A 57,671-nucleotide genomic window follows, 5' to 3' on the forward strand; every position below is an offset into this window, starting at 1 on the left:
ACGCCGTCTTGCCCCGCAGACCTGAACCAGAAGGAACGCAATCATGAAAGTCGCAACCGCGTTCTACGACGAGAACAATCTCCTCGTTCCGCCTACCAAGTTGTGGACCGGTACCCATCCCACGATGAACCAGCTCACGCTTCAGGGCGGGTACTGGCACATCTGCACGAAATTCTTCGACACGACCACCGTCCGTGACGTTATTGCCGAGGCTGCGCTCCAGGCAATCATCGATCACAACGGAACGGTCATCTACGACCAGATCGACGAACACCCCGTCTTCGACGAAACCACTCGTGAATTCATCGGTTGGCGCTACTACGTCCAGTACGTGATCGAAGAGCCCGATCACCGACCATTTCCGAGCTACGCAGCGACGGCTGACCGAATCGGGATCTCGCCCGACTACGTCCAGCCGTACGACGGTGTCTCCGAAGACGGCCCTGACTATCAGACGCCTCGGCCGCAGCGGCTTTCGGCTCTGCAGGCTCTCCGTGAGGCCCAACAGCACCGGGGTCCACAGAACTTCGGTCTGTCCCATGAGCCGACCTACTGAACGCTCGATTCACCGGGGCCTCGACTTGCCCACCTCGCACGCTGAAATCCAATGCAGCGCGCGCACCTGATCACACCTGGAGAGATATGAACAGAACACTCACCCGTACAGCAGAGCTCGGCGCAACCCTCGCTGCCGCTGCGATCGTGGGAGCTGGCGTTGCCGCCGCAGAGTCAGTGCCCGATGGCGTCTACCGCGGAACGGTGAACGGTGCCCAGGTGCCAGTTTGGGACGGCAAGACGATTTCAGGCGATGGCACCTCGGTGATCAACCGCCTCAACGGGTTGGATCGCTTCCCCGCCGACGTCTATGCCGGCACCTCGATCTTCGACGGCTCGCCGGTAACGCATATCGACTACCGCGTGCTCTCGCCCCAGCTCGGCATGCTCGTGCACGACGAAGTGACTCCGGACGCAAACGACCCGAACCGCTTGAACGGCCGGATGTACTTCACGGCGTTCGGCAGCCCGATCCCGGTGCTGTCCTTCACCTTGACCAAATAGCTTCAGCACGCGCCTTCAGGGGATACACCAAGCCCTGATTACTTACTTCTGACGTTTCCCACGACTGGCCGCAGATCTTGGTACACACCAGGTCTGCGGCATCTGTGTTTCTGGGGGACTATCCAAGCTGACACACATGGTTGGTCCGACTGGGACCTCTCCATTCGACACGCAGAAAGGACCCAGTCGTGAACGATCATCAAAGGATTACGGGCCTGATCGGTGCTGCCGCTTTGGCCTCCGCCGCCGATCCGCGAGCCGTACGGTGGGCCACCGAGGCGCTCGCCCTTGCTCGAGTCCTAGAGCTACCCATTCTCATAGAAGAAGCCAAAGGAGTGCTGGGCCGCCTGGCGCACGACACCAGCTGCCTGTGGTGTGCGGGAGTGCCTGATACGGCGATCCCGGTCGCATCCTTCTGGTGCATGAATTGACCCCCCTCTCCCCGGCCAACTCCGGAGCACCAACAACGGTGGTCGACCTCTGTAGCCCCGCTGCTATTTAGTTTCGTTTCGTTTCATGTAACGAAACGAAACGAAATGGTAGGGTCTTCGTATGACCTCAGTCGAGCCACCCCGCAAGCCAGGCCGGCCTCGTATTCACGCCAGCCCGTCCGACAAGGTCCGAGCCCATCGCGCTAAAGCGGCCGAGAAAGCAGCCAAAGTTGCCGAAGCCGCCAACGTCGACGCCTCGACCCCGGAATTGGCCGTCGCATCTCTGGCTGCGGTCCTGCCGGCACTTGAAGCCCAGTTCGGGCAGATCACCGCGCTGGTCCAGCGAGTCGAATCCGCAATCGGCACCGTCTCGGACCCCAGAGCCCTCGATCAGCGTCTCGAACTGATGCGCGCCGAAACCGCACGCACCGTCTCCGCTGCAGAGGAACGCGCCGCGACCGCCGAAGCTGCAGCGCACGCAGCAACCGTCCGCGCCGACGCACTCGACGCCGAGAACGACGAGCTTCGCACCGACGCAGCCGACGCTTGGGAGCAGACCGAGGCGGCGACCACTGCCGCCGAGCGGTCCCGCGCCGACCTCGAGGAACGGAAAGCGGCGCATCGGCGCACCCTCGACGAACTCGACGCGCGCCAACGCACCGAAATGGCAGCGCTACAGGACAACCACGACTCCATCGTGGCCTCGCTCAAGACCAGCCACCGTGAGGCAATTGATCGCTACGACGAAAAAGAACGCCGCCTCGAAATGGAGCTGGCCGAGCTCCGCGCCGAAGCGAAGACCCTCCGCGCAGACTTCACTGCCGAACGCACCGCCCACCAGGACGACAACCGCAGTAACGCAGCAACACTCGCGCAGCAGCGCACCGACGCCACCAAACGCGAATCCGAGCTACGCCGCGACTACACCGAACGCATCGACGAACAGAAAGCGATCGCCACCGACCTACGCGAAGAGATCTCCCTGCAACGCGCCGAACTCGATCGGCTTCACGGCGTCGAGGAGGATCGCCGCCCTGAGTGATGCCATGCAGACGGAACACACTCATCCAGTCGTTCACGTGAATGACTGTCGCCGGAACCGTCGCGCCCCCGTGCGCCGCATCCGCGCCGTTCGCTCCCTCGCCCCGCTGAAGGCTCACCAGCGCATTCGCAAGTCGAACGCTTGTTCGATATAGTTTTGATAGTTTCTACCGGCACGGCGAAAGGTCGACTCTTATGGCTAACGTCGACGTTAGCCACGACCTCACCGGGCTCGACAAAGCCACCCAGCTGGAGGTGCTCCGTCAACGGATTGCCACCGTTCCCGGTGGTCGGCGCGACCAAGCACCGGCCGAGCTCCCGACCGTCACCACGCCCGATCGTCCTGCTCTCGTCGCCCCGGTCGTCGACGACCCGGAGCTCATCAGCGCCGCTACACGCGCTAAAGCTCTGCGAACCATGCCCGTGCCACCACCGCTCGCCGCGCTGCTCCCTCGCCGCGCTCTGGTCCGCGGAACCGCCCTCTCTGTCACCGGCGCCGGATCGATGCTCATCGCTCTCGTCGCCGAAGCCTCCGCGGCCGGACATCATGTGGCTCTCATTGGCCAACCGCGTCTGAGCCTGCTTGCCGTCCACGAACATGGCGGCGACCTCAAAAAAATAGCACTCGTTGATCCCGGAAACGCTGATCCCCTCGATGCAGCTTCGATTTGTCTCGACGGGTTGGATTTGGTCGTAACAACCGTGCATGGACGTGACGTACCACCAACGCGCGCAAGGGCTTTGCTCGCGCGCAACCGTAAGCATGCCAGCATTCTGATGTTGACGGATGGGCGCATGCCCGGCATCGATCTGACCGTGGCCTCCACCGTCTGTGGCTACAGCGGTATCGAGCAGGGAAGGGGCCGCATCAAGTCCATCACTCTCGAGACGACCGTCCACGGCCGAGGCACACCGCATCGGACCGGCCGCCATACCCTCATCGCACCTACCTTCGGTGAGGCAGGCCTGCGCTGGATACCCACGGTCACCGACGATCTCGAAGTTCGCCGCCCCGTCACGGTTGCAGCAGCGCACTAGCTGCCGGCGGCGTTCCGGTCGTCCCACCCTCGGGTGCGGCAGCAGCTCACCGACCTCGATGGGCGGCGTTGAAGTCCGCTTCCACATTTGCCGGAATTCTGCCGCGATCGCTGATCCCGTACCCCTTGTCGAAGGCCCACTGCCGGATCGCCCGCGTCTGCTCCGGCCCCCGCTTTGCTGATGTCTTCGTCGCTGCTGCGGTATTTGCGGCCACGGCGGTGGGCTTTCGCTTACGACCACCGACCCGCCTGGCATATCCGATGTAGTAGTCGAGTTTCTTGTGAAATTCATTGGCGTTCTTTACTTTCAGATCAATCGAGTATTCCACCCCGTTCACGGCGAATTCAATCGTCTCGCCAGACTCCTCGTCGATGACCGAACCGTCGAGGTCGTCGATCAATTGAACTATTTCTTGTTTGGCCATAGTCAAACACCTTTCATCGAGACATTCCTAACGGCTGAACCGTATTGGTCTTCATGAGGGTAGTCAGCTTGCACAGACGCATTCTTCATCGACACGGTGATCGGAGCCACCGTCGGGCAGCGCATTTGATTTGCTGCGGTCGTTTGGTATGCGTCGTGCTCGCGTATCGAACAACGATCACGCCTGCCCTGAGAACAACGTCGCGACAAATGATCCGTAGCTCAGGGCCGCAGGAGCAGCCCCGGAGGGGCATGGCGAACTGACCAGTGAAGGACCGAATCCGGCAGGACTCCCCGGCCATCGCTGATGCGTTTGCCCCGGATTGCACCTAAAGACCCCGTACGCCCCACCCCCCGTGGGGATCCGCGCTCACCGCATCAAGGCCCACCGGCCGATCAGACACAAAAGGAGACGTCGAACATGACACCGACCCCGTACGCACGTAAGGCTCCGGCGACCGCCGCGGAGTCGGCGTTTCTGTTTTACGACATCGAGTCACTGAACAACGCCTTCACCGTCGCGCTCTATCGCACCTCCGAAGCCGCGGCCGTGGTCTACTACCTCATCGACGAGGACCCGAGCATCGGTCTGAGCTCGCAAGCGGTCCGTGCGGCAGCAGGTGATCCCTCAGGTGAACTCATGACTCGGTTGTACCGATCGAATCCAGCGCTGCTCGCGAGGCAACGCGAAACTCCAACAGGAGTGCCCGGTCGCGCCATCAAGTTCCTCGATCTCGCCAACGACAGCAATGCTCGGTCGTTGGCGAGACTCCTCGGTGGCGTTGTGGACAAAGGCGACGTCCACCTACGCAGCGAATGCCCGGTCAGCAGAACCGCGATCGTCTGCGACACACATCCTGACTACGACCATCGGCTGCCCGAGCACGCGTTCGTTACCGGGTACAACTCGAACCAGTACGACACCACGATGCTGGCTCTGTACTTCTCCCTTCGCTTCGACGAGCAGTACAGGCCGCATCGCGTGACGGCTGCGCAGATGAGGGCGCACAACAACGACATGTTCGCTCTCCACAAGAGCGGAGACCGCCCGTCGATGTCTCGGTACCTTTCGCATTGTGGCAACCGTCGAGCGGCTCAAATCAGAAGCAACTGGTTGTCGTCAGGTCGCCACCTCGATGTCGCCAGACTGAACGAGCTACAGCAGAAAGTCGCGTTGAAGCGATTGCTGGGGATGCTCGGTCATCAGATCCTCGAATCCGAGAAGCTGGCCGGACCAAACGCCCGTCTCGATTCTCTCGAGGACTTCTTCGAACTGGCCGCATACAACATCTCCGACACCGTCGGCACAGCGTTGTTGTTCGACGACAACACGTATTCGGGGAGCTTCGACCTGCGGTCGGGCCTGCTGCGCACCTTCCCCGAGACAGTCTTCGACCACAACGGCGACTACAGGACTCCCGTCCTGGACACGGCTCAGGTCTTGACCTGGCCGCGCCCGCGCCTGACGACGGACACGTCCTCAGCTCAATTCGCCGGGCGGATCCTCGCGCCCTACCGGGATCTGCGCGCTATTCCCGGACACATTGCTGATCTACCTGTCGTCTCGTACCGCTACCCTGATCCTTTGGGGCACAACGGATCGAACATCGGTGCCGCAATCAATGTTCTCACCGCGACCCGAGACTTCTTCTTCGAGACCGTCCCGGCCGACACCGAAACGGGCTTGGCCGCGCATCAGGCCTTCGAGAACATCTACCGGTATTACCGGCGTATCGAAGGTCTGAACTTCGACGATGCGCAGCACAAGGAGTTCGCTCCGGTGGTAATCACCGGCCGTATCTCGGCGAAACTACGGGCGGCTTCGGCTCGTGAATCCGCCGGCGGACACGATGTCGACTCGACAGCTCAGTTGTCGGAGCGGTTTCTCGAACTGTTCGGCGGCGCATCCTCCGCTGCCGACGAGCGTCCTCGTCGCTTCACGCTCGGTGCCTTCGCGGCGCTGAGCAAAGCGCTCATCGCATGGGCAAACACCCACAGTTCATCGGAGATCGCGCACAAGGAACTGATTGCCGACATCGATCGTCTGAAGATCATCGTCCTCTCCCGGGCAGATGCCGCTCAGCCCTACTGGCCTGCGGATCGGCCTACGTCGTTCAGTGAGACCGTCATCGAATGGCACAACGACCGCAATGACGCGGCCAACATGTCCTACGAACTCGCATCGATCGGCAAGCTGCCGTGCAACATCCCTTATTTCGACAGCGCCGGTGAACCGACGAGCTGCTTCGCGACCTTCTCCACTGGTGGGATCCATGGAGCAGAAGCAGACCTCGGTGCCTTCGCCGTCGAGCGAGATGCGTCTCGGGGACGGTGGGCACTCTTTCGCGCCGCGCTCGACACGGCAGCAGACCAGTTCCTGCAGGCGGCACACGTCATGGAGGACTGGGCGGGCGGCGGGGAACCCCTCGATGCGAAGACTGAGGTCATCGTCAGTACGGGGACCGGGTGGGTGGCCGACAACGCGGCCGCGATGCCGCCCATCGTGGACGCAGCCGGAGGAAACTACTCAGGCGAGCATCTGGCGATGGCTGCGTGGTGGTTCCGGAAGAAACTTCGGGTCGACGTGGTCGACCCATCGACAGATCAGATCGTCACCGTCGAGTGGGGAGACATGCTCAAATCCGGATCCAAGGCAAACGACCCGATCCTGCGTGATCGTCCCAAGGGCGACCGAGGGGTGGAGCTGTTCACTGCGCGTGAGAGCAAGGAGTTCCCGTTGTTCCCGGCCGGCGCCACTCACGATGACAACAAGCTCGACCCGAAGTACCGGTTCACCTCCGTCGCTGACGTCATCCATGAGGACTTCACCAGCTACTACCCTCTGATGTTGGTCAATCTGGCGGCCTTCACCAACCCAGACCTGGCTGAACCAGGACAGCCTGCTCCTGACAAGTACAGCCAGATTTTCGGCGACAAGGAGCGATACGGGAAGTTGCGCAAAGACAAGACGCTCACTGCCGCCGAACGTGAGAACTTCAGCGTTCTACGTGAGGGCACGAAGCTGATCCTCAACGCGGCGTCCGGTGCGGCAGACGCGCGCCACGACACCCCGATCCTGATGAACAACATGATCATCACCATGCGAATCATCGGGCAGCTCTTCAGCTGGCGGATCGGGCAGGCGCAAACGTTCGCCGGTGGCCGCATCGTGTCGACGAACACCGATGGTCTCTACTCCACACTCGATTCCGAGACCAACCAAAAGGTGCTCGATCAGCACACCGCAGCCATCGGTGTCGAGATCGAACCCGAGTCCCTGACCCTGGTGTCGAAGGACTCCAACAACCGTGTCGAGTTCCTGACCGCCGAAGAGTCCTTCGAGATCCTGACCGATGACAGTCGAGGGGAACCTCAATATCGACCCGAGGAGATCGCCGGCAAGCCTTGGTACCGCGTCGTCGCTTCTGCGGGTGGCGGGACTCTCGCCTGCTGGGCGGGGCCGAGTCCACGCAAAGCGCTGGCTCACCCGGCAATGGTCGATCGACTGCTTCTGGAGTACTTCAAGCTCGTAGCCGGTGGATACACCCCAGAGCAGCGACCTGTTCCGTATGCACTGACCGGCCCGGTCTCGATCTTCGAGTCCATGGACACCACCGCAGTGCGTGAGGTGCTACGCGAGCTGCACCGCCAGCTCGGCGTTCGCGACCTGCTCAAGCTCTACCAAAATTTGCTGGCATCTTCCCCGTCGGCGGGCAGCTATCTCTACGCTGCGCCGTACCGGGTCGACCCTGACTCGGGACTGGTCATCGACGCCACTGACACTGCGCATCTCACTTTCCCGGGTGACCCGCGCAGTGTTACCGACAACGATGCGCTCTTGCGTGAGGGCGGCACCCTGAATCGGCATCCGAAGGCAACAGAAGTGCAGCTGTTGGGGCACTTCACTCGGGTATTCCTGGTGCGACCCGACACGGTCGATCGGGATATGTTCGGTGATCCGCTCGTGATCGCCGCGGCAAAAGCAAGGGTCGTCAGTGCGAGCACCTGGACCTCACGTGAGGACAAGGGTCTGCGACCGACGAACCCCAATGGTGTCGATCCGATCGCTGAGCACCTCCTCACGCTCGCTGGTGAAAATTCGGCGCATCAGGGCCGAACTCGAGATCTCATCCTGGCTCGACACAGCGGAGTGGATCCGTCGACACCGATGCTGGTGTTCAACCACACCATCGCCGATCACCCGGATACTGCTCTACTCGAGCACTTGTTGGCCTCGATCGACACCGAGGCCTACATCGCGATGGCCGCGAGCTCCTACGAAGAGAACTGGCGCAACGCATCCCGATGACCAAGCTCAATGTTTCGACCGCATCCCCACGAAGGAGTCCGATGACGAATCGAGTTCGTATTCCCGAGGTAGGTCCGATCGTCATTGGATCCGGTCGATTACGACTACGCGAGCCCTCCCCCTTGGATGGGCTCGCGTGGTCGCGATTGCGCTTGGACGATGCCGAGCGTCTAGCTGCACGCATCGAAGGGCTCGTTCCGGTCGACGATGCGGCCCGATGGGCGGAGCAGAACCGTCCGAACAACTGGATGACTGTGCACCGCACAGCCAGGCAGCGCATCGAGCTCGGGCTGGGCTGGTCGTGGGTCGTCGAAGTCGACAACCGGTTCGCCGGTCAAATGGAGCTGACGGGGCTGACCCGCACACCCGTCCACGCGGTGCGAGTGGGTGCCTGGATCGGTCACAAGTTCACCGGCCACGGTGTCGGATCGGCGGCTCTCGCTCTCGCACTCGACCACGTTTTCTGGTCCGAGGGTGTCGAGCTGGTCGAGGCCTTGGTCGACAGCGACAATGAGTACTCTCGTCGCGCACTGCTCTCCATGGGGTTCCGTCGCTGCGCGCAGCAGCAAAAATTACGGTCCACCTGGGAATCAGCTTTCCTGCCGGACCCTGCGGCCGAGTTGTTCGAGGTCACACCCGGCGATCTACAACAGGGTCGCTCCTCGTTCATCGACCACGCCCTCGACCGGCGGCACCATCACGCATCGCGCTCCGATGGCGTCTAGAGCTCGAACGTCCCGGCAATACGCCTGACGTCTCCCGCATCCGGGCACGTTTCGGTGACCCACTGAGTCGCCCACCTTCTCGAAAAATACTTCCTCCACCCTCCTGCTGAGATCGGCTCCCTCGCAGGTGCACCGGCCGCTAAGTCGATCCTCGACAGCTCCGGCCAGCCCGCGACCTCAATGACCACCATGAAAGAGGCAACACCGACATGACATCTCCACTGAGCACCGTTTCCGATTCCGAGCTGACGGCACAAGGACCAGACCTCAGCGGCCTCGCACCCTTGCACCCCTTACTCCCCCACGCCGTGATGTACACCCTGCCGCACTGCCCGAACTGCGACCGACTCAAGACGTTGTTCAAGGCCGCTAAAATCCCGGTAGTCGCTGCCCCCCTCGATGACGAGCCCGACGCCTACCAGCTCTTCCACGGTGAGCTTCACGTTGCGCAGACTCCAATCGTGCTGATTCACAACACGTTCACGACACCGACCTACTTCAGCGGGTTCAGTTCTGATCTCGCTCAGCTTGCAGTCAGAGCGATCCGCTCACGTCTGCGCGATCTCGAAGACTCCCTCGATCTCCCATCGGTCGATCTGTACGTCGCCGACCTCGGTGCCGCAATCGAACCGGGTCAAAGCTGCCCCTTCATCCGACCGGATGTCTTCGCAGCACTCGCAGCCAGTCATTCCGACTGCCCCAGGGAACAGGTCTCTCGCGCAGCAGCACCCCAACCCCTCTCGGCATCGAGCGCTCTGCTCGACATGGCCAGTTCTGAGTCCGCTCCCCCGCTTCACTGACCCGATTCCACGTTTGGAGATGACGATGACCGCTGTACTTCCCACCGTGGCCGAGGCATCTTCTGCACCCCGGTCGGCGTTGCCGGCCTGGATGCAGAAGATCGAGGACAGTCTCAAGCCCTTTCAGAAGCGGGTGCGCGACTTCATCCTCACCCGGCCGGCGTCGGCGGTGTGGATGACCATGGGTAGCGGCAAGACGCTGGTCACGCTCTCTGCTCTGTCCTACCTGCGCGAGCCCGGCCATATCCTGGTCGTCGCCCCTCGGAACATCGCTGTCGATACGTGGCCGGAGGAGCTCTTCGATTGGAACATTCCTCTGCGCGTGACCTCGTTGAACATCACCCCGCCGGGGATACGAGGCAAGAACGGACGACCCAACAAAAGGCAACGCAACCTCAAGCCCGAGGAGTTCAAAGCGCTCGTGGACAACCTCGGAACCGACGCCGCCGGTATCTACACTGTCGGCTCGGACCGCTTCACCGAGTTGGTCAGACGCATCGTCTATGCGGGCGAGCCTCGGGTACGCCCGGTAGGTGCCACACGCGACGACGGTGTCGTCGATCTCGACGCCGTACGAGATGCACGTGATGAAATCGAACGCCGCTTTGCAGCACTGCGTCTGTCTCGAATCGAAGGTTCACCCGACGATGAGCGGTGCGCGCTCGAGACCAATTGTCGGGCAATCGAAAAGGCTTTCGCCGAGACCAGGTTGATCAAGATCAAACCAGCCACTGCATCCGGTGCCCCTCCGACAGTGGTTATCGCGCATAGCGATCCCGCGACGACGAAACTACTTCGCTCCGAGCAAGTGCGCCAGGACCTCGCCGCGGCGATCACCGATGTCACAGGCCAGAAGTTCAGGGTCGCCGCTCACGTCGCCAAGGCCGACTACTCGCTGTGGCCGTTCCCGACAGTCATCATCGACGAGGCCCAAGGGTTCAAAAACCCCCAATCCTTGCGCTGGAAGGCGATGACCGCGGTCCGCCCGCACATCCGGCGCATCATCGAACTGTCCGGCACGCCAACGCCCGAGGGGGCGCACGAAATCTGGCCGCAGATCTTTCTACTCGATAAGGGATTCGCCCTCGGCTGCAGCTATACCGACCACCTCGCAACCTGGTTCACTCCGGAGCAAGTCGTCAAGAATCAGGTGACTCGGTGGGAAATCAGTCGTCACAATGAAACGCAGTTGCACCGGGCGATTTCACATCTGGCGATCTCTGCCGAGAACACCGAACTCGATCTCATCGGATTCGCGCCACCGGTCACCCACGTCGTGCCGATGACCTCGGACTTACTCGGTGCCTACGAAGCGTTCGGGCGAGACGCGCTGTTGGCAGTTCTACTGACCGGTCTCACCGAATTACGACGCCGCGCGTACGACAAGGTCATGGTGGCCACAGCAGACATCTACGCGGTGGCCGCCGCCGATGATGCGGCACGAATGCAGGCCGTTATAAGCGGAGTGGGCAAGGACGAGATCGACACCCTTGCTGCCGCAGCCAGGTGCCGCGCTGTCGAGGCCACCGGGGACCGCACCCGTGCGAAGGCTGCACACGATGCGGTCACTCTCGATGACGCCTCGGCTTTCTACATCGAGGCAGTGAATGGCGGTGTGCTAAGAAACAAGCTGCTCCAGTTTGCCTCTGGTGCGGTCTATGTCGACATCGACAAGGGCACCGACGGTTACGACGCGGCGACCGAACTGACCACTCGGCCGACGCTGCGACTGCATTCGGCCAAGTTCGACCGAGTGATCGAGATCTGCGACCGTCACTTCGCTGGCGGAGATGGTGGATCGATCTTGATCGCCTATCGGTTCGACTTCGAGAAGACGATTCTGCTCCACCGTCTGCACCGCGCCGGGTATCCCGGTGCTCGCGCATACAACGGCATGCCCGACACAAAGAAGGCGTGGAACCGAGGTGAGATTCCGATCATGCTCGTCCATCCGGCCAGTGCTGGCCACGGACTCAATCTGCAGTTCGGAGGTCACACGTTGATCTGGACGACCCTGCCGGACTCGAACGAACACTTCGGGCAGACCCCGGCCCGACTCAATCGTCTCGGTCAGAGCAAACCGGTTGTCGTGCATACGATCTTGACCGAGGGGACCATCGACATGGCGATGCCCGGCGCTCTGTCGGACAAACAGGCCAGTCAGCAGCGTCTGATGCAAGCAACTCGGTCCGAGTTCAAGACGACGATGGCCGGTGCCATCGCCGAAGCCAATTCGAGTCGATAGAAGCGAACACACCCCCGCACCAGACGGTGCGGGGGTGTGGCTTATGCCGTCAAACGGTGTTACTCGCTGTGCGCGGGATCCAGCAAGCTGATAGGGCCGATGCCTTTGGCCTCGTGGTACTTGGTGATGATCTCCTTGCTGACCATTCCGCGATCGCCTACATCGATACCGTTGGCCTTGGCCCACAGCCTGGCTTCGTGATGCATGGCGGCGTTCAACGACCCGTGGGCGTTGCGACCGACTTTCTTGACTCGGCGACCCTTCTTGACCACGTCGTATACGGTGATCGCCTTCAGCTCGTCTTCCAGCTTGTCTCGGTCTACGTCGACGACCCAGATGGCGTTGTCGAACACGACACCCACCCGGTACCAGTTCTCGACCACCTCACCCGTGGCGTCACTGTAGACCGTCGTCGATTCCTTGATCGTCATCAGCGTGCAACCTCACCCTTGTGTCACTGTGCCACCACACCATGCCGGCTTCATTAATCTCGAATATTACATGGATGCGGCCTCGATATTCTCTTTGCACAGGTCAGGCGCGTGTAGGAGCGACAAAGTTTTTATCGAGGAAAAACTTGGCAACTATATGAAGTGCCATGAAAACATGACCTGGATCACGCAGAAATCTGTTGTTTGTATAGGAAAATCTGTGGTTTTTGACGGTTCGGGCAGTGAAGACACTTCTGCGAAAAAAGAACCATCTTGGAAGCCATTCGTTACCGCCGCGCGCGCCGGAGGCGCCCGCAGGAAGGGTTGCGGTGTGTCTGTGAAAAGTGGAGAACTACGGGCTGTGGAAGGCGCGTCATCTCCAGTGGGGTTGAGCCACCCCGGCGCGGACTGAAAGAACAGGACCGCGCCAGGGCGGCTCACCTGATAGACGCCCACCCCGAATACTGATTGAGCCAGGTCGAGCGCCTGCGTCCGACCACTACCTCTTGCAAAGAAATCTCCGAGCTGCCAGCCGGGCCGCGCTCACGCATGTGAGACCCGACTGGCACACGCAAACACCGCTCGTGCGCATCCGCCGAGTCGGGACATTGAAACCGACCTCACCAACTAGACCTCCCCACCCACACCACGCACAGGAAGAAGTCATCATGACCGCACCGACCACACCCACTGCCGAGAACATCCGTCCCGGACAGGTCATCGTCGTCCAGGGAGCTATCTCCTTCGCACGTACCGCGAGCCTGATCGACGGGGTCGAGCTCGAGCGCCGCGTCAGCCACTCGAAGAGTCAATACCCGACCGACAGCCCGCACACGCTGATCGCTCTGTCCCAGGCCGAGATCGTTCCCGCCGACCCGACCCAGTACAGCTGGGAAGAGTCGTACGTCAAAAGCCTGTTCTTCGAGCACAAGAAGAACCCCGAGAAGGGACTCGGATACGAGGCGAAGAACGTCACGAAAAGCCTCCCCACCCTGCTCACGGTGGACCCGGAGAACCCCGGCTCGTACCGCCAGGTGGTCGACGTCGAAGGTGAAATCGCAAGGGACACGGTCGTCCGCATCGTCGTCGTGACCTACCAGTCGAAGGACAAGAACGGTCGGGAGTACCAGAAGCTCGGTCTCGGTCTGGAAGCTATCATCCTCTCGACCCCGGAGGTTCCGTACGCACCGAAGTCCGGTGCCCGCAATCTCGATCTCAGGTCCTACGGCATCACGCTCTCGACGCCTCTGGTCGCCACCAACGGCGTCGAGAGCGAGGTTCCCAACGAGATCGTCAGGACCGACGCATCGGGTCTGCCGGCGGCGCCCGTGGCACCTTCAGCTCCGGTCCAGCCGGTAGCTGCCCCCGCTCCCGTCGCGTCTGTGGCTCCCGCAGCTCCGAGTGCGCCCCTGGCTCCTGCAGCTCCGGTGGCACCGTTCCAGCCGGCCGCAGCCGCACCGGTCGCTCCCGCTGCGCCGATGGCTCCGGTACAACCGATCGTTCCCGTGGCCGCCGCTTACCAGGTAGCAGCCCCGGGTGCGCCTGTAGCACCGGCCGCAGGGAATCCCGACGATCCCTTCTCCGGAACGCCTGCTCCCAGCTGGGGCGGCGCGGGAATCCAGGTTCCGGCCTGAGCTTTTCCTCCGGTCACAGATCTTCGGATCCGACCACCACAGGGCCGCGGGCTCCTCGAAAGAGGATCTCGCGGCCCTGTGCTTTTTCCGCCCACACCGACCACTCACGAACAGAAGGGCCGATTCCACTCATGGGCACACACCCGCACCCGTCCTCGACCTTTCCAGAGTTCTACACGAACCCACATATCCGTTCATCGCTTGCTGCTCACCGACTCTGGACAGTCTCCGATGCAAACAAACGTCCCGTGGACATCGTCGCGGCCCTCGCCGTTTCGCAGTGTTCACGCTGCGGCAGAGCCGACTGCTCCGAGGTGCACGGCGCTCAGCTCTCGGACGCCGACGCTCAGCTGCTGACCCTCGACGAGCTCACCGCAGCGCTCCCGAACGCGAGCAACGTCGCTACTCATCTGGACTGGCGGACGAGTGGGCTGATGGTTCTCGACATCGAACCCGAGTGCCCCACTGGGGTCGTCGATCAGCTACTTCGTCTGGTGACCGGAAACACCGCGTCGCCCGAGCCGGCAGCGCTCTATGCGGAAGTATCGGGATCAGGGCGTGGATACCACGTGCTGCTGCCGGTGCCATCGAACATCGCGTCGTTCCCGCGGGCCGCGCGCGCGACCAAGCTTCAGCACCCGCAACGTTGGTACGAGGTTCTGCTTTACCACTGGACGACGTTCACCCGCAGGCAGATTCCCTCGCAACGGCTTTCTGCTGCGGCAGCCGAACCAACGGGCGAGATGCTGACATGGGAAAGCGTGTTCGGGCAGTTGATCGAGATCGCGCCGGGCGGCGAAGCCGCCAGCGAAGGAACGTCCGGGCACTACGACCAGATGCTCGCACTGGCCGACGGCCCCGATCTGACACCGATGGAATTCGAGGTCGTCCACACCGTGATCGAAAGCCTGGGGCACGAGAGCACCCGGGATCTCGACGACGACTTCGGTGGGGACACCTCCCGTTGGGAGATGTCCCGGCTGATCCGGATTGCTGCGATCGCACACGCCAAACTTCATGTCCGGCATTCGATCGACCGGATCACCGGAACCTCCACGGCCACTTCGGAACAGACCGCCCAGCAAGTTCTGCGGGTCGTGCACCACGTGGCTCGCCGCACCCTCCCTCCTCGGGCGAAGCACGACGAACGCCGATCCGGTGCCTCCTACCTGCTCAAACGCTGCGCCGAAGCGCTGAATCATCTCGACACCCAGAGCTGAAGAGCAAGTGGTGGGTTGAGGGAGGAGAGCTGGCAGGAGTGCTCGACGTGCAACGACGGCGGCGACGCCGAAGGCGCGACCGGAGGTTCTCCGAGCAAGGTGTCTGCCCCGAGGGCGAACGACCCCTCTCGACCGAACACAGCCCCTCTGACGACACCACACCGACACGAAAGAGATCCCAGACATGACCTTCCTCCTGAACGAAGAATTCATCCTGCGCCACCTCCGGCCGGACCTGCGCAATACGCGGGTCGCGCCCTGCCTTCTCGGGCCGCCCGCGATCGGCAAGACGATGGCAGTCAACGCGCTGGCCAAGAACGGCGACTTCGCCGTGTTCTCCATCGACGTCAACACACTCTCCGACGCAGCCGATCTGACCGGCGTACGGACCGTTCCGGATCCGAAGAACCCCAATCGTTTCGTGCAGATCTTTTTCCCGCACTACACGATTCAGGAGGCCAACGATCATGCCGAGGCCAATCCCGACACTCTGGTCATCATCTTGCTCGACGAGATCAACCGCACCAGCGCCGACGTCACCTCGGCGGCGCTGACACTGCTGACCTCTCGTCGATGCGGCAATCTGAAGCTCGCCGACAACATCCGATTCATCGTCACCGGCAACGACAAGGGCAACATCTCCATGCTCGACTCGGCCTCGCTCACGCGCTTCGCGCTGTACCCCGTGCGTCCCGATGCGAAGGTCCTCTTGGATCTGCTCGGCGACGACATGCAGCCGGCTATCCGGCAGGTGCTCACCGAGCATCCGGACTGGGTTCTTCAGAGCCCAGTCCCGGCCGGGCTGATCGTCGCCACTCCGGACGACGACGATGATCCCAGCGTCAGTGCAGGGGCCGTCTCCGATCGGCAGATGGCGGAGTTCTCCACCCAGATGGACGACTCGCAAGACATGAGTCAGTACACGGCACCGCGCACCATCGAGGGGCTCAATCTCTGGATGAACGAGCTCGGTGCCACGGTCATGGCGGAACTAGCGGTCGAGGAAGCTGTCGGTCCCGACGGGCAGGCGACCACCGAGCTGATGCTCGGCATGCTTGCTCACACCGGCAACACTGCGTTCACGAACGAAGTCCACGCCAAACTGCTGGTGTCCTTGCTGGCACCCGCCGCGAGCTCAGGACCGGGGTCGATGACCATCGCCCGCCCGGCGGCCTGGGACAAGCTGCGTGCAGCGACGACCCAGAACCAGATCGAACAGATCGTGTCCTCTCTGACCACGGACAAGCAGGCCGACGTGCTCATCTTCGCCCTGACAACCAAGGCAGAGAACGATCTCACCAAGAAGGTTCTCGATCGGATCGTCGACGACGGCGCGCTCTCCTCGCTCACGAAAGATCAGCAGAGCGCCCTGCTGAACCGAGCAACGTCCAATGCGCTCAACCCCGCATCGGTGAGCTACTTCCTGGACAAATCCAACGCCCCACTGGTCCTGTCGCTGTCGCGGATTCACGACTTCCTCGCAGCCTGACCGTTCGACACCACGGCCCCGGATCGCTTCGCTGCGATCCGGGGCTTCGGCGTTCCCGGAGATGGTTCGACACACATCCGAGACCACTTCTCGCACACCAAGAAAGGGCCATTCCCATGGCAATCGTCATCTCGGGGCAGACGCCTCACCGTCTCAGCGCATTCGACTTCCCGCCGCCACTCGTCACCGACTCGGCCGATCCTGGCATCGAGTACGACCCCACCGCGGTGCTCTCGAAATTTGCCTTCTCGCATCTGCTCTCGCCGCTGGTCCCCAGTGTGCCGGCGACCGCCGTGGACTCGGTGTCGGGCAACCCGATCTCATCAGAAGCTCTCGGAAAGGTCCTGGCCACTCCGATTCTCGTCGACGCCTTCACCGGCGAGACCCGCGGCGACACACCTGAGAGCAATGCCGCTGCTCTGGATCTGCTGGCACAGACGACATCTGCGATCTCGCGCGCATCGCATCCCTACGTTCGTCACGTTTTCCTGAATCAGGGCCTGGGCGAACTTGGAATGCCGGCCCCGGAACCGGGCCGGGTGATCTACTCAGCCGAGAACTCCGTCTCACCCGCAGCGAAGGAACTGCTCGCACTCATCGGTGCCGGCGCATCACCGACCGCATATGACGAGGGAGACACCGCATGGACGCAGTTCTTCGTCGCTCTGGCGGCGACTTTCCGTCCCCCGACCCTCGGCGTCGCGATGCTCGGCCCGGACACCTTCGAGCGCTTCGGCGAACATCTGATGATGGTGGCGACGGCTCTGCAAGCCAGCAGCAAGATCTCCTCGGATGTTCTCGACAAGTGCCGTCAGTGTGCAGCCATCGACCTGAACGATCTCACCGAGACTCTGCGTCTGCGTTCGCGCGCCGGCACACCCACCGAGGACTACTCGTTCGCCCGACTGGTCGTGCACTCGCTCTTCACCTTCGTCAAGAGCGAACGGGCAACGGCAGCAGCAGATGCCGTGCCGGCGCATGCGGCGCTGATGCCCTTCGACCTCAGCGAACTGATCTGCCCCGAGACCATTGTCTTCGTCAATCTCGACGCTCACGCTCGACGCGTTCCGTCCGACATCAGGACTCAGTGGACGTGGGTGACCAAGCAGCTCAACAGCGGTTTGAAAATCATGTCGATGAGGACGATCACCCGCCTCGGCGCAGCCGCCAACCGGCTGCGAAATGCCCAGCGAACGGCTGTCAACTCACGTAGTCAACTCGAAGAAAAGACTCGCCGAGATACCCAGGCAGGTGACTTCTTCGACTCGGCCCCACCGCCGAAGCAGATCCTGATGGACCTGCGGCTCAAGCTCGACCGCATGGCGAAGGTCAACAAGTCGGAGAACGTCCGGCTCTACCGGCAGAAAACCTTCTCCCGGGCCAACCGCCGTCGACCCGACAGCCCAGACGTACCGGGCACCACCCTGCGTAATGAGTTCATGCCCGACATTCACTACTACCCGGACACCTCCGGCTCGATGAGTCTCGAGGACTACATGGACGGCGCCCTGTTCCTGATGATGATGGCCAAGAAGTTCGACATGAACTTCTATTTCAGCTCGCACAGCCACCTGCTCGCTCCGGAGATTCTGTTGCCGGTCAAAGGCAAGTCGATCGACCAGATGAGAAAACTGATTGCCGCAGTGCCAAAAGTCGGGGGCGGCAACAACTTCACCCTGATCTACGACTTCGTCCAGGCCAGCGTGGACCGTCGCCGTCGGCTCAACGTCGTCGCCACCGACTTCGGCTGGGTCGCGAACTCCTCGCACATGTTCACCCACCCGGAGAACGTCGTCTACCTCCCGGCATTCGACCGCTCGAACGTGCACAGCTGGGATTCGGTCAAGTACAACTGCGCCAATTTCATCAACTCGATGCGCCCGCTCGATCCGAACATCGACGCCAAGATCCTCGGCATGGGCTATGCGGGGGCGGCGCTCGACAACCGGTGACCAACAGGGGGAGACGGGATCTTCACTCTCGTCTCCCCTTCGCCAGTCGAACTTCCCCACAGACCTCGCGGCCACCCCCGCGCTGCTGATCCATTCCGAGAGAGGACATCTCACCCATGACACACCACACTGCTCTGCGCCACAACGGATTCACGGTTGTAGCCAAGGACATGCACGACTTCTCCGACGACGACAAGACGGGATCCGGCGCCGGTCCCGGATCGGCCACCCCGATGTCGGGTAGTGCGCTCGGTGCGCTCATGGGCGGATTTCTGCCCGGCGGGGCGGCACCCGAGGACCCCGACGACGTCGCCAAGTCCATGCTCACCGACTACAACGAAAAGTTTGCCGCCGCGCTGCCGGCCGAGTACCGGGACGAAGTGATCGACCGCACGGCAGCAGCCCTCATCAGCAAGAACAAGCCCAGCGCGATCCTTCTGGGCCCAGCCGGTGTCGGCAAAACCCGCATCGTCGAGGAGTTGGCTCGTCGGATCGCTACCAAGGACCCGTCGGTTCCGCCGCGGTTGAAGAACAAGACGATCTACGAACTGAATCTGTCGTCGCTAATGGCAGGGACGATGTACCGCGGCATGATGGAGCAGAAGCTCGAGGCGCTCATCGCGTTCGCGAAGGAGCCGAAGAACGGCGTCATCCTCTTCATCGACGAGATCCACCAGCTCGTTCCCGCTGACGGCCACGGCTCCACTTCGCACGAAGAACTCGCACAATCGCTCAAACCTGCTCTCGCTCGCGGCGATCTCCGGGTCATCGGAGCCACCACCGATCAAGAGGGCCGCCGTCTGACGTCGGATCCGGCGTTCGCGCGTCGCTTCACCCGGATCGGAGTCTCCGAGCTCAACCAGGATCAAACTCTGCAGGTCCTGCGCACAGTCCTGCCGGGTCTGTTGACCCACTACAAGAAGTCTGTGTCGGCGGACGAGACCGTTCTCGATCACGTCATCACCCTTGCCGACGAGCACCTCACCACCCTCCATCGCCCGGACAGTGCCCTGACCCTCCTGGACAGGTCGCTGGCCAAGCTCACGATCAAGAGGCACAAGCCGGACATCGCTGCGCTGATGGCTCCCACGGACGCACTTCCATTGACCCGAGCAGTGATCAAAGAGACCGCGGAAAGCATGCACGGCTCCGACGCCGTCGCTCGCGGATTCGACGAGGCTGCCCTGACGGAAGCACTCGCCCGCATCGAGGGTCAGGAGCTGGTGTGTGCCAGAGCAATCACACTCCTGCGCAGGGACGCTCGCGGGATCTTCCCGCGCCGGCAGCCCATTGGCTGGATGTTCGCCGGTACCTCCGGTGTCGGTAAGACCGAGGTTGCCCGGCAGATCGCGCATTCGATCATGGGTACCGAGCCGATCATCTTCAACATGGCCGAGTACTCCGAATCTATGTCGATCACGCGACTGCTCGGATCCGCTCCCGGGTACGTCGGGTCGGACTCCAACAAGGAGATGCCCTTCGACCCGTTGGACGCCAACCCACGACAGGTGATCGTCCTCGACGAGTTCGAGAAAGCGCACCGCGACGTGCAGCGGATCTTCCTGGCAGCGTTGCAGGAAGGCACGGTGCGCATGGCGTCTGGCAAAACGGTCGACTTCTCCAAGGCTCTGATCATCGCCACCACCAACGCTGGTCGTGACGCGATCTCCAAGGGTGGAATGTCGCTGGGCTTCAGCTCGACGTCGCCGGCGGGAGCGCACTCTTTGACACGAGAGCAGCTGACGAAGGCGCTCACCGAAACACATGGTGGTGGAGGCGGTTTCGAGCCCGAGCTGCTGGGCAGGTTCTCCTGGATTGTCGCCTTCGACCTGATCTCGGAGCAGACGTACGGGAAAGTGCTCGCTGCTGCATTCGTGCGCCTTCGTGCCGAGATCGAGAAGACGAACCCGTTCTTGGCCGCGTCACTGCCCGAAGAGCTGAGCGACGACCAGATCGCCGACTTCATCGACAGCAGCTACGTGGCCGCCCAGGGCGCGCGGCCGGCCGAGCCGACGGTCCGGAACTGGATCGAGGAGATCCTCGATCCCAGCTAGTAATTCACCCGCACAGCGCAGGGGCCTCGCGACTCGCCAGGCCCCTGCGTGCTCTAGACGGGGCAGGTCCGCCCATCCGAGAAGAGACACAACCATGACCACGCCTTTCGAAACCCGCAGCCCCGACGAGATCATGAGCGATCTCGATCAGGCCATACGAGGACTCGCCGACCTCGACACTAAGGAACTGGTCTTCGAGCTCATAGACGACTTGAGATCGAGCTACCGGCTGGCCATCGCTCCGCATCTCGTAGACCCCGGCGCAGCCTCAGCTATCGAGGCCGAGATCGACGACTACGTCGCACATCACTACGGCGACAACTGATCTGGGCCGCACGTTCGGCCCAATTACAGGGCATCGCCGATGAGCGCGACGGCTCACGGCCATCTGACCGACACCCACCCACCCCACTCACGGGGACACCAACGAGGAGACATCATGACTTTCCTGCAACTGGCCCCGAGCGCCTACGCACAAAACCTCACCGAAGCAGCCGCAACCACGGTGATTTCGTGCGAGAACATCCATCAGGACAGTGGCGAGTCTGCCACCGACGCTCTGGTCTGGGCCATCGAGAACGGCGGTCTGTTCACCTTCGAGCACGGTCTGACTCTTCTCGTCGACCAGGCGGTGCAGATCCACGAAGATCAGCGCGCCGATTCGGTCACCACCTCGCCACTCTCGCTGTTCGGCGTCGGAACCGCCAAGCCTGACCGCGGCCGTCCCGAGCCTGCTGTTATCGGCAACTGGTTGCCCGAGGGGGCCGACGAAGAGGACCGGATTCTCTCCCTGCTCGCGCTGGACCAGTTCTGACCTGAGATCACCTTCCGACCGGGGCGGCTTGTTGCTGCCCCGGTCGCGATATTTCGCCGAGAGGATCCATTCGGGTCGGTATGTGGTGGCTCATCGCCTTGATCGGACTGCAGAGCGCAGTGCGCGCGCCCATCGGGCGCGCCGGAGGGAGTCAGAGACAGCTCACCAGCCGGGCTGAGTGCCGGCTGGATCGCGGGACTTCAGCGAGCTGGACCACCACAGACGCCACCACTGACCACGTGAAAAGGAGACCGGCATGCCGATCCAGCCGCTCATCATCGAAGACGACCTTTCAGGTCAGAACCTCGAACCGAAGTACACCCCGAAAGATTTCCACAAGGACATCAGCGGAACCGGTGGCAACCGTGGCCGCATCGACATCTCCGTACATCCGGCCAATCCCGACCTGAGCTACGACCCGATACCGAAGGTCGATGCTCCGACCAAGGAGCAGATCGACGGCGAGACCTCTGTTCGCACTCTCGTCACTCAGCCATTGTTCGAGCTGCACTTCGAGGAAGCGCTGCAGCGCGTGTACGCGATCGACGTCGCTCGTTCGCAAGCGGGCCAGACGGCGGCCGAGCTCGACGCCGCCCCGTACCTCTACCGTTTCCCAGTGCCGCCCACGGCCCACTTCGAGGAAGAGAAGAAGGGCAAGAAGGTCTCGGTCCGTCTCGTCGAGGACATGTTCGACGTGAGCAAGGCCCTCGGCGGCGGTGTGCCCGGTTTCCGCCTGTGGCTCAACCTCGAACCGCAGCTCGTGGTGTTGCGTGACCGCGGCATCATGGACGTCAGCACCGGTAAGAACGCCTGGACCAAGACCACCCACATTCGGTACCGGGTGGAGCTGTACGTGATCGCGGAAGATGAGCACACCGACGAGCTGTACGAAGTCGACGGCACCACAGTGCTTCTCGATTCCGACGGCCATCCTGTTACTGCTCCGTCGATCAGCGAGATCGCCGCTGTCACTGACGTCCTGACCCATGATCCGCTGAGGTTCGAAGGCGTCGAATCGTTCGTGTCGATCAACTATTCGTTCAACGTCCCCGAGACGCTGGCAGAGATGATCGAGTCCACAGTGGGCTATCTGGCGGGTCGTTCGGTGTCCCTGCCGGCTTTCGACAAGAAAGGCTTCGTCTCCTGGTCGCTCGATCACTACTCGGTGTACGACCGCCTGTGCAGTGCGGCCGAGCTTTTTCAAACCGAGCTCGTCGTCGAACCCATCATGTCCTTCATCAACCGGCTCTACTCCGCAGCGAACTGGCTTGCAACGGCACGCGGCACGAGCGTCGAGGTGGTCGAGATGGATTCCGCTGGTCGCGAGCTGGCGTTCCTGGACAACTTCGCCACTCCGCTTGAGGCCTACACCGCGATCTATGCGGGGCTGCTCGAACTGGACGGCTCGGGGCCGATCTCGTCGGCCCTGATCTCACGCAACATGCAGCTCAAGCAGAACGCTGAATTGCAACGCCTCCATGCCGTCAAACATCTACTGCCGGTACCGGGCCCCGTCGATCCGGCGCGGTACACCATTCCGGACTACGCCTCGATTCAGCAGCGTGAGGCCGTGCAGACGACCGATCCGCTGGTGATGGTGGTGGCCGGCGCGGGCGCAGGGAAGACCTGGACGATCACCGAACGCATCAAGATGCTCACCCAAGGCTGCTCCGTTCCGGCCAGCTCGATTCTGACGCTGTCCTTCACGAACGCCGCAGCGGACGAGATCCGAGATCGCAATCCCGGCGTCGAGTCCAAGACGATCGCCAGAATGATCCACGAGATCTACACGACGAACTTCGCCGACCAGGAGCTCTCCACTATGGAGACGATCAGGAACTCGCTGGGCATCTACTTCGGAGCGAAAGTCCACACCGACGAAGTCCTCAGCGAATTCCACCGGTTGGTGAGCAACTCGATCACCAAAGAGACGAACGCGGACATCATCGCGATGAGTGCGTTCATCGAGCGCTACACCAGCGAGGTCGTGACCATCCTCAACACAATCGGTCAGACGACTCTCGAACTCGAGATCATTCTGTCGTACCTTCTCATCGAGAGGCTTGTGGAGCCGTACGCCAGCCCCGCCTACCTGATCATCGACGAGGTGCAGGACAACAGCGCCTTCCAGTTCGTCTACGCCATGCGTTATGCAGCAAAGCATCAGTGCGCGCTGTACATGGTCGGCGATGCCAGCCAGACCCTCTACGAGTTTCGGGCGGCGAATCCGAAGGCACTGTCCGCGCTGGAGGCCTCGGGGGTATTCACGGTCTGCAAACTGTCCACGAACTACAGATCGGCTCAGGAAATCCTCGACTTCGCCAATATCCATTTGAGCGACATCGAAGCCAATCGCTTCACCAACATCCAGTTGCAGGCCAACTCCGTCGTGACGTCGACGGTGGATAGCTTCACGGCTTCGGTGCGTCTGATGAGCAAGTCCTGCGGAACACAGAAGGCTTTCGATCAGAATCTCAAGCAGTATCTCCGCGGCGAGAAACTCACGGAGTACTTCACGAACAATCTCGCTGCCCGCGACACCACTGTCGTACTATGCCAGACCCGCCGTCACGCCAAGATGGCTCAGGAGGTTCTGGTCGAGATGTTCCCGGACGAGGCTGTCCATAACCTCGTCAGCGATCGCGCGTACAGCATGAAGACCTTCTCCACCTTCATTGCGCGTCACTGGGATCAGGTGACCTGTGTCGAACCGGCTGTCGCTCCGTTCACGTTCCATCAGCAGATCCGCGCGCAGATCAGCTCCCTGGAGCCTCGTAACACCGAGATCGCCGAGCGCATCCTCACCGATGCGTTGGTCGATTGGTGGAAGCAGACCAATGGTCCGTGCCAGGGATGGCTTGCCATGGTGGCCTCGGGAATGATGACCGATGCCAACTTCTTCCTGTACCTGCGAAAGTCGATTCTGGACTACGAAATTCGTAACAACGCGATCCGGAATTCGCTGACCGGTCAGAAGAACGCAATCCGCAAAGAGGAGATGGCCGCTCGTGACCCCAAGCTCATGGTCTCGACCGTCCACGGTGTCAAGGGAATGGAGTTCGACCACGTGGTGGTCGTGCTGCAGCCCGAGACCTCGAACAGTCGCAAGGACGAGTCGTACAAGCGCCTGCTGTACGTGGCACTGACTCGGGCCAAGATCGACGAGGTGATCCTCGCGGGTGTTTCTACCGCAAAGCCTCGGATCGAGACCGACTACGAAGCTGTGGTCGACGCTCTGCGTCGTAGAGAGGTCGAGAACGCAGCAGCTCCGAGTGATGACGAGGTCGGCATTGTGGAGGTCGCTGAGGCGGACCTGGTCACAGGCGATGTCGTCGATCAGATCAATGCGCTCGGCATCGAAGTCGGTATAGACACACGAGTGCCGGTGTCGGCGTCCACGGTCGCAGGAGACGGGCAGGAAACGCCATTTTGATCGGTGAGCGTGATCGTTCCTGAAATGCAGGGTCTGTTCACCATCAACTCCGGGGGGGTCCAATCGACCGCCCCGGAGTTGATCTTCATCTGGTCAGTTACACAAGGCCCCACGCAACGGCTGCAAATCAGATTGATCGGCTCCAGCCCGAATTCTCATAGAACCCACCAGGCCATTTGTGACCTGTCACACATTAGTAGGAAGACGTAATGGAGGATACAAATAATTATCGGCCAATCAGTGAGCTGACCTTGATATACCGGTCAGAGGGAAGTGGTAAGCACTACACTCAGCCAGCCGCCGATCTGACCCAAGCAGGGACTCTCATCGACCCAGATGGCCCCACGGCCGGAGATGACATGCCCCTTGTCGGATACCAGCAGGTCTAGGATTTTTGCAGCCCGTCGGAGAGGAACCGCGAAGCCAGTTTCACTACTTCAGATTCAGGTTGCGACACGACACCGAAAGAGAACACCATGCCCGACGCTCAGAGTCAGAATACTGATGAACCTTTCAACCTCATACCTTTGGCGCAGGCCCCCGGCCTAGTTCTGCGGATGATCGGCCGCTTCGCCGAAGGTCTACCGGAGCCCATGATCATCGGCGCCAACGACAAGCCTGTCGCCGCCCTGATTCCCATCGCCGACCTTCTCCGACTACGCGAGTACGACCGTCGCGTACTCGACTCCGAAGATCTGTTCTACTCCGAGCTCGATCGCAGGCTGAACGACTCCGACACCACCATCGCGCCGACAGATCTCGAGGCCTTCGCTCGGACCCTCGGCGACGTCGGCGACGACTGGGCTGACAAGCAGACCCGAACCGAACAGAGCTGACGATGGCCGGTTCACCGTTCGTGCTCGCTCTGCATCCCGCCTTCGAGCGCGATCTGCAAAGTCTTGCGACCGCCGCCGCCCGGAACCCGACAGGGGAATCCCGCCGCCTGCTCACCGTCACACTCAGTGCCCTCGCGGCCATCCGGGACGGTGAGATCCCGGTACGGCCCCTGGAACAGATGGGTTCCTACCCGGATCTGTCCGACTGCAACAAGGTCTACATCCAGACAGACCCCGACTCGAAACCCAAGTACCGACTCGTCTGGAGAGAACGTGCCGCGGAAGAGGCCGGCGGAACCCCCGTACGCGAGGTAATCCAGCTCGGTGAGCGCGAGCTCGGCTCGGTGTACCACTTGACCGGGCAACGGCTCGGGCGCCCATCGGGAGTAAGTCTCGACGAGCTCTTGCGAGCCGATCGCGACAACATCGCAACAAAGCTCCTCAATTTGCCGAACGATCGCTTCCCAGCCTCCCCGAAGAAATCGCCGGAGTTCGGCGACTGACGTTTCGATCTCTAATTGCTACACAACCAACCACCGGGCCTCGGAGCACTCGTTCCGGGGCCCGAACTGTTCCCGCCGCCGATGCCGGAAAACCGGCCCTCACGAAAGACACCGATGATTCCTGAATCGACCAAATCCCAGCCGACCTCACGCCCCAAGAGCACTCTCGCCCAAACTGTGACGGCCACCCTCACTGCAGTCCTCCTCGTCGTCATTCTCGTCGCCATGGTCGCAGGGTGGGCACTGCTTTCCGCTTTTGATCGAACGGTAGCCGCGCAAGACGATGCCCCCAGCGCCGTGACTCAGTGGCTATGCCTGCCCTACACCGACTTCGTACTCGACCAGGACCGGGCAGGTCTGACACCCGAGCAGATCGCTGCAGTTCTGCAGGTGTCCGAGTATGGCGAGCGGGGTCAACTCGGTGTCACAACTCCGGATGCCGAGATCACCGAGCCCAGCATCGACTCACCAGAGGCCTGCGGATACCCGTTCGAGATCCTCGACGCGGCCGGTCTTCTCGGAGCGCCCAGCGGCCCTGCGAACCCCTAGTTCGACGGTTTGGAGTTTCTCCTGGAGTATCTCGTGGACTATCCATATACCCTCTTACTAGAAGTCGGCACCGACCGTCCTGGAGCAACCGCTCCGAGTCGTCGCTGACATGTCGGGAGGACAGGATCATGAACAAGTTCACACGCCGGATCGCCGCTGCGGGAGTAACCGCTGCCGCTACCGGTGCCGCCATCGTCGGCTCGGTCATCGCGGCACCCGCCGCCTCCGCAGCCGTCCCGTCGGGTGACTACACCTTCACCACCGTCACGCTGGGGATACCGTCGGCTGCGCCTGCACGGGTCGAAGGCAACGTGCTCACTCTCTTCTCGCCGTTCGGGCCCGTGAACCACGTGATCAACGACCTTCCTGTCGGCGGGTTCATCGACGACGGTTTCCAGCGCCTGTACATCGGCGGCGAATCGTTCTTCGGTCCCCTTCTGATCGGCAACAACACCCTGATCCCTCGCTGATTGCTCTACCTTTCAACTCGATTGCCCACGAAACGCCGCCTCCTGCACAGTGAGGCGGCGTTTCGTTTTCTCTACAGTTTCGTGACACCGTCCCCACCGGCCCACCTGGGCGATGGCCGCCCCCGGCCGCAACGCAATCGCTGATGGCCGATTCGAGAGAAGATCAATGAGCAACACAGTGTTGACCTCGGTGCAGATCGCAACACCATTCCTTGCCGCGGCAGTTGCCGTGGTCGGTGTGTACTTCACCATCGCGCAAAAAGACAAAAGCGATCGGCGCACCGAATGGTGGCGACGAGCCACCTGGGCATTGGAGCGCACCACAAGCGGCAACGACGACGAAGCCGAGACGGGGTGGGTCATCCTCGGAGGACTACTCGACTCGGATCTGGCCACCAACTCCGAAGCTGCAATCATCGAAGCGTTGGCGTCGAATGCAGCCGAGGCGGATACTCAACAGGACACGATCGGAGACGGACAATGACACCCACCACCGGCAAACATACAAGCACCACGGCGGCCGTGCGCAGTGCAAGCGTTCGGAGCGCCGCAGCGAAGGTTGCAGTCAAGGCGGCCCAGAAGCAGAAGAAGACACCTGATCCCAAAATGGTGAAGTTGGCCGAGTCGAAGGTTCACTGACACCCCGGCGACGATCGCGCAGGAAGCGACGATGTCGTAAATTGACACCGGACGATGTACGTACTTCACTGCCGCGGGCACGCCGTGACCGGACTATCTCCATCTTGTTCGCCACGACTGCGGTGGTGCGAACCGTCGGTACGTACGCGAATGGCTTTCGGCTTTACCCCGTAAGTAGGCGCTCTTCCCGAGTTCTCCATGATCACCGTTCCTCGTCGCCGCTACTTGGCCGGGGCTCACCGGGAAGTAATGCCGGATACCTTCCACGAAAGTTTCTTCGGCAATCATCACCAGGCGTAGCAGATCGTCGAGGTTGTCCAGCCAGTCATCGACGCCGAATTCGATGTCGGAAGGGCCCGGTGGCCGCGAGGTGTCAACGCGGGTGTGTTCGTCACCGCCTTCCTCGAAGTAGGCACGCAGTTCCTTCAATAAATCTGCAACAGCCTCGACATCGGTGAGCACGGGTCCTTCGTCGAGAACAAGCCGTGCGTAGAACGCTGCCGCTTCGACGGCGATCAGGGACTGCTCCAGGTCTTTGGACAACAGGTCGAGCTCGGCAGACGGGACTCCCTTGTCGAGTCCTCCTTGATGGCGGGCAACGGAGTCGAATGCCGACAGCGGTCTACGGACAGCAACGACTGCTGCCCAGAGATCGGCTACGGCGCGGCCCGCTTGCCGATTGACCGTGAATATCCGGTCGGTCCTATTCGTGAACAGTGCAACCGACACTGCCGCCGCAGTGAGGATGGCACCCACCCAGGCTGCGGCTGATCCGACTGCGCCGACCGACGAGCCCCAGAGCACAGCCGTTATCGACAGCACGACACCCGATACACCTACGGCAATTGCCAGAGGAGCCATTCGGTACCTGATAACTGCGGTCAGCCTCCGCGTCATCCGCCGGTTCATCGACTTGATCCAGGTGTTGGTCGCCATCACCGAAGTATCGCTGATCGGCGATCGGCCAGCTGAAGCTATCAGGGGCGCTCACAACGCTGATTCGGCCAAGGACTGTTGCCGCGCATCTACGGTGTGCGTTCCAGCAGGTAGCGAGTGGTTACAGCCGAGCGTGCGGTTCTGGCCATCATCGCGCACATCACTGTCAAGTGACATTGAAGTTGTCCAGACGGACCAGGTAGTTGTCCACCGCATTGCTGCTGGAATGCCTGGTCGGTGTGGCAAATAAGCTGTCCAACGATCGAATTTCGTCGGTCTCTGCGCGCGTTGTGTCAGTCAAGTTGCCCAACGTGGAAGACCAGCCAGAGCCGTCCTCGGGTTGGCGATGAGGGGTCCGGACCTGCGGCGATGTCAAGGGAAGCCAGCGCGGCCGGGGCTCTTCCAGGCGGGCGGTCTTCAGGAGCTGGACAAGCCCTGGTCACGATTGGACAGAAAGGCTGTCTCACTTCACAATCACAACATTCCAGCAGCCCCCAAAATCGGGTTTCCGAACTCCGGACGTTGTCACTCCTGATTGAGCGGCGGTCGCTTATGAGAATTCTGTTTCCCGCAGCGTCTCCTGCAAAAGCCCACCTCAGCACACTTTTCCCATAACAAAGTGTCGGTGGGGCTCTGTACGGTGGGCTTATGGCGTCTCGACCTGAAGTACCGGCCCCTGTCAGCGTGACCAACGAGGTCTCTGCGGCCGTCCCCCCGCAGCTGTCTGACTCCGTGGCCGCGAGAATCGTGCAGTCGATGGCAGCCTCGCGGTCGGCAGGGACGCTGAAGGCCTACACCTCGGCCTGGCGACGATTCGACGATTGGTGCCGCACCAACGGGCACATCGCGCTCCCCGCGCATCCGGTCACCGTCGCCGCCTACCTCGTCGAGGCATCAGACACCTTCACTCCCGACGGCGACCGCGTCTTCGCTCTTGCGACACTCTCGAAGTGGATGGCCGCGATCGCGCACACCCACCGCACGAACGGACACATCAGCCCTACCGACCACGAGGCCGTCCGTGCGACTCTGTCGGGCATTCGCCGCACCTATGCCTCTGCTGGCGACCGCCCCCGCAAACAGATGGCCCCGCTACTCGTCACCGACATCGTGACGATGGTGGGGATCGCCCGCGAGACCATCGCCGGCTGGGCGAGCGAAGTACTCGAGCGCCGCGACAGTGCTCTCCTGCTGATGGGGTTCGCCGGCGCATTTCGCCGCAGCGAGCTTGCGGACCTACGGTGCGCCGACGTCTCCGTCAACCGTCTCGACGGACTTCATATCCATCTGCGCAAATCCAAGACCGACCAGAGCGGGCGCGGCACTGTCAAAGCTCTGCCGTTCACTGTCACCCACCAGAGCTGCCCGCCGTGCGCCGCGATGCGATGGTGGGAGGTCGTTGCTGCCCACGAACGCGGCGGCCGGCCGGCGGTGATCAGGCTCCTACGCGGACCCTCCGACTTCACCGAACATCTCTGCCGAACGACTGGCCCGCGAACCCCTGCATCCTCTCCGTTCTTCCGATCCATCGCCAAGAACGGAAACCTCTCGTCCACCGCGCTGTCCGGTGCGAGCGTTCACGCCGCTGTGCGGCGTCGAGCCGGAGCTGCTGGCTACAACGAAGACCTGGTTGCCTCCCTCGGCGGGCACTCGCTGCGTGCAGGGTTCGTCACTCAGGCATTTCGCAACGGGGCCGACGCTCACTCGATCATGCGCCAGACAGGCCACAAGTCGACCGACATGCTCGAGGTCTACGCCCGTGAGAACGCTCCGCTCATGAATAACGCTGTGAACGAGATCGGACTCTGATGGGTTTCACCATCTCTCTCAGTGCGAAGGATCGGCCTGTATGGGCGCTGTTCGACGACTGGTGCGCCGGTGCCGACATGGTGGCCCTCCCCGCCGACCCGCTCACTCTTGGGGCGTTCATCGCCGAGAACCCCGCGGCTCTCGCCACACAGCGCCGCCGCATCACTGTTGTGAACACCGTGCATCGCAGCGCGGATCTACCAGCGCCGGGCAGTGCGGACACGATCCGGCGGATGATCGGACGGGTTCGGGCGCAACGATTGTCGGAACTTCGATCGACAATCTCCGGGATCGTTGATCACTTGCCCACCGCAGGATGGACAGCGGGACTGTTCGGCCGACGCGACGGGTTGGTTCTACTTCTCGCCGTCTCCGGCCTGAGCTTCGAGCACATCAGCACTCTACGTCGCTGTGACCTGTATATCGACGATGACGCCCTCGTTGTCGAGAGCGTTCACACCCTCACTCTCCCGCCGTTCTATCTACCCGGTTCGCTCTCACCTGCGCAGATCTACCAACAGTGGTCGGAGATCCTTGCGTTCCAGGACCGAGCCCCCTCTACCCGACTACTCGCGGACCGTCTCGACACCGGCACCTTGCCGACCAGCTATCCGCCAAGCGAGGTTGCCGAACAACGCGCCGCCCAGCATCAGGCGGATCCGCTGTTCACGCCCATCGACCGCTGGGGGCACACGCCCTTCGGCAAATCGGTCCTATCGGCGCAATCGGTCGCGCGAGTCTTCACTGCACACCTGAATGGCCAAGCGGCGACGCATCATCCGCATCGCAGGCCTGCGCGCAGGACCGATGACGCCCCGGCGTACGAGCCGATCGTGTACCCCGAGGTCGTGTTGGACGATCGACACTACGAGGCCGGTATCGAGGCCCGCCGACGGGCGCACGAAGCACTCACCGATGTCACATCGACACTCGACGCCATCGAAAACCGAGCCGACGCCATCCTCGAGCGTCTCCTCGCAGTGCTCGACGGCGATGCCATATAACGCGAAAGCGCCCGACCCGTAACAGCCGGACGCTTTCGTATGTCGCACTAACGCGAACCCTTCACCAGAAAGTCGGATTCGCGGCCAGGAGGTACATCGATCCAAATGCCTGTCCCGACCACGCCGCGGACGTTCGCTCGCGCGACAGTCGTATCGAAGTACTTACGGCTTGACCCTTCGATTCGCCGCCAGCCGATTACCGACCTCACGTGGTCGGGATGCACGTACCCTTTACAGGTCGCCAACAATGTGCACGCGGTGTCAATCATCCTCTCGCAGTTGACCTCTGAAAGCTCCCACACACCTTCGACTCCGTCGATGTCCTGTGGCTTGGTGTAGTCGACACCCATGAGCTCGCTCAGCAACGCCCCGGTCGCACGATCCAGAACCGCACCGTTTCGCTCTTGTCGTTCCAACACACTGACCCGGAAGACCTCCCTGTCGATTTCTTCCGGGTCCTGGACGTATCTGGTCTTTCGAGCGAACGCCGCAAGCACGTCGCTGTCGATGCGCACCTGTCTTCCGTCGCCGACCGAGGGAAACAAGCCCGCTCTCACCTGCGCCAACACCTTCTTGTCGGTGATCGTCGGTGCGGTACCGCCAGTCGTGAGCTGATCAGTGAGAAATGAGGCCGCCTGATTGGTCGTGAGGGCAAATCCCATGGTGTGCCTTTCTACAAACAGAGAGAACCGGGCAGTCTCGCTCGGCTGCGAAACCGTCCCCGGGCCACTCAATACTGACGGTAGCACAGACATTGCTGGCAAACGGGACAGGTGTTACGCAGGCCAGATGCGGATCTGAACAGCATCTGAAAAGAGAGCGCCAGGGCATCGCCCAGGCCGGAAGTACGAGTAGCGGCCGCACGGCTGATTGCGACGCCCCTCTCGCTGGACCGACATCTCAAGGAGTCACCGATGAACCTCATGACACGTGAACCCGCAGGCCTGGTCACCGAGCGGACCGTCCCGGCATTCGGCCCCTACTCGGCCGCCGCAGTCTCACTCGACTCCGCTCTCGATCAGATCGTCTCGTCTGGCGCCGCGATCGCCCGCGCCGTCAACGGTCACAGTGCTCCACACGTTGTCGCAGAGCTGATCTCGTCTCGGCTGACTGTCGGGTTCGGAGCGGTGAGTGCGACGGTGTTCTTTGCTCACCACGAACAAATCTTCGCAGTGTCGGGCGTCATCATCGGCGTCAACGAGATGGCAGTCCAGTTCGCCGATGAACACCGTCACCTGCGCACCTGGCCAGTGGCCACGGCCATCGCCCTGGTCTTGAATTGACCACCGCACCCTTGGCTCGTCGCCCACCATCAACGAGGACTCACCGATGAATTCAGACGCTGCACTACTGGCAATCCAGGAACTGATGGACGGTGTCACCTGGACGCCCGAAACCCTCGACAGCATCGCCGACATCATGCGACAAGCCGGCTACCGCGTCGAGGGAAGCAAATGACTATCGACATCACCGATGCGGCTCTCGCGGACATGGAATACACACCCAGAGAACAGCTTCGGTGCTCGTGCAATTCGATTAGAGACGGTGCGAGCGGACTGTCGTACTCCTACGCGATCCTCGGCGTGAACTGCCCGGACTGCGAGAGCTACAGCGACGACTGCAGCGAATGCGATCGGTGGAACAGCCTCACTCGCGAGGAGCGCATCGCCGAAATCGTATCCACCCGTGAGGCAACCGCAGCTCTCGCAGCCGGTACAGACCGTTTCGACTCGCCCTTCTGACCTCTTCGCACCCGGCGCCCGATTCATCAGTGCGCCCCTACAACGCCCGCCCCGCAGTGTTTGACCCGGCACTGCGGGGCGGTGCTTCCCAACCCAGCACCGAGTTCTTTCAGGAACACCGTGCCCACAAAAGGAGCAGAACTTCGATGCCAGCAGACCTTCACGCCGCATGCGGTCGCCGAGTCTTCTACGACCCGAAGGCCGGCCGCTACGGCCACCTCGCCACCGGTACGGGCACATGCCCGACCGACGACACGGAGGACTTCCTGCCGTCCACATGGAAGAACGAACTGATTCTCAGACCCGATGGGCGTTTCGATGTCGCAGATACCGAGGCCGCGAACGAACTGTACGGATGCCGGCGAGACACCGAGTGCATCTTGAAGAGTGGCCACGCCGGTGACTGCGACGAGGAGCGTGCGTAATGGGTTGGGCCGAGCGTCAGGCCGATGAGCAGGAGCGAGAACGTGAAGCCGCAGACGACAACGAAAACACGATCGAGCGCCTGCACGATTACCTCCAACTCCACAGTCACGTCACCGGTGGGCTGCCTGGCAACGCTGGCCAATACCTCGACGCCGTGCGCGCAATTCTGAACGGTGAGGTCTCGTCATGACCGCGACACCGGATACCGGTCCCGAGGAGCCCCTGACCGACCTGGCTTTACTCGGCGCGTTCCGGGCCTGCATCCATGGCGAAGGGATCTCGTACGCCGCACACCTGGAAAGTCATCTTGACAGCCCCCGGCTGACCTATCTCGTACAAGCCCTGGCCGACCGTGGAATCGTCTACTTCTTGACCGGAGACGAACGCGAAGACCACCCCGCAATTCTCGACCTGAAAGACGAAGACGGCAATTTGATCGGCGAGGCATTCATCAAGACCGATGAAGCCTGGGCAACGCTTGTTCGGCTGCTCGAGCTGCGGGCCGACTCTTCCGACTGCGCTGTGTGCGAACCGGTAGCTCACGCACCCAGATAGCTGTCACATGCTGGCCACCGACGCGATGTCCCAGCCCAGCAAATCAGGACTCGAAGAAGTGTGCGCGCCAATAGGCCGCCGACTCACTCGTCTCCTTGACCACTCGATCCCGCGTCGCAGGTGCCGGCCACAGCTGGACCAGATACGTGTCCGCGTCGTCGGTGGCTCCGGGTCGAGCCTCGTCCATCCCGAACGCGCTGTAGCGGACTCGGTAGCTTCCTGCGGCGAGCGACACCGGCCGGCCGACGCTCTCTCCCGAGAACTCGACGATCCGATATGTCGTAGGCCGAGACAGTGTCAGTGACGTTTCCACCACGTCCTCCCAACGGTCATCGATCTCGGGCTCATCGGTGCGCTCCTCAACACGCAGCGGCGGATCTCCGACGTTCGGCCCCGTGATAAACACCAACCTGCCAGGCTTCGCTGCGCCGCATAGTCCGTTGCTCTGTCCGGCGAAGGCAGCCTCAAAAACGAAATCATCTGTGTAAGCGGATGATTCAAAATAGAACTGCCCATAGTCGATCGATATTTTCCCGTCGAAGACCAGTCCGTCGTTCGTGAGATCGGCGCCCTGACCGTCGGGCTCTTCGCGGGCAGCGGCGCTGAGAAACGACATGGGTAGATCGTAGATCGCACGCCGCTGCACCGCACTCCCCGCCATCTCGCACAGAATCTGGAGAACACCCATGTCCGCACCCGCGGCCACCTCGCCAACACCGTTCAGTGACACCACACGTCAACTCATACGCAGCCACACGCACAACCTCGAATACGAGATCGACTCGCTGCTCGATGAGGAGCGAAAGGTCATGGCGTACACAGTCGCTCGCCTGGCAACAGCGCAGTATCCTGCCGCCACTCGGGTCATTATTCGTGACCTGCGCATCGCAGACGCTGTCGCGTGCGACGTCGACGGAAATGAGAAGAAGCTATCGGTGGATGCAGACATCGCACCGAGTCTGATCGCGATGCTGCACCGGTTGCCGACGGGCGACTCCAGCGCGTGGGAACGACACCTGGACACGATCGAACTCGACGTTATCGCAGCTCTCGACTTCTCCGACCAGTACCCGTTCCAACAGGTTCAGGACCGGATCGTCGCGTACATCGAGGAGAAGACCGGCCGCACTGTTCGGCGAGTCGAAATCACCTCCGAACTGTGGGACAACGGCTACTTCTACGACGACACCGTCGCGGTCGACTACACCGACGGTGACAGCGATGAGATCCTCATCGCGGACATGGCCGAGTTCTCGGGGGAACTGCGGCACGAAGTGGGGGATCCCGGCCCGAGTACCGTCGTCACGATCGTGCGCACCAACACAGGCATCTCGATCCGCTGACACAGAACATATTGTCAACAGCGGCAGACACTCTCGCCAATCGCCAAGCCGTGACACGGATACTGACGAACATTAGTCCTGAGCGAATCACGTTTCTGGACAACACAGTTCATTGCTTGGTGGTGTACCTGTCTACCCACGCCGAAAGCAGCTACGATCAGTGCACTCGCACAACCGAATCCAGGGAGTTTATACATGGCAGGCGACACCGTCATCACCGTCATTGGGAACCTCACAGCGGACCCAGAACTCCGGTTCACTCCGGCCGGGGCCGCGGTCGCCAACTTCACTGTGGCGTCGACGCCCCGCACCTTCGACCGTCAGACCAGCGAGTGGAAAGACGGGGATGCGCTATTCATGCGCTGCAACATCTGGCGTGAGGCCGCCGAAAACGTCGCCGAGTCCCTCACCAAGGGTGCGCGGGTGGTTGTGTCCGGTCGACTCAAGCAGCGCTCGTACGAGACACGTGAAGGTGAGAAGCGAACTGTCGTCGAACTCGAAGTCGATGAGATCGGGCCTTCTCTGCGCTACGCCACCGCGAAGGTGAACAAGGCATCTCGTGGCGGCGGGGGTGGAGGCGGCGCCTACCGAGGCGGCGGGAGCAGTGGCGGCACCGGCTCGGGCAGCGGCGGTGGTGCGAATGACGATCCCTGGAGCAATGCGCCTGCTGGCGGATCCTTCGGCGGCGGCTCGGACGAAGAGCCTCCTTTCTGACAGGTCCCCTGCTGGGGTCAAGAGAGAAAGACGGACATACGACAACACCCCGCCCAGCTCACGCGAGCCGGACGGGGTGTTGCTTTCTGCTGTATCGATTACCCGAGTGTCACCGTCATCGGCCACTGCTGCCCGATGTAGTGGTGGCCGGTGCAGTCGTCCGCGGGGTCGTCGTCGTCTTCGTGTCGGACTTGCCGCCGAGCTGAACTATGAAGTACTCGGCCATGTAATCGACCGAATTCAGGTTGCCCACCAACGTCTTCGACGTGTACGCGCTTGTATGGACGCCGCTGGCGATGAACGAACCGAAGTCCATCATGTCTCCCGCGAACTTGCCGATGGTGTCGATACCGCCTGCTCCACCGACGCTGTTGACGAGCTGAGATGTCATCGAGACCAGATCGCCCCCGCCGGCGCTGACCGCGCTGGTGCCGGTCTTCTCAACTGGAGTGCCCATCACTCCACCGAGCACCGACTGCAGGCCGACCATGCCAATGTCTATGCCGATCGGCACCAATTTGACAGCCTCGGCCGCGTTACCTTCCACAACAGACCATGCCACCTCTTGGGCCTGACCGACATTGTCGGCCAGCCTCTTGACATCGACCTTCGCGAGGATGCGCATCACCTCGGCGGCGATCTTGGTACCACCGGACGGATCCGGAATCAGTTCGACCATGCTCGCAGCCATAGGCATGACATTGGTGTTACCAGCAGCGGCAAGATCGACCCAAGGTGCGAGCATGTTGTTCAGGTCGCCGGCACTGGCGTGTGCACCCTTGGCGTCCATGGCTGCGAGCTGGGTCCCGAGCTGATTGACCTTCGCGGCGATGGCCGCGAAATCGGTCGACAGCACCGTGGTGAGCGTCATCATCGCCGTGTCGACCACTGTCGAGATCTTGAGCTCACCGAGAACTCCCGTGGCGGCAGTCAGATTGGACCGGTCCATGCTGCTCAGGGCCTCACCCTGCGAGGCCACGTTCAGACCCATCGTCGCCAGAGACTTGAGAGCCTCTCCGCCGCCGGCGAGGTTGGTAGTGCTGGTGTCACCCGACGTCAGTCCGGCCACCGTTTCCGCAATGGACGCCGTGTTCGAGATCAGACCACCGAGATCGACCCCGTCGAGAGTGGAGAGCACGTCCGAGGTCTGAGCGCCGGGTGTGCCCGTCTTCTCTGCCCCGAGCAACTCACGGGTGCCGCTGGTATCGGCGAAGTTCTTGATGTCCGCCGTGGAGCTGTACGTGTTGTTCAGACTCCCCGCCAGCTGTCCGATCTTGTCGAGCTGTGCCTTGCTCGGCAGACCTGCACCCTCACGGGTGAGCGCCTCTGTCCGGTTCTTCAGCTCGGATGCTTTGTCCCCCACCGCTGTCAGATCCGTGTCGCCGAAGTCCGAGACCAGGTTTTCGAAGCCACCAGCACTCGGCCCGACAGTTCCATCGAGTGGAGGAACAGTTTCGTCGGTCGCCCCGGTGACCGCCTTGCCCATGATCCCGACGAACGGGTTCGAAGAGTCGGTGTTGCAGTACATGTCGTCCTCGTCGCAGACCCATTTGATGCGCCCTTCGAGGGAGCCGTAGCCGCCCGGGCGTTCTCCAGCAACACCTTTGCCCGCCAGCTTCACTCCGACCAACTTCTCGGATCCGCGCTTGGGATCTGCGAGAAGTGCCACACCGCGAACCGAGGCAGCCGGCACCGGCCCTTGGCCCTGGCCGATGTGCCAGGCGACGTCACCGGCGACCTGCGCGCCTTGGCTGTAGCCTGCGAGGACGATCTTCGACGTCGGGCACTTCGCCATCAGTCCGGCGGTCGCCTGCACGCCGTTGCTTTCGCTGGCCTCGTACGTCATGCCCTTGTCGAACGCACTCGCAGAGTAGTTGACGTAGACGACGGTGATCTTCTGGCCGAATTTCTGCTCGAGCTTCGTCCCGACCTTGGCCAGCATCCCAGCCGGCTTGCTCGGATCCGCATCGATGGTCGTTTCGGTCGTGCCAGGAACCATGTAGGCCATGTATTCCGTGCATCCCTCGCCGAGGGTCTGGGCTGCTGCCGTCTGGAGGCCCGTAACAGCACTTCCCGCGGCGACGACCGTCATGACACTCAGTGTCGCCAACGCTCGGGTCATACCGAGCTTCAGTCTCGAACGAGCCGCCATCACATCTCCCACCTCATCTGTCGACCGGAGTGCTCGACATTGTCGCCCCAAATAACTGTACTTTCTCGCGAGCCTATCAAATCAGGGCCTGTACCTGGCCCGACGGACGCAGACTATATTTCTCGACAAACATCGAACCCGCGCAGCCGATAGGCTGCGCGGGTCTTTTGTCTCGCGATCGATAGGCTGTATTTCACGTCGTCAGAGTTCGTAGCCGTTGTCCCGTGCATGCTGCCTCGCGAGGTTGCCCGTCAGGTCCATGCTGTAGGTCACCTGCGCTCGCGGAGATGCCGAGCCGGCCTCCTCTTCGTCACGCTTCTGCGCATCACGGCTTGTGTCCCGAACACCGGCGGCTTCGAGCTGAGACAGAGTGCGCTCTTTCATCGCGAGCGCTCGCTCGATACCGTCCCCGCCGAGCTTTGTCGCCGCGGCCGCGCGCTGCTGCCTGGCGGATTCGGCTTCGGTCTTGGGTGTGCCCATTCCCTCAGAGACCATGTTGCTCAAGATTCCCATTGTGTTCCCCTCGTTCTTCTGTTTCGGACATCAGTTTCTTGGTCTTGGTTTACGTCGCTTTGGCGGTCAGGTAGTCGGCTCAGGGCCGACCTCTCGGTTGGTTGCCTTTGCAGCATTTCCCCCGAGAGCGGGTGGGGTCGCACGCTTTTCCGGCTGTGGCCGAAGACCTTTCCCTACACCTGCAACATCAGGGCCGGGCTCCCACGGTGACCGCGGGGCGCTCGATGTTGGCGGGGTCCATGCCGGCGCTGGAGCCCCGGCGCTGGCCTCGTCGCGGCGGGCGTGGCGGCCCACAGTGTGCTCTGCTCGGATTGGTTCACTCGTCCGCCCCTGACGAGGGTGCTCCGGTATCGGCGTTCTCGGGGACTCCGATCGTGTCGGAGCTTGATCCTGCCTTTCTGTACCGGCACTCCGCCCGGGTGTCGCCACACTAGTTCGGTCCAGCGGCTCTCGTCTGTCGACTCCGCGCCGAACCGATTGCGGCCGTGCAACGTTGACGACACGTCGTGGGGCGAGAGCCTCGCCTCCTTGACGATTCGTCCGCTCTGCCGCCAGAACATCGGGATGTGCCCGTGGACCCCACGGAGCCAGCGCACTGGGTCGAGGGGCCTCGGTACCCAACTCGCGTGCTTGTTCCGACGGCGCTGCAGGCTGCCCGACCATCTTCGCTGCGTGCTCGCGATTGACCGGCTCGAAGATCAGGGGGCGCACAGGGACGTGTTTGCCTCGCTCCCTCCCCCGCGCCACCAATTCAGCCACAGCCTCACTGTGACTGTCCCCGAACTGCTTCGACATGAGAGCAACCGCCTCGGGTTCGGCTGTCTCGAAGGCTTTCATCCCGTTCATCAGTGCATTGGAGGCGACCGTCTGGCGAATTCCTTCGTCGATGCCGTCGTCGGCCATCGCTGCGTACGCAACTCGGCTGCGCTGTGCGCAGGCAACAGACCTGTCCCTCGATGCACCACCGATTCCGCTGGGATCGAGGTTGTAGTCCCGCAGTTCCCACGACGCCAGGTGCCCGATCACCGCTTTGCGCAGCTCGGCCGGACCGGCTTTCGATGCCAGAGCTAGATCTTGAAAGACCAACGTGCTCAGCGAATCCTGGTGGCTCCGTGCATCGGCGACTCTGCGCACCTCGAACATGCGCGACCTGGCACTGTCGAGGAGCTTGCCTGCGGCCATCGACCACTGCCCGCCCCACGAAGCGACCGCAGCGCCTCCACTACCGGTAACCACGCTCTGCTGACTCGGGCGGACGCTGCCGCCAGCAGTCTCGACGAACTGCGCCAGGCGCAGATCTTCCACCCCGTCGGTCCGCCCTGCCAGGGTGCGCGCGGTCGCGGTGACCAACTGTGGGTCGAGCTTCTGCGACTTCCAAATGTCGTTGAGCTCGTCGACCGTCTCCTTCAGGCTCGCCGTGACCGCGTCGGGATCTTCGCCTTCGCGCATCGCGACGTAGGCGTCTTCGTGGATCTGCAGCAAGGACATCGCGGCGGCTTCGGTGGAGAACGGTACCGACTCCGCGCCTTTCAGTACTGCCGCGACTTGATCGAGCATCGCCTTGTCTTCGCGCTGCGCCGTCGTTTGTGCCGCCTCGACCGTCTCCCGGCTGCTCCCCAGTGGAACCCGCGTGTTGTTGTCGAGATTCTTCGATCGAGTCACACGTAGTGCGTCGTTGATCTTGGTGTTGTAGTCGGCCATCAGCTCACGGAAGCGGGGGCTCAGGGCCCACATCACAGCGGCGGTCGACACTGCCTCCGTCAATGTGCTCGCATCTATCCCCTGCGCCATGGGTTTGATGCAGTTCAGTGCCATCAGTTGCGTGTACTGGTCGTGCCGCTCGCTCAGTAGGCCGGCCTTCTCCTTCGGGCTGCGCTTGGCGTTCTCTCCAGAAAAGAGCCGGTTCCTGACCGCCTCGTCTCGCAAGCCTTTCGTCACTGCCTGACGTCTGGCCGTAGCTTCTCGCGCGACGGCTGCTTTCGATTCGTCGGTGGCTGGCTGGGTATTCGGGGCAGGAGGTCCGGGAATGACGTCCGCGAAGACCTGGTCCGCGAGGTCGACACCGTCGATCGGCTCTTCCTCTGCCAACGCCGGCTCTCGGGCGGGTTCCGCTTCCGCCCGAGCCTTTTCGATTCCGCGTGGTTGGCGCTTCTTGAGCCCTGGCTGCGCTGCCGGAGTCGGCTCCGGCGCTTGTCTCGGTATCGGGCTCGGCGAGCCTATCGGTGCGGTCATCGTTGCTTCCCCATTTCTCGCAGGGACACCCGTGCGCCCGGTGTCGCTCTTTCTGAGTTCGTGTTCGCCTGATCTGTACTCGCGTGCCTGATTTGCCCTCGGTCAGCGCTGTCTGTCAGCGGTTCGCTTGCGCGACATGGCATGTGAGACCGCCGCCAACTCGTCGAGCCGAGCTTGAATGGATGGCCCGGCCACCGGTTCCACGATCCGTTCGTTGGGGACCGACGGCGTGGGCCTCCGCGGCTCATCCGGCCTATCCCGATCGACGTCGTCGTCCTCGGTGTCTGACTCCGTTGCCACTCGGGAAGCGGAGGGTATTTCGCTGACCCGCCCCTCGTCCAGCAGTGCCTGTTCCTCTGCTGCTGCAAGTCTGTCCTCAGCGGCCTTGTCCCGTTGCCGCCTTTCCCGTCGCAATCGGGCTGCGAGCTCCAGCCCTTCGGGGCTCGGTTCGGCGCTGAAATCGACTGCCACGCCGTTACGCTCCCATTCCTTCGTGTTCCATCCTGCGGGCCGCGGATCCTGCTGCGATCGCGTCAGCCTCGGCCGCGAGCTTGTTCCACGGTGTCGCAGAACGTCCGTCCTTCGTGTTGCCACCGGCCGGGACCACGGGCTTCGTGACTGCCGTGTGTGTGGTCACCGACCCCACTGCGGGGGCAGCTGGGTCGATGCCCGGCCGTGTTGCGCGAGCATCCTTCGCGCTCTGCTTCAGGAACGGATCCGGTCGTGACGAGTGACCCATGGCTGCACTGCGTGTCCGAGCGGTCCACTCCGAACGCAGCAGCTTCGGGCGGTGTTCGAGGTACGTGTCGGCTCGTCCGATGGCCGCGTACTCCACCGAATCCGATCGTTCGACGCCAGCAGCCTGCAGCTGGGCATCGAGCTCGATGTTGTCGAGCACTGTGGTCGGCGCGAACGACGCGTTCACACCCTCGAACAGTTTGCCGCGGGCCTGCGCTGCTTCGAGCAGATCGTCGAACTTGCCGCCGTATGCGAGCGCATCCAGAGTCAGTGGCCTGGCGTCGTCAGGCCAGTCCTCCCACGACTGGCGGTCCGTGCGGAACATCGTTCCCGTCGTATCGCTGAGTGCCGCAGCCATCGCCTCCACGTGCTCACGCACGATGGACACACCCATACCGGCCTTGTCGGCATACATGCTCATGAACTGCTCGGTCCACTGCTTCGACGTCGCCTGTAAGGGCTGGCCCCGTTCGTCACGGAGAACCTCCCAGCGGTGTCGCCCGTTCTCGTCCGGTGTCGCCCTCATCTTGTTGCCACGCCACAGATCCTTGGCAGCACCGCTGATGATGTCCGCGCGATATGCCGCGTCGACAGGGTCGTGTTTGGCCTGCAGAACGGATTGGGTTGCGGGATAACTTATTTCGCACGCCGCAGTGACCAGTCCCTGTGCCCTCGCAAGCTGGATCGCGCTCTGGCTGATCGAACCCGCGATCCCCGTGATCTGCGACTTGAACGCGGTCGCAGCCTGAGAGCCTCGATACTTCTCATCGAATACCTTCGGATCGGGAATACCGACATCGGCGCAACGTGCGATGGTCCCGTCGTCCGCGATGTCGAGATCGGTACCGAGATACTGGGCATACTCGCGCAGTTTCGAGACGCTGCCCTTACCGCCGCGCTCGTAGCAACCCTTCACCGATTCCAGGTGGTCACCGAGGTCACCGAATCGCAGCACAACCCGGTTCTTGGTGTCCGCCATGCCTTCTCCGTAAACCGACTCGCTGAGAGCAGCCATCACGGCACGATTGGCGTCGCAGAATTCTTCGGCGCTCATTCGACCGTCACGACGGGCCTGCTCGTTGTCGTTGGCCTCGCCGATCAAACCTTCCAGATCGGCTCTGCGCTCGACGTTCTCGTAGCAAGCAACTTCGACATCGAGCGAGGTGTGCAAGCTCAGCGGGTAGACCTCACGCTCGCCCGTGCGCCTCATCAGACCCTGATCGTCGCGCTCCCACACACCGATCGTGGTTCGGGCACCCTTGTCCAGCAGGTTGGCTTCGACCGTCAGCTTGTCGAGCGCTTCGAAGTGCGCGTACGGACTCAGATTTCCGACCAGGCCGACGGAGTCACCGTCGAAGTCGCCGTCCATCGACTTGACCGACACGGGGTTGACCGCGACACCGGTGAGCGAGTCGTCGATGCTCACCCGCAGGTACCGGACACCGCCGTCGCGTAGAACTGGATCGCGCCACACGAGCACGTAGCCATCGTCACGCGGCGTTCCGGGGGTGTACTCGACTCCTGCCTCGGCTGCATCCTCCCGGGTCATCATCGGAACTCCGAGCTCGACAGCCATCGCCGAGTTCATCGCGACCTGATCCACCTCGAGCCGCGGATCTCCGGTCCACACCGCCGTCGCCGAGTGCGAGAGCCGGTTGGACATGATCGATTCCTTGAACATGTTCTTCTTGGATTCGACACGGCGAGAGATGACGTCAGCCGAGATCGAGTTGTAGGAACGCTGGGCGTCGGCCTGCCGTGCTCCCATCTCCTCGCTCTGGCGTGCAGCTCCGGTGGTGTCGCCTTTGGCGAGTGCCTCGTCACGCAGACGTTCCGCCTCGAGGTAGGCCGTCGCGCTTTCCGAAATCGACATGTACAGCTTGGTGTGGTCGTGCCGACTGACCGTGCCGTCCACCATGTCCTGCTCGCTGCGCAGCCGTGAACTCAGCACCGGCAACACCCACCGGCCGGCGTTCACCGGCGAGACTTGGGTGGCACCGCCACTGGCGAGCTTGAGTGCGAACGGTAGCTCCATCAGACCGCCACTACGGCTGATCGCTTCACCGAAGGCCTCACCCATCGCCGCGTTGTTGATGCGCGGTAGCTGATCCTCGGGCAACGACTTGCTGCGGGCGAATCTGATCGGGGCCGGGATCTCGAACACTTTGCGCTCGGCAAGCGCCTGCGGAGTCGGCTCGGACCTGAGTGATCCGTCCGGCTCGACGTCGAGACCCAACACCAACATGTACTCGCGGACATTGGCGAGGCCGGAAGTGTTGTCCCCGTAAAACTGCCGCATTACCTCGTACGCGCCCTGGCTCTGCAACGCCCATGCCAGCTGTGAGGACGCTTTGCGGCCCTTGCCCTGAGCCATCGCTTCGGCGTCGTACACGTTCGTCTTCGCGTCGACCGCCATGTGGGTGACGATCAGGTTCAGCTCGCCCATCGCTGCGGGGATCGCGGTCATCTCGCCCTGCTCATCGCGAACGAACAGATCCGCAGGCGACTGCATCAGCTCGCGTGCGGTACCGCCGTTGAAACGGCTGATCGGTGAGAACGGGCTCATGACGACGTCGAGGTCCGGATTGGCCCGGAACATCTCGACCTGCTCCGTCAGTCCGAGATCCGCGGACGTCTGCGGGTCCATCTCACGATCTACGATTAGGCTGATCACGCCCTTGTTGCCGTGGAAGTCGCTGAGCTTGTCGCCGATGGTCAGAGGCCTCATCTGTCCGGTCGTGTCTCGGATCAGATGCTCCCTGGCGAAGTCCTGCGACACGACAATGCCGTCCTCGAAGTTCCAACCGCCGATCTGCGCCATCGCCGTCTTCGCACCTTCGACGACCGCAGAGGCCTGCATGACGTTGGAGAAGGTCATGTTCTGTCGATCGTGGGGATCGAACCCCATCGCCCATGCGCCCTCGTGCGCCGCGATCGGTACTCGAGCCTCCGGCGTCGGACTGGGAAGCAGAGACCCGTCCGCGGTGATGGTGGCACCGGGAGTCAGATAGCGCACGACGCCCTGGTTCTCGGCCATACCGGTCATCATCGGATCGAAGATTCCGGATCCCGCGTCACGATCGAGGACACTCATGTTCCTCATGCCCGTCAGGATCAGCGGATCACGGCCGTTGTCGTTGAGCTCGTCGAACTTCGGATCGTTCTGCGCCTGACGGTGCTTGAGTGCGTTCGAGCCCTTGGCCAGCTCGGTGGGGTACCGCACGCGCCGCGCCTCGGTGGACAGAATCGCGTCGCGCCACTGCTCGGACAGCCCTTCTTCGGCTGAGCGCTCGAAGAAGTCGACCTGGTGACGGTTCGTCGCAAGTCGACGGATCGTCGAGTTCAGAGACGTTGCACGGCCGACCTCACTGCGCGGATTCGCGATGTCCTTGGCGATGGTCGCTTCGATCGTTTCACCGAGCACCTGCTCGTAGCCTTTGACTCGCGTGCGCTGTTCTAGGCTCAGGTTCTCTCCCGGCTTCTGCGAGACCACGGACGCCTCGAATCCGGGCATGAACAGGAAGTTGTCGCCGCCGGCGAACTTCGTGACGACCTCGTTGTTGGCTCCGCGATCGAAGATCTGACCGATGGTGCCTGTGACGTACCGCTTCTTGCGGTTGACCTCTTCGCCGGTTGCACCGATCGAACGGTTGTCGTCCTCTCCGACTCGTCGCTCGGCCTGCCACACCATGATCCCGTTGTCGTCAACCTGCACGCTGGTCACCTCGGCGGCACCGCGCTCGATTGCCGCCTTCACTCGCGCACCCATCGCACGCATCAGTGCCGATGGATGTTCCTCGACGTCGACCGCGGTCTCCGCGTCGAATTTGATGAGGTTGTCGGCGACCATCTTGTTGTAGTAGCCGTCGCCGCGCAGCTGCTCCGCTGGAATCCCGGCCTTGGCGCAGGCTTCGACGATGTCGTCGTTGTTGCGCCACATGTTGTGTTCGGTTGCCATGAACTGTGCGACCCGTACCGGATCGAATCGCTTTCCGTCGTCACCGATCTCGTAGCTACCGACCATCGACGTCGCGACTAGCTCTGCATGAGCACGCACCTTGTCCTGCGGATGCGGCCCTGCATCCATGGCCGAGCTGACCGCCGCGGCAGCCGCATCGTCACCGTCGGCGACAGCCTGCGCGTAGTCCGCGGCCGTCGCGCCCGGGTCGAGTAGTAGTACGCCCGAGTCGGGATCGGTCAACAGTCGCCAGTAGTCCTGTGCCAGTGCGACAACATCTTCCGGCGCACCGGAGAAGTCCGGCACGTAGTCCGGATCCCCGGCGTTCGCTCTTGCCTCGGAGATCAGGCCTTCCACGTCGATGGCCGCGCTGACGCCCTCGGCGGCCGACGCAACCGCGTCACGAAGATATTCCTCGGCGGCTTCGGGGCTCTCGAACCACGTCGTGCGCTGGCTGACTACCTTCGCATCTCGTCGTATCCACAGACCCTGTCGTGTTTCGAGCATCGACTCGTTCTTCGATCCGACGTGATAGCTGTTCTGTCGCTGACGGGGTGCCGACCGGTCACGTGGCCCGACGACACCGATGGTCCCCTGCCCGTCGAGTCGCTGTACCTGCTCTCCGAGAGCGAACCGCAGCAGCGACACGGCCTCTTCAGGAGAGGCCGCGTGAATTGCTGCACCCTTCCCCTTCTTGTCGGAGTAGTAGGTCGCAATGCCGTCGTCGTACACACGACCGACCCACACATCGTTCGCCGCCACATCAGCGATTCGCACCGATGCTTTGCTTCCCACGATCGACGCTGCGATCTGCCCGGGGTTCCGGTCTTTGACCATTCGGTAGCCCGTACCCGACTCACCCAAGTGATCGAGAATCGCAAGCGAACGCTCCAGTGCCGCTGGGCCCATCGGACCCTTCTCTCGTGCCCCGGCCAGCACCCACGGAGCGAGATCGCGGTACTCGGACGCGCTCATGTACGGACGTAGCGCACTCAAGCCGGTCACGTCGGCCTCGGTAATCGCGGCCCCTACCTGGCGGGGTTCACCGCGTTCGGGGTCCGACTCCAGCGTCTGCAGCATGAATGCCCCCAACGGGCCGAGACGATCGAGCCGATCGAAACCCGTTACTGCATCTCCGATCTCGCTGCGTACGTCATCGTCGGAGATGGACAGGAGGTGTGTGCCATGGCCGAGAACCGTCTCGCGCCGGCTCCAGCGCGGATCGAACGGGCTCACGGGGAGCCGCACCCCACCTGCTGGAGTCTGGCCGCCAGCACCGATGAAAGTACCGAAGCTCGCCTTGATCTTGGCGTAGCTGACTTGGTCCGCGCCTCTCTCGGCGTCCGGGAACAGCGGGGTGTACTCCTCGAACATAGAACCGAGTGCTTCGTCGATCGACTCCATCAAGACGGAGGGGCCACCCTCGCCGAGCCTGTCGATGGTGGCACCCCTGCGTTCGAGTGCTACGTCCAGTCGACGGCGTGCTTCGCGGCCCTGGCTCGCCCGGAGCGCAGGCACCTGCTCGCCCCGCGCCGTGCGCCACTTCGGATACTCCGAGATAGCTCTGTGGAAAGTGTATTCGTTTAAGTAGCGACCAATGCCGCGAGCCTTGACGTCCACGGAGAACCCCGTCTCATGAAGTGTGTCGAACGAGCCAGTTCGACCGGATCTATTCTTATAGTAGTACATACGACCAAGTTGGCGGATTCTCCACAACTACCGATACACCCCCGTGACATGCGGAAGGCCGGGGCGTTCTCGCCGCCCCGGCCTTTGTCGAGAAAATACTCCGAGTTAATTCTCGGAGATACTCATCTGCTTCGCCATCTCCGCCTCGAAGTGCCCGTCGGCGATCCCTCGCCACGAGGACTGCTCCGAGAGCACCTTCTTGAACTCAGGGTGAATCCGGTACGCGGACAGAGCCGCCATCGAGTCGGGGTCCGGCTCCTGCTCCATGTGAACCCGTGAGCCCTCGTCTGCAGCCGCGCGTGCAGCATCACGCATCGCTGCTGACTCGCTGCGCGCAGTGATCATCGGTGCACCGGTACTCCGGAGCACCAAGTTGTCTCCCATGAGCGCGAAGAGCTCGTCGCGATCGAAGTCGCGCCAGCATTCCGCGTACGCTGCGGCCAGCTCCTTGTCGAGCGCTTCGTACACCCGGCCTCCGATCGGGTCGATCAGCATGTCCTTGCTGACCCATCCCTCCGCGTAGATTTTCTGCGCACTCGCAGTACGGTCCGCTTCGAGCCTGATCAGCTCTTGTTCGAGTTCGACGTCGTCGGTCGCGGCCCTGACTGTCGCTTCGGCCGCAGCCTCGAACATCGCCTCCTGCTCTGCGAAACCGAACACTGCATCCTCCACTGGCGGTGCCGGTGGCTCCATTTCACCGAAGATCGCCGCCAATTCCGCAGCTTCCGCCGAGACGTCGGTTGCGGCCTTCCGCTCGCGTGCCTTCTCGTACAACTTGCGACCGAGGATCACGTCATTGATGTCCATGACTTCGTTGCTCGATACGTCCGGATCCAAACGTGTCATGTCGAAGTCGCTGTACCCGTAGGCGTTGCGGTACAGGTCTTCTGCTGCCGGTGCCACCGCGGCCTGCGCCATACGCTTCTCCACCATTTGGAAGAAGTTCGGCTGGTTCAGTCGAACGTCGAAGTCCCGTGCCGAACTCAGCGTCGGGATGGTCTGCAGCGAGTAGTCCTTGCCCGGTTGCGCAATCGTGTTGCCGAACAAGGCGAAACTCATCGGCAGAATCGTCTCGTTGCGGTTCCAGATCGGCGGAGCGCCGGCGGAAAAGACGATCGAATTTCGTGGGGGTAGAAACGCCAGATCGTTGTAGCTGATGACCGGAATCTCTTTCGCCGTCATGTTGTACGTCACCGTGCCCGCTGTCTTGAACGCCACCTTCTCGGCGTTCTTGGTGACGGACTTGGAATCTCGGTACACCTGGTGGCGGGTACCGCTCATCTTCTGCAAGGTGTCGAGCATCGAATCGTCCGTGGACTTGAGAAAGACCAGATTTGCAGCATTGCCCTGCACGATCTTGTCCACGGACTCGCCATAGACGTCACGGAGCTGTTGCAACGTCTGCAGGATCAGTGTGAACTGCTGCTCCTGGCCGAGACCGATGGAGAGCATGGTCTCGAACCCGGCGATGCCGTGTCCCTCCGACTGGAGGTTACCCAGCTCGTCGAGCATGTACCGCGTCTTGTACAGCGGCTTCTGGGTCGATTTCGTCATGTACGACTTGTCGAAATTCAGGTCCACCAACTGCTTGAGCAGGATCAGAATCAGTTTCGCGTACTTCATCAGATGCGGCGGTGTCACCAGGAACACGGCCTTCGGCTTCTCCGAGTAGTGGACCTGAGTGCTGAGCACCGCGTTGCGCCAGCCCCTGACCTTCTTGATCAGGTCATTGTCACCGGAGTTGATCTGATCGAGTGTGAGCTGGTCGATGTTGAGCACTTCCTGTTCGAACGTCGTCGAGCCAACGACCATCTTCGAGTCCGACCCCGGCACCATTTCCGCCAGCAGACCGTTCTTGACGATCTTCGTCTCCAGCACCGGATCCTTGATGTAGATCCGGCCCTTGAGGTCGGTCTGATAGCTCTTGGTGAACCGGAAGTAGAACGTCTTGACCAGAGTGCCCGACTCGGTGTTGAGCAAGCGCAGCCGCAGGTATGCAATGTCGTTCGGGTAAATGCCCTCGAAGAACGCCCGCGCCCAACCCTCTCGACTGACGGTGTCCTCGTGCTCGTAGTCCTTTCCGAGTGACTCCTCGAAATTCGCGTCGGTGAACGAATCCCACTTCGCCTGCATACCGATGAGGTTGTACCGGCGCACGTAATTTTGATCGAAACGGACGCCGAAGCGGCGAGGGAAGCTCATTCCCCCCAGGTCGATGTTCTGGCTCAGCGTCCCAGAGGTCAGTGTGGAGATCGTCGGGTCGACGAAAAACGACATAGCGGTGATTGCGATGCCGTACACCGAAGCAAGCATCTTCTCGGCACCGCCCATCGCGCGAAGTGCTTTGTCCGAGTTGCCCACCAGGGTCCGCATCGAATTGACCGGCAGCTTGTCCGTGGCGTTGAAGAACAGGGTCAGCATGTCGACCTCCTGCTCGCCGTTCCACATCGGCATGAGCTCTTTCGCACGCTCGTTGGCCTCGTTGAAGGCTGCCTGGGCATCGAGATCGTTCTCGAGGTCTCCGAATGCGCCGGCAGTCACCTCGGCGTTGAGCCTGGTGATCGGGTCCTTGAGCTTCTTGGCCGAAAGCTGGACGAACAGCTGGTAGCAGTTGTAGAGAGTGACCTTGCCCCAGCTCTCATCGAGCTTGGTCTCGAGCACCTTCAGGTCCCACCCCTCGGCAGCGGCCTGCTTACGCATCTGCCGCTCTTCTTCGAGGTAGAAATCGATCATGCCGTAGGCGGTTCGCTTGAACGCATTGTTTGCGGCGTTCGGCCACACAGGATCGTCGGCGTTGTCGACAGGAAAGAAGACTTCTGCGATGTTCTCCACGTACAGAGCACAGGCCGTGCTGTTGCCCTCGCGGGCGGCTTCGGCGGCCATGCCCAGGGGGTTGTAGATGTCGGTCTTGAGTGCGTTGATCAGGTTGAACTGAACGACTTGGAAGCCCCGAACACTAGCTCGCACATAGTTTTTGACCAGCAACTCACCCTTCGGGTCGTTGATCACCATGTTGTTGGGTCGCCGTTCGCGCTGCCACATGTCCAGCATCGGCTCGATGTAGGTCTGTCCCTTACCGGCTCGGGTCATCGCCAGCACCATCGTGTTCACAGGCGCTTCGTCGACGAAATAGACTCCGGCCGGCCGCTGTGGTTCGTACTCGGGGAAGACCCAGTCCTCGTCGATGCGCTTGGCGATGGTGGCCTGACTGCCCTGCTTGTCCCGATTCACGCCACCCGGGTTGTACGGAATGTTCTGCGGGTTGAAGAACTTCCGCAGCGACTTGTCTGCAGGGAGGTCCGAGGCATCGAACAGCTTGTGCGCGAACGCTTCATCGAGAATGGGCACCTGATCGAACAGTGCGTGACCGTTCTCGTCGCGGATCACCTCACCCTTGTAGTGCAGCGTCTCTCCGTTCTCGTCGATTACGTCGGACTCGTATCGCTGCAGTAGCCGGACTTTCTTCGCCCCTCTGCTCGACAGCATCGCGTGACCGAGAAGAGACGACGGTGCGCTGAAGGAGTGTGCCCCGACATCAGGGAAGATCCCGTACTGCCTGATCACTTCTTCGGGCACAGCGATGTGCTGGTCGTCGTCGTACTGGTTGATGTCAGAGGTCTCGTACATCAGATTCTGCGCATCGAGCTTGCGGAGCAGCCACACCTTCGTGCCGCTCCAAGCAGCAAGTCCTGCCAGCAGAGTAGCCAGGAGGCGGACAAGGCTCACGTGTCCGCCGCTGAGCCAGGAGGCCACTGAGCCGTCGCTCTTCGCCACCTGCGGCATCGGTGCCCCTGCACTCTCGCGCGCGGCCTGCGTAGCGTCTACGTGCCATTGCGGACGCGCTATGTCGTCGAGCGCGAAACTGCAGTCGTTGTCGACGGGTTGTCCGTTCGGGTCGAGAAGGAGGTAGCACGTCTTCTCGACCGCGCTGTCCTGACCGCGCTGCTGGACTCGGAAGTACGGCTGAACGCCGAGCTCCTTGGCCTGTTTGAGTTCCGCCTCGAACTGCGAGCTCCCTCTGTCCGTCAAGTTGCTCACGGTGCCCGTGATCGCTCCTCCGAGGCCCCAGACGACCCACGCAAGGAGGGCGGCGAGGATCCCGATGACGATGGCGGCCGTCTTGGGTAGGCCTTCGCCGCGAACACGTCCGATCTCACCGCGTTCGAGCTGCTGTGCGCCGTGCACGTCGCGGTTCGCGATGGTGTCCTTGGTGCTCCGGTTGCGGATCCGATCCCAGGACGAGGCCTTGGGGCCGAGCTTGCCACTGCCCTTGGACGCCTTGTATTTCTTCGACGGCGCGGTGTCGATGTCCGAGTTACGTCCCGGCCTGCTCTTGGCGTTCATGTGCCAGTTTCCGTTTCTTCCTAGTGCCGGTGGTCCAGCTCGTCACGTGATACGAGGACCGGACGGGCTCGTCTGCGTTCCCGTCCGGTGGGCGGTCAGATCAGAAATGCCCCGGCCAAGATGCCCAGGCTGACCAGAACGATCGCCCCCAGAACGATGAGCACCAGTGCTGCGGTGTTCATGCGCGAATCGCGCTCGCGCATGGTCTCCTTGTCGGCGATGGCCTCGTCCCGCGCCCTCTCGGCCATCTCCACGCGCGCGTTGGCCATGCTCGCTACCTCCTGCAGTTCGCTGTCGCGATCGGCCAGGCTCTGGTCGAGACGTCGCTGCAGGTGTTGCTCCCGCTGGTTCTGATTACTCATCTGCAGGTCGAAGTTGCTGGTTTTGAGCTCGAGGCCGCGCTGGTGAGCGGCGCTCTGCTGCACCATCTCGACCCGCATCATCTCGATCCGGGTGTCCGCTTCGGTTCGTGCGGCGGCGATCTGGGCCTGCGCCTCGGACATCAGTTGCGCGTACCGCGCGTCGGTTTCGAGCTTGCGCGCAGCCACGTCCGACTGGAGAAGGTCGTCCTTGCGGTGGTCCTCGACGTAGGACGTCACCGCGGTGAGCGCAGCCTCGAACGCCACTGCCTCATTGGCCTGCTGTTCGAGGGCTTTGCTCTCGAGCGAATGCAGGATGTCGGAGAGCTTCTCGTCCATCATCAAACGGGCTGCAGCGCTTCTACTCTCGTTGAGTTCAGCCAGATTCATCATGCCCATCGCTTCGAGATCCGCGAGCACTTGCTCGCCGGCCTTGCGGACGTCGGCCTCGATATGAGCGCCGTTGCGGTGTTCGTACTCCTGCCGAGCGCGAGCGGCGGCGTCGGAGACGAACAACTCCGCTCGTCCCTCCCACATCGCCCGCACCGCATCTTCTGCTCGCATCTTTGCCGGCGCGGCACGCTCTGCGATCTTTTCCCGATCCGATTGGATCGCCGAATGCACTTTGCCCCAACGGGAACCGGGATTGCGCTGCGGATCGAACTCCCAGCTGATCTCCTTAGCCGCAAGGTCCGCCAGGTGCATGAATTGCCGGTAGAGCAGGCGCTCGTTGTCAACGTGCAGCTTGCGCAGCTGCTCGTTGAACACTGCGGCCATCGTCTCCGCTTGCTCGCCCAACCATGGGGTGTGAGAACCCTTGGGAACCGGAACTTGTGGGACCGGCGAAACCAGTCGTTCCTTGAATGGCTGTGGATCCACCACCAGCCCAAGATCGTCGTCTCTGTATTCGCGACCGGCCGCTTCCAGTGCCTGGTCATACGTGAACTCGGCACCCGGCTCGACAGCAATCGACGCTGATCGGTCCACGCCATCGGCTATCGGAACGCCACCCTCGGTGGAACGCCGTGCGGGAGCAATCGTCTTCTGCATCTCTGCAAGCAAACCCGTGAGATCGGTACGCAGAGAATCGATCTGCCCCTCGGTCGCCTTGATTACCGCTTGCGTCAAACGGTCGGGGTCAACATTTCCGCTCGGGGGTACGTCAGCGAAGTCGGGTTCGGACCACGGGGGTTCATTGCCGCCCACCGATTCCGCGAACTCTGGTGCCGTGTCGACACCGACAGCGTCGTAATCGCCGGAATCGGTGTCGAACTCGACTTCGTGGAGTTCATGCTCGAAGTCGACCGGATCGGCAGCAGCATTGTCCTCACCCATCTCGAAGTCGGTGAAGTCCTCGATGCCGACGGTTTCCGTGTTGTCGTCCTCGTCCGCGGTTGTTGCAGTCGACTCCTCAGCAACCGCACTGTGTCTGCCGCCCACGCTCGGACCGTCCGAGTATGCGGCCAGTTCGGCGAATTCGCTGGCAAGGTTGTCCACCAATTCCGATGCTGTCGGATACCGTCCCTGCTGGAACGCGCCGGCCAGGTACTCCATGTTTATCTCTTCGGCCTTGTTCAGCGCTCCGGCTCCGGACGCAGTGCTTTCAGCCGATCGATAGATCGTGAGCATCGAGGCGATGAGCGTCTTGTCGAGTACCGACGAGAGGTCGAGTCGGCCCTCCGCGATCTCGACGACCTGCGCGTAGAGCTGGCCGCTGACCGCGGTTTCCTCCGAGATCGGTGGTACCACGAACACTTTGACTTCACCTGTGTCCACGTCCTCGCACGCGACGGCATACAGGTAACGCGCCTCTGTGAGAAGGGCGATCTCGTCCATGCGTGCCAGCGACTGCGCATCCGGCACGATGCCGAGTGCATCGTCGGCGAGCAGTTCCGCGGTGACGACTGCATGGATATTGTCGGCTGCAATCAGGTTGATGATCGTGCCGCGAGCTTCGTCCTTGCTCCTACGGCTGAGGCCACCGAACTCGCCGACCGTGGGAAGCACAAGCAGGACATAGGCATTGAGGTCCGGAAACGCGAAAGCTGTGTTGAGGCGCAGCAACTCAAGTGCTGCACCCGGCGTCGACTCGTTGACCACCGAGGCCAGCCGGGCGTCCGAGGAGAGAAGATCGCCAGTCCCGTCACCTCGCGAGAGCCGCAGTCGTGCCCCTCCGACCACGCGTCCGACCGTGGATTTGATGCCACGGCTTGCACTCGCGTCGGACTCCGCACCTGTCGCTTCCTCTGGTTCGTCGATGCGGACGTCACTGAAAAAGTCGATTTCGTCATCCATTGAAAACCTCTGATCTCCGTGTGAAGGGTCGACCCGGACCCTGCTGACACCTGCGAACGGCCCTATCGAGCACCTGCTGAAATATTACACTGATATGTCGGAAGATCCGACACTAATTCTCTGTTAGGTTCGTGATCCGCGCCGGTCACCGGCCTCGCTGATCGGCCCGAACCCTGGGGCGAGCCTTGGACTTACGGAGTTCGAGGTTCTCGGCCCGCATCTCCCCGTGGATCTCGAGCAACAGGATCTTGTCCTTCGGATGAGCGTTGATGTATTTCGCCACCTCGACCTTGATCTGCCCCTGTAGGGCCCGCATCGATTCGCGCGCACCTCCGGCGTCCGCGGATGCCTCCCCCACGTCGATAGCCAGATACTCGATCACCCGAGGATGGATGCCGAGCTTCACGTCATGCTTGTTCCACACGTCCCTCTGCAGCTCGTCCAGGCCGCGCTGCAGGATCTTTCGTTTGGTGGCGTCCGATAGCGGTTGGAACGGGACGATCCGGTCCAAACGTCCGAGCAGCTCCGGCGGGAAGTCGTTCGCACTGCGGATCGAGTTTTCGATGGCCTTCATGTAGTCCTGAAGACCCTCGCCCGAACCCGTGTCGTCGGAGGCGTAGTCACTGATCGTGTTGAACACTTCGCTGCCGGCATTTGTCGTCAGAACGATGTAGCAGTCCAAGAAGCTCACCTGCCGACCGGAATCGTCACTGAGCCGTCCGTCGTCGAGAACCTGCAACATCAGTCGCAGCACCATGCGGGATGCCTTCTCGATCTCATCGAGCAAGATCACCGCGTCACCCATCGACACGACCTTCTTGGTCAATTCGGACCGAAACAGGTCCATCGATGAGTCCAGCGCAAACTCGGACATGTCGAATCGGATGAGCCTGTTGAGGTCGTCTGCGAACAGCAAATCCACCAGCTGCTTGGTCAATTCGGTCTTCCCGACACCAGTGCTGCCCGTCAAAAGGAACCGCCCCTTCGGCCGTTTGCGGTCGTGCAGTCCCGCCACAACCAGCTGCAACTGGTCCGACACGATGGTTGTCGCCAGGTCCTGGGCATACACCTTCTCGTCCAGGCCGGCCTTGATCGACGATCCGTCGATGGCGAACTCGAGATTCACGCCGGTCGACTGGCGAAGGACCTTCGACATCAACGCCAGGGACATCGGTGCACGGGTCTGCCTATGCCACCCGATCATGCCGTCGAGAATGCCGATCGCCTTACGTGGCTGCACCGAGGAAGGAATGTATCTGTTGGTGACGTCGTGGATCTCTCCGAAGAGCCCGTCGTTGCGAGCGAACTGGTCGGAAACTCCCGCTTCTTCCGCGAAGCTGCGCAGGATTTCGATCGTCATGTCCCGACTGGCCGGTGTCAGATTGACGCGCTGCAGGCGTTCGTCGAGTGGTTTGTTCGGCCGTATGTGCTCGATCCACTCCTCGAACGTCGTCGCTGCGATGATCTTCAACCCTCGCGAACCCGATGCTGCGAGTACAGGTTTGAGTGCTTCTACGGCTGCGGGAGACATCTGCACGATCTGGTGAAACTCGTCGATGAAGAGAACCAGCTCCCGACTCTCGGCCATAACGTAGGCTTCCGCCTCGTCGAAGAGTCCTTTGATCTCTCCGGCCATGTGATCGGCAAGACCCACTCCACCGTTCATTCGTGCCAAATCGACTTCGAGATAGATCCGATCGGGGTCGTGGAGCATCGTGTCCTGGACCAGGACTGTCTTTCCCGCGCCGGCCGGAGCCAGCAGCAGGATGTTGGACAGCCGAGGGCGGCTGAGCGAAGCCAGCACCTGTTGACGCTCGTCCTCACGGCCGATGATTCGGCCGACCGGCGGTAGCAGAGCCGCAGTGTATTTCGCCAGCAACGGATACGCCCCCGGGTCGATCACTCTGCTCGAAGTCATGGCCTCGACCATCGTCTCTCTTTTCTTCGGAGTATATGGATCCAATTACTTATTGGTCACCCTAACACCGGCTCTGAACAGGCTAGATACTCCTTCGGAGAATCTCGGGCAATAATTGGATTCGGTTCTCACGAGCAGCGTTGACGACTCGGTTCACCTGTACTTCAGTTCATCGAACAGCCCTGCTTGCACGATCGCGTCGGCATCGGCGGCGTCATAGCCTCCGAACTCGCAATCCGCTCCATTGGAGCTGTTCTGACAACGCAAACGTGCATGGCCCCGAACCGCCTCAGTGTCGCGATCCGCCGGGTATTCAGGGTTGGTGTACTTCACCCTGCCCGATGCGATGAGACGAATACCCCTGGCCACGATGTCGATGTCGAGCTCGTGACCGACCTCGTACCGTGCGACAGTCCCACGGCCGGAACCTCTTCCGCGCGCCGCCATGTTCGACCAGTCCGACACCGTCTCGTGGATCGTGGCCGTAGGTCCGGTTGTTGTATCGAGAACACCGCATCGGTACTCGTGAACCTCCGCCCACTTTTCAAGGCCGCTCTCGATTGCACAGCTCAGAAGGCTCGACAGGAACTGTGTGCGTTCGGCAGTACGTGCGGTCATGTCATCTCGTCTTTCTCGTGTTCGCCCTGTCGAAGCAGGACAGCCCCGCAGCGATCGCGCTGCGGGGCTGTCCTGCTGGTGCGGGGTTGGTGCTCAGGCGCCGAGGATTCCCGGAATCAGATCGCCGAGTGCAGCCTGTGCATCGTTGACTGCCTGACGGACGGGCTCGGGGGCCGTGTCCAGTGCCGCCTGTGCCGGCTGTGGCAGCACGGAAACCGGTGCGCTCACGGC

General features: G+C 61.9%; 48 protein-coding genes (1 of these 48 running past the window's edge). 34 read left to right on the forward strand and 14 right to left on the reverse strand.

The annotated features are described in order from the left end of the window. The first annotated feature begins 43 nt into the window (after window positions 1-43). The 5 genes from AB0O58_RS21965 to AB0O58_RS21985 all read left to right on the forward strand — a co-directional run bounded on the left by AB0O58_RS21965 (window position 44) and on the right by AB0O58_RS21985 (window position 3,569). On the forward strand, window positions 44-556 hold the full coding sequence (locus tag AB0O58_RS21965) for a hypothetical protein (protein ID WP_366238780.1): 513 nt from the start codon (window positions 44-46) through the stop codon (window positions 554-556). A 203-nt stretch (window positions 557-759) separates the two neighbouring features. After that, window positions 760-1,059 carry a hypothetical protein gene (locus AB0O58_RS21970; RefSeq protein WP_155288603.1) on the forward strand — a complete coding sequence of 100 codons (300 nt, stop codon included), beginning with the start codon at window positions 760-762 and terminating at the stop codon, window positions 1,057-1,059. Window positions 1,060-1,247: 188 nt separating this feature from the next. After that, complete coding sequence (locus AB0O58_RS21975; protein ID WP_032399732.1) at window positions 1,248-1,490, forward strand: hypothetical protein; 243 nt, start codon at window positions 1,248-1,250, stop codon at window positions 1,488-1,490. Between the two features lie 121 nt (window positions 1,491-1,611). Continuing rightward, window positions 1,612-2,532, forward strand: a complete 921-nt coding sequence (locus AB0O58_RS21980; RefSeq protein ID WP_032399733.1) for a hypothetical protein — start codon at window positions 1,612-1,614, stop codon at window positions 2,530-2,532. A gap of 194 nt (window positions 2,533-2,726) precedes the next feature. Continuing rightward, window positions 2,727-3,569, forward strand: coding sequence for a hypothetical protein (locus tag AB0O58_RS21985; RefSeq protein WP_366238781.1), 843 nt, complete (start codon window positions 2,727-2,729; stop codon window positions 3,567-3,569). Between the two features lie 46 nt (window positions 3,570-3,615). On the opposite strand, the gene AB0O58_RS21990 is transcribed toward AB0O58_RS21985, so the two are convergent. Beyond that, on the reverse strand, window positions 3,616-3,993 hold the full coding sequence (locus AB0O58_RS21990) for an Lsr2 family protein (protein ID WP_366238782.1): 378 nt from the start codon (window positions 3,991-3,993) through the stop codon (window positions 3,616-3,618). A 420-nt stretch (window positions 3,994-4,413) separates the two neighbouring features. Between AB0O58_RS21990 and AB0O58_RS21995 the strand changes: the two genes are divergently transcribed. The 4 genes from AB0O58_RS21995 (at window position 4,414) to AB0O58_RS22010 (ending at window position 12,071) form a co-directional block, all read left to right on the forward strand. After that, window positions 4,414-8,301, forward strand: a complete 3,888-nt coding sequence (locus tag AB0O58_RS21995) for a hypothetical protein (RefSeq protein ID WP_366238783.1) — start codon at window positions 4,414-4,416, stop codon at window positions 8,299-8,301. A gap of 41 nt (window positions 8,302-8,342) precedes the next feature. Next, a complete protein-coding gene (locus AB0O58_RS22000) occupies window positions 8,343-9,026 on the forward strand; it encodes a GNAT family N-acetyltransferase (protein ID WP_366238784.1) in 684 nt (227 codons plus the stop codon). 209 nt (window positions 9,027-9,235) lie between these two features. After that, window positions 9,236-9,826 (forward strand): glutaredoxin domain-containing protein, encoded by a 591-nt coding sequence (locus tag AB0O58_RS22005; RefSeq protein ID WP_032373168.1) that lies wholly within the window; start codon window positions 9,236-9,238, stop codon window positions 9,824-9,826. A 25-nt stretch (window positions 9,827-9,851) separates the two neighbouring features. Then, window positions 9,852-12,071: an SNF2-related protein gene (locus tag AB0O58_RS22010; protein ID WP_366238785.1), complete on the forward strand. Its 2,220-nt coding sequence runs from the start codon at window positions 9,852-9,854 to the stop codon at window positions 12,069-12,071. A gap of 59 nt (window positions 12,072-12,130) precedes the next feature. Here the strand turns inward: AB0O58_RS22010 and AB0O58_RS22015 are convergent, their stop codons facing one another. Then, the gene (locus AB0O58_RS22015; RefSeq protein ID WP_032373169.1) at window positions 12,131-12,502 is read right to left on the reverse strand and encodes a histone-like nucleoid-structuring protein Lsr2; all 372 of its coding nucleotides are present in this window, start codon (window positions 12,500-12,502) and stop codon (window positions 12,131-12,133) included. Between AB0O58_RS22015 and AB0O58_RS22020 the strand changes: the two genes are divergently transcribed. From AB0O58_RS22020 to AB0O58_RS22090, 15 genes are all read left to right on the forward strand, one after another. After that, complete coding sequence (locus AB0O58_RS22020) at window positions 12,492-12,914, forward strand: hypothetical protein (protein ID WP_366238786.1); 423 nt, start codon at window positions 12,492-12,494, stop codon at window positions 12,912-12,914. The genes AB0O58_RS22015 and AB0O58_RS22020 overlap by 11 nt on opposite strands. Window positions 12,915-13,170: 256 nt before the next feature. Next, window positions 13,171-14,136, forward strand: a complete 966-nt coding sequence (locus AB0O58_RS22025) for a hypothetical protein (protein ID WP_366238787.1) — start codon at window positions 13,171-13,173, stop codon at window positions 14,134-14,136. Window positions 14,137-14,384: 248 nt separating this feature from the next. After that, window positions 14,385-15,356: a hypothetical protein gene (locus AB0O58_RS22030; protein WP_366238788.1), complete on the forward strand. Its 972-nt coding sequence runs from the start codon at window positions 14,385-14,387 to the stop codon at window positions 15,354-15,356. A gap of 184 nt (window positions 15,357-15,540) precedes the next feature. Then, a complete protein-coding gene (locus AB0O58_RS22035) occupies window positions 15,541-16,845 on the forward strand; it encodes an AAA family ATPase (protein ID WP_052062899.1) in 1,305 nt (434 codons plus the stop codon). Window positions 16,846-16,961: 116 nt separating this feature from the next. Continuing rightward, window positions 16,962-18,797, forward strand: coding sequence for a hypothetical protein (locus AB0O58_RS22040; RefSeq protein WP_366238789.1), 1,836 nt, complete (start codon window positions 16,962-16,964; stop codon window positions 18,795-18,797). A gap of 116 nt (window positions 18,798-18,913) precedes the next feature. Beyond that, a complete protein-coding gene (locus AB0O58_RS22045; protein ID WP_366238790.1) occupies window positions 18,914-20,851 on the forward strand; it encodes an AAA family ATPase in 1,938 nt (645 codons plus the stop codon). Between the two features lie 94 nt (window positions 20,852-20,945). Further along, window positions 20,946-21,176, forward strand: a complete 231-nt coding sequence (locus AB0O58_RS22050) for a hypothetical protein (protein WP_366238791.1) — start codon at window positions 20,946-20,948, stop codon at window positions 21,174-21,176. A 114-nt stretch (window positions 21,177-21,290) separates the two neighbouring features. Continuing rightward, on the forward strand, window positions 21,291-21,665 hold the full coding sequence (locus tag AB0O58_RS22055; protein ID WP_366238792.1) for a hypothetical protein: 375 nt from the start codon (window positions 21,291-21,293) through the stop codon (window positions 21,663-21,665). A gap of 256 nt (window positions 21,666-21,921) precedes the next feature. Further along, entirely contained in the window at window positions 21,922-25,098 is a 3,177-nt protein-coding gene (locus tag AB0O58_RS22060) for an ATP-dependent helicase (RefSeq protein WP_366238793.1), read from the forward strand. Window positions 25,099-25,625: 527 nt separating this feature from the next. Continuing rightward, window positions 25,626-25,934: a hypothetical protein gene (locus tag AB0O58_RS22065; protein ID WP_366238795.1), complete on the forward strand. Its 309-nt coding sequence runs from the start codon at window positions 25,626-25,628 to the stop codon at window positions 25,932-25,934. A 2-nt stretch (window positions 25,935-25,936) separates the two neighbouring features. Beyond that, window positions 25,937-26,437, forward strand: coding sequence for a hypothetical protein (locus tag AB0O58_RS22070; RefSeq protein ID WP_366238796.1), 501 nt, complete (start codon window positions 25,937-25,939; stop codon window positions 26,435-26,437). Window positions 26,438-26,551: 114 nt separating this feature from the next. Beyond that, window positions 26,552-26,986 carry a hypothetical protein gene (locus AB0O58_RS22075; protein ID WP_366238797.1) on the forward strand — a complete coding sequence of 145 codons (435 nt, stop codon included), beginning with the start codon at window positions 26,552-26,554 and terminating at the stop codon, window positions 26,984-26,986. Between the two features lie 128 nt (window positions 26,987-27,114). Continuing rightward, a complete protein-coding gene (locus AB0O58_RS22080; protein WP_366238798.1) occupies window positions 27,115-27,456 on the forward strand; it encodes a hypothetical protein in 342 nt (113 codons plus the stop codon). Window positions 27,457-27,622: 166 nt separating this feature from the next. After that, entirely contained in the window at window positions 27,623-27,940 is a 318-nt protein-coding gene (locus AB0O58_RS22085; RefSeq protein WP_366238799.1) for a hypothetical protein, read from the forward strand. Further along, the gene (locus AB0O58_RS22090) at window positions 27,937-28,095 is read left to right on the forward strand and encodes a hypothetical protein (RefSeq protein WP_366238800.1); all 159 of its coding nucleotides are present in this window, start codon (window positions 27,937-27,939) and stop codon (window positions 28,093-28,095) included. The genes AB0O58_RS22085 and AB0O58_RS22090 overlap by 4 nt, the downstream gene beginning before the upstream one ends. A 93-nt stretch (window positions 28,096-28,188) precedes the next feature. On the opposite strand, the gene AB0O58_RS22095 is transcribed toward AB0O58_RS22090, so the two are convergent. Then, entirely contained in the window at window positions 28,189-29,031 is an 843-nt protein-coding gene (locus AB0O58_RS22095) for a hypothetical protein (protein WP_366238801.1), read from the reverse strand. Between the two features lie 648 nt (window positions 29,032-29,679). Here AB0O58_RS22095 and AB0O58_RS22100 point away from each other — a divergent pair. Together AB0O58_RS22100 and AB0O58_RS22105 are read left to right on the forward strand one after the other, a co-directional pair. Beyond that, window positions 29,680-30,840 (forward strand): site-specific integrase, encoded by a 1,161-nt coding sequence (locus AB0O58_RS22100; RefSeq protein ID WP_366238802.1) that lies wholly within the window; start codon window positions 29,680-29,682, stop codon window positions 30,838-30,840. Then, on the forward strand, window positions 30,840-31,844 hold the full coding sequence (locus tag AB0O58_RS22105; protein WP_366238803.1) for a recombinase: 1,005 nt from the start codon (window positions 30,840-30,842) through the stop codon (window positions 31,842-31,844). The genes AB0O58_RS22100 and AB0O58_RS22105 overlap by 1 nt, the downstream gene beginning before the upstream one ends. A 47-nt stretch (window positions 31,845-31,891) precedes the next feature. Here the strand turns inward: AB0O58_RS22105 and AB0O58_RS22110 are convergent, their stop codons facing one another. Then, entirely contained in the window at window positions 31,892-32,578 is a 687-nt protein-coding gene (locus AB0O58_RS22110) for a hypothetical protein (protein WP_155288608.1), read from the reverse strand. Window positions 32,579-32,758: 180 nt separating this feature from the next. Here AB0O58_RS22110 and AB0O58_RS22115 point away from each other — a divergent pair, with 180 nt between their 5' ends. The 6 genes from AB0O58_RS22115 (at window position 32,759) to AB0O58_RS22140 (ending at window position 34,567) form a co-directional block, all read left to right on the forward strand. Further along, the gene (locus AB0O58_RS22115; protein WP_366238804.1) at window positions 32,759-33,127 is read left to right on the forward strand and encodes a hypothetical protein; all 369 of its coding nucleotides are present in this window, start codon (window positions 32,759-32,761) and stop codon (window positions 33,125-33,127) included. A gap of 46 nt (window positions 33,128-33,173) precedes the next feature. Continuing rightward, on the forward strand, window positions 33,174-33,302 hold the full coding sequence (locus AB0O58_RS22120; RefSeq protein WP_366238805.1) for a hypothetical protein: 129 nt from the start codon (window positions 33,174-33,176) through the stop codon (window positions 33,300-33,302). Continuing rightward, complete coding sequence (locus tag AB0O58_RS22125; RefSeq protein ID WP_032373185.1) at window positions 33,299-33,586, forward strand: hypothetical protein; 288 nt, start codon at window positions 33,299-33,301, stop codon at window positions 33,584-33,586. The genes AB0O58_RS22120 and AB0O58_RS22125 overlap by 4 nt, the downstream gene beginning before the upstream one ends. A gap of 146 nt (window positions 33,587-33,732) precedes the next feature. Beyond that, on the forward strand, window positions 33,733-34,011 hold the full coding sequence (locus tag AB0O58_RS22130; RefSeq protein ID WP_366238806.1) for a hypothetical protein: 279 nt from the start codon (window positions 33,733-33,735) through the stop codon (window positions 34,009-34,011). After that, window positions 34,011-34,202, forward strand: coding sequence for a hypothetical protein (locus AB0O58_RS22135; RefSeq protein ID WP_366238807.1), 192 nt, complete (start codon window positions 34,011-34,013; stop codon window positions 34,200-34,202). The genes AB0O58_RS22130 and AB0O58_RS22135 overlap by 1 nt, the downstream gene beginning before the upstream one ends. Beyond that, the gene (locus AB0O58_RS22140; protein ID WP_366238808.1) at window positions 34,199-34,567 is read left to right on the forward strand and encodes a hypothetical protein; all 369 of its coding nucleotides are present in this window, start codon (window positions 34,199-34,201) and stop codon (window positions 34,565-34,567) included. Before AB0O58_RS22135 ends, AB0O58_RS22140 begins: the two co-directional genes overlap by 4 nt. A 43-nt stretch (window positions 34,568-34,610) precedes the next feature. On the opposite strand, the gene AB0O58_RS22145 is transcribed toward AB0O58_RS22140, so the two are convergent. Further along, complete coding sequence (locus AB0O58_RS22145; protein WP_230593400.1) at window positions 34,611-34,976, reverse strand: hypothetical protein; 366 nt, start codon at window positions 34,974-34,976, stop codon at window positions 34,611-34,613. 277 nt (window positions 34,977-35,253) lie between these two features. Here AB0O58_RS22145 and AB0O58_RS22150 point away from each other — a divergent pair, with 277 nt between their 5' ends. Both AB0O58_RS22150 and AB0O58_RS22155 read left to right on the forward strand, forming a co-directional pair. Beyond that, on the forward strand, window positions 35,254-35,910 hold the full coding sequence (locus AB0O58_RS22150; protein ID WP_366238809.1) for a hypothetical protein: 657 nt from the start codon (window positions 35,254-35,256) through the stop codon (window positions 35,908-35,910). Between the two features lie 195 nt (window positions 35,911-36,105). Next, window positions 36,106-36,624 (forward strand): single-stranded DNA-binding protein, encoded by a 519-nt coding sequence (locus tag AB0O58_RS22155; RefSeq protein ID WP_366238810.1) that lies wholly within the window; start codon window positions 36,106-36,108, stop codon window positions 36,622-36,624. Between the two features lie 115 nt (window positions 36,625-36,739). Here the strand turns inward: AB0O58_RS22155 and AB0O58_RS22160 are convergent, their stop codons facing one another. From AB0O58_RS22160 to AB0O58_RS22200, 9 genes are all read right to left on the reverse strand, one after another. Continuing rightward, a complete protein-coding gene (locus tag AB0O58_RS22160; RefSeq protein WP_209912162.1) occupies window positions 36,740-38,776 on the reverse strand; it encodes a cutinase family protein in 2,037 nt (678 codons plus the stop codon). Window positions 38,777-38,977: 201 nt separating this feature from the next. Continuing rightward, the gene (locus AB0O58_RS22165; RefSeq protein WP_155288609.1) at window positions 38,978-39,280 is read right to left on the reverse strand and encodes a hypothetical protein; all 303 of its coding nucleotides are present in this window, start codon (window positions 39,278-39,280) and stop codon (window positions 38,978-38,980) included. A 75-nt stretch (window positions 39,281-39,355) separates the two neighbouring features. After that, window positions 39,356-41,521: a hypothetical protein gene (locus AB0O58_RS22170; RefSeq protein ID WP_366238811.1), complete on the reverse strand. Its 2,166-nt coding sequence runs from the start codon at window positions 41,519-41,521 to the stop codon at window positions 39,356-39,358. Window positions 41,522-41,996: 475 nt separating this feature from the next. Continuing rightward, on the reverse strand, window positions 41,997-47,735 hold the full coding sequence (locus AB0O58_RS22175; protein WP_366238812.1) for a hypothetical protein: 5,739 nt from the start codon (window positions 47,733-47,735) through the stop codon (window positions 41,997-41,999). A 276-nt stretch (window positions 47,736-48,011) separates the two neighbouring features. Then, a complete protein-coding gene (locus tag AB0O58_RS22180; protein ID WP_366238813.1) occupies window positions 48,012-52,250 on the reverse strand; it encodes a type IV secretory system conjugative DNA transfer family protein in 4,239 nt (1,412 codons plus the stop codon). Between the two features lie 95 nt (window positions 52,251-52,345). Then, the gene (locus AB0O58_RS22185) at window positions 52,346-54,904 is read right to left on the reverse strand and encodes a hypothetical protein (RefSeq protein ID WP_366238814.1); all 2,559 of its coding nucleotides are present in this window, start codon (window positions 54,902-54,904) and stop codon (window positions 52,346-52,348) included. 145 nt (window positions 54,905-55,049) lie between these two features. After that, window positions 55,050-56,822, reverse strand: coding sequence for an AAA family ATPase (locus AB0O58_RS22190; protein ID WP_366238815.1), 1,773 nt, complete (start codon window positions 56,820-56,822; stop codon window positions 55,050-55,052). Between the two features lie 153 nt (window positions 56,823-56,975). After that, window positions 56,976-57,440 (reverse strand): hypothetical protein, encoded by a 465-nt coding sequence (locus AB0O58_RS22195; protein WP_366238816.1) that lies wholly within the window; start codon window positions 57,438-57,440, stop codon window positions 56,976-56,978. Between the two features lie 93 nt (window positions 57,441-57,533). Next, a protein-coding gene (locus tag AB0O58_RS22200) for a hypothetical protein (protein WP_366238817.1) crosses the window boundary here: on the reverse strand, window positions 57,534-57,671 show its 3' end. Its footprint extends 1,533 nt past the window's final position; the window shows 138 of its 1,671 coding nt (coding positions 1,534-1,671); the start codon falls outside the window, past its right edge; its stop codon occupies window positions 57,534-57,536.

Source organism: Rhodococcus sp. NPDC080181, from assembly GCF_040702225.1.
Lineage (GTDB): Bacteria > Actinomycetota > Actinomycetes > Mycobacteriales > Mycobacteriaceae > Rhodococcoides > Rhodococcoides fascians.

What these genes read in the sequence shown, in the direction of transcription:
- AB0O58_RS22140 (WP_366238808.1), top strand. Translation starts at nt 34,199, where the DNA reads ATGACCGCGACACCGGATACCGGTCCCGAGGAGCCCCTGACCGACCTG.
- AB0O58_RS22170 (WP_366238811.1), bottom strand. Translation starts at nt 41,521, where the DNA reads ATGACCGCACCGATAGGCTCGCCGAGCCCGATACCGAGACAAGCGCCG.
- AB0O58_RS21985 (WP_366238781.1), top strand. Translation starts at nt 2,727, where the DNA reads ATGGCTAACGTCGACGTTAGCCACGACCTCACCGGGCTCGACAAAGCC.
- AB0O58_RS22195 (WP_366238816.1), bottom strand. Translation starts at nt 57,440, where the DNA reads ATGACCGCACGTACTGCCGAACGCACACAGTTCCTGTCGAGCCTTCTG.
- AB0O58_RS21965 (WP_366238780.1), top strand. Translation starts at nt 44, where the DNA reads ATGAAAGTCGCAACCGCGTTCTACGACGAGAACAATCTCCTCGTTCCG.
- AB0O58_RS22155 (WP_366238810.1), top strand. Translation starts at nt 36,106, where the DNA reads ATGGCAGGCGACACCGTCATCACCGTCATTGGGAACCTCACAGCGGAC.
- AB0O58_RS22190 (WP_366238815.1), bottom strand. Translation starts at nt 56,822, where the DNA reads ATGACTTCGAGCAGAGTGATCGACCCGGGGGCGTATCCGTTGCTGGCG.
- AB0O58_RS22050 (WP_366238791.1), top strand. Translation starts at nt 20,946, where the DNA reads ATGACCACGCCTTTCGAAACCCGCAGCCCCGACGAGATCATGAGCGAT.
- AB0O58_RS22085 (WP_366238799.1), top strand. Translation starts at nt 27,623, where the DNA reads ATGAGCAACACAGTGTTGACCTCGGTGCAGATCGCAACACCATTCCTT.
- AB0O58_RS22075 (WP_366238797.1), top strand. Translation starts at nt 26,552, where the DNA reads ATGATTCCTGAATCGACCAAATCCCAGCCGACCTCACGCCCCAAGAGC.
- AB0O58_RS22135 (WP_366238807.1), top strand. Translation starts at nt 34,011, where the DNA reads ATGGGTTGGGCCGAGCGTCAGGCCGATGAGCAGGAGCGAGAACGTGAA.
- AB0O58_RS22160 (WP_209912162.1), bottom strand. Translation starts at nt 38,776, where the DNA reads ATGGCGGCTCGTTCGAGACTGAAGCTCGGTATGACCCGAGCGTTGGCG.
- AB0O58_RS22105 (WP_366238803.1), top strand. Translation starts at nt 30,840, where the DNA reads ATGGGTTTCACCATCTCTCTCAGTGCGAAGGATCGGCCTGTATGGGCG.
- AB0O58_RS21980 (WP_032399733.1), top strand. Translation starts at nt 1,612, where the DNA reads ATGACCTCAGTCGAGCCACCCCGCAAGCCAGGCCGGCCTCGTATTCAC.
- AB0O58_RS22185 (WP_366238814.1), bottom strand. Translation starts at nt 54,904, where the DNA reads ATGGATGACGAAATCGACTTTTTCAGTGACGTCCGCATCGACGAACCA.
- AB0O58_RS22125 (WP_032373185.1), top strand. Translation starts at nt 33,299, where the DNA reads ATGACTATCGACATCACCGATGCGGCTCTCGCGGACATGGAATACACA.
- AB0O58_RS22025 (WP_366238787.1), top strand. Translation starts at nt 13,171, where the DNA reads ATGACCGCACCGACCACACCCACTGCCGAGAACATCCGTCCCGGACAG.
- AB0O58_RS22150 (WP_366238809.1), top strand. Translation starts at nt 35,254, where the DNA reads ATGTCCGCACCCGCGGCCACCTCGCCAACACCGTTCAGTGACACCACA.
- AB0O58_RS22095 (WP_366238801.1), bottom strand. Translation starts at nt 29,031, where the DNA reads ATGGCGACCAACACCTGGATCAAGTCGATGAACCGGCGGATGACGCGG.
- AB0O58_RS21995 (WP_366238783.1), top strand. Translation starts at nt 4,414, where the DNA reads ATGACACCGACCCCGTACGCACGTAAGGCTCCGGCGACCGCCGCGGAG.
- AB0O58_RS22000 (WP_366238784.1), top strand. Translation starts at nt 8,343, where the DNA reads ATGACGAATCGAGTTCGTATTCCCGAGGTAGGTCCGATCGTCATTGGA.
- AB0O58_RS22120 (WP_366238805.1), top strand. Translation starts at nt 33,174, where the DNA reads ATGAATTCAGACGCTGCACTACTGGCAATCCAGGAACTGATGGACGGT.
- AB0O58_RS22080 (WP_366238798.1), top strand. Translation starts at nt 27,115, where the DNA reads ATGAACAAGTTCACACGCCGGATCGCCGCTGCGGGAGTAACCGCTGCC.
- AB0O58_RS22180 (WP_366238813.1), bottom strand. Translation starts at nt 52,250, where the DNA reads ATGAACGCCAAGAGCAGGCCGGGACGTAACTCGGACATCGACACCGCG.
- AB0O58_RS22055 (WP_366238792.1), top strand. Translation starts at nt 21,291, where the DNA reads ATGACTTTCCTGCAACTGGCCCCGAGCGCCTACGCACAAAACCTCACC.
- AB0O58_RS22035 (WP_052062899.1), top strand. Translation starts at nt 15,541, where the DNA reads ATGACCTTCCTCCTGAACGAAGAATTCATCCTGCGCCACCTCCGGCCG.
- AB0O58_RS22040 (WP_366238789.1), top strand. Translation starts at nt 16,962, where the DNA reads ATGGCAATCGTCATCTCGGGGCAGACGCCTCACCGTCTCAGCGCATTC.
- AB0O58_RS22090 (WP_366238800.1), top strand. Translation starts at nt 27,937, where the DNA reads ATGACACCCACCACCGGCAAACATACAAGCACCACGGCGGCCGTGCGC.
- AB0O58_RS22045 (WP_366238790.1), top strand. Translation starts at nt 18,914, where the DNA reads ATGACACACCACACTGCTCTGCGCCACAACGGATTCACGGTTGTAGCC.
- AB0O58_RS22130 (WP_366238806.1), top strand. Translation starts at nt 33,733, where the DNA reads ATGCCAGCAGACCTTCACGCCGCATGCGGTCGCCGAGTCTTCTACGAC.
- AB0O58_RS22100 (WP_366238802.1), top strand. Translation starts at nt 29,680, where the DNA reads ATGGCGTCTCGACCTGAAGTACCGGCCCCTGTCAGCGTGACCAACGAG.
- AB0O58_RS22115 (WP_366238804.1), top strand. Translation starts at nt 32,759, where the DNA reads ATGAACCTCATGACACGTGAACCCGCAGGCCTGGTCACCGAGCGGACC.
- AB0O58_RS22015 (WP_032373169.1), bottom strand. Translation starts at nt 12,502, where the DNA reads ATGACGATCAAGGAATCGACGACGGTCTACAGTGACGCCACGGGTGAG.
- AB0O58_RS22060 (WP_366238793.1), top strand. Translation starts at nt 21,922, where the DNA reads ATGCCGATCCAGCCGCTCATCATCGAAGACGACCTTTCAGGTCAGAAC.
- AB0O58_RS22070 (WP_366238796.1), top strand. Translation starts at nt 25,937, where the DNA reads ATGGCCGGTTCACCGTTCGTGCTCGCTCTGCATCCCGCCTTCGAGCGC.
- AB0O58_RS22010 (WP_366238785.1), top strand. Translation starts at nt 9,852, where the DNA reads ATGACCGCTGTACTTCCCACCGTGGCCGAGGCATCTTCTGCACCCCGG.
- AB0O58_RS21990 (WP_366238782.1), bottom strand. Translation starts at nt 3,993, where the DNA reads ATGGCCAAACAAGAAATAGTTCAATTGATCGACGACCTCGACGGTTCG.
- AB0O58_RS22005 (WP_032373168.1), top strand. Translation starts at nt 9,236, where the DNA reads ATGACATCTCCACTGAGCACCGTTTCCGATTCCGAGCTGACGGCACAA.